This is a genomic window from Clostridium sp. CX1 (genome assembly GCF_025398335.1).
GTDB classification, from domain to species: domain Bacteria; phylum Bacillota; class Clostridia; order Clostridiales; family Clostridiaceae; genus Clostridium_AM; species Clostridium_AM tanneri.
This window is the reverse complement of the sequence record NZ_JAODOO010000015.1, coordinates 1-57,671: the sequence shown is the minus strand read 5'-3', so window position 1 is coordinate 57,671 and position 57,671 is coordinate 1. Positions and strand designations below refer to the sequence as shown.

Sequence of the window (57,671 nt, the reverse complement as noted above, 5' to 3'; positions counted from 1 at the left end):
AGTCCAATATCCCGAACTTGATGATGTGCTATCAAAATTGAACAGTCTTTTCAAGAAAAGTAATATAAACTGGATTGAAGTAGACTTTTCTAATTGGGGAAATGATAAAAAGCAGAATGAAGTTTTCAGCATTCTTAAAGACGCCATACTTGAACATATGGTAATTACTTTTTCCTATTTCAATGTAAATGGAGAAAAAAGCTACCGTAAAGTTGAACCTTTTAAACTGCTCTTTAGAGACAAAGCATGGTATCTACAAGGATATTGTCTGCAGAAAATGGCACTCAGAACATTTAAAATAAGTCGTATGTCTGATATCCATACCACTGAAGAGTCTTGTACACACCAAAGTTCACAGGAGCTTATGACTAAATCTCTAAAGGAAGCATGTAGCGAGCAGGTTAAGCTGACTCTGAAAATATCACCTGAAGGAGCCTACCGTGTATATGACGATTTTGAAGAAGAAAATATAATAAAAAACAAGGATGGCTCCTATACTGTGATTGTTTCCCTGCCCGGTGGTGAATGGATTTACAATTATCTTTTTTCTTTTGGTACAATGCTGGAGGTGATAGAACCTGAAAGTGTTCGTAAGGAGATTTCAACTCGCTTGGATAACATGGTAAATAAATATCGTTTTAAAACCTGACACACTGTGGTCAAGTTATATTAGTTATACTAAGTAAGTAAAATAGCTTAAAACCAAGGAGGTATTTTTATTATGGGAAATAATTCACCATTATTTGATATAAGCAAAGAATTTGAGGGTAACCGGGTACTTGTAACTGGCGGAACCTGAAGAAGTAACTGAACTTGTTGCTTTTCTTACTTCATACAGAGCTTTCTACAGCAATGAGCCTCTTTGGTTATACAGATTTTTCTGATGAAAACCCCTTGTTTAAGAATGCAACCCTGACGGTTAATCCGGAGGAACTTAACATTGGAGACAGCTGTGAATTGAATTATTCACTAGATATAGCATGGAACACCCCTGCACATATCCGTTTAGAATATGGCATTGACTTTATAAAATCCAATGGTCGCTCTTCCCGCAAGCTATTTCTCTTATCGGATAAAACTGTACCCGGTAGTGCACACTTGTCAGGAACACGCACTCACAGCTTTGCAGACCTTACGACACGTAAACATTACCCAGGCATCCACCTGATTACACTATTTGTGAACGGAAAAGAATCCGCTCAAACTATACTAAATATTACAGGAGGTAAAAAATGATTATAAACAACTTACTTTTAAAATTAAAAAGTAGAGATACTGAAAATATTAAAAAAACACAGGAAGTTCTCTTAGGTATGAAAGGAAAAATAGAAGTTCTTTTAGATATACAAGCTGAATTAAATGTTCGCCCCAGCCAAACAGCTTATGACATAATTCTAATTACCAAATTTGCATCAATGGAAGATATGAATGCATACCTTACTCATCCTGCACACCTGGAAGTTGCAAAATTTATAGGAAATGTTCTCGATACTCAAGTATCTGTATGTTATGAAATATGAAAAATCAAAAGTTGATATATTAGTATTTATAAAGGACTGCACATAAGCAGTCCTTTATGTCAATGTTCCAGTAAATTATTTAGCTTTTACAGTTAAGCCGTAAAAAAGAAGATTACGTCTTAATTTTATATCTGTAATCCATATGGTATCTAGAGTATTACTTAAGAAAATATTGACAATTTACCCTTAACGTGTTAATTTATACACTATAGAGTACTTAATCCACTATAATGTATAAGGAGGTTCATATGATTTCAGCAAATGAAACTATAAGTAGAAATATTAAAAGAATTCGACAAGAGAGAAATCTTACATTGGATGATTTAGCTGTATTAACCGGAGTTAGCAAGAGTATGTTAAGTGAAATTGAACGTTGCACAAAAAGTCCCACAATATCTGTGCTTGAAAAAATATGTAATGGAATTAATGTTCCACTGGCTCAACTTACGTATATTGAAACACCTCAAGTATCTGTTACCACAAATGATACAGTTAAACACTATTCAGCATGGGATGGATTTGAATTATTTGTTTTGTTTGAATTTGACCCAGATAAAAAGTTTGAAATATTTCGTCATGTAATTGCTCCCAATTCTGAACGTTCATCTGAGTACCATGAAGCAGGTATAAGAGAGTATATTATTTGCACAAAGGGCGTTTTTAGCGTACAAGTTGGAGACAAAACATTCCATTTACAAGAAGGCGAAGCAATACAATTCCTTGCTAATTGCAACCACAAATATTTGAACTCAACAGACAAAGATGTAACCATTATTATGATTCTATACCATGAATAAAAGGGGGATTCTGTTATGAATAATTATGTTAAAAGAATAACCAAATTGATATTTGGACTGTTTTTGTATTCACTTGGCTCCTTTTTAACCATACAGGCTAACATTGGCTTAGCCCCTTGGGAAGCATTCAGCATGGGTGGAGCCTATCTGACCCATCTATCCTATGGCAATATCGTTGTCATTACTGGCTTAATTATCATTGTTATTGATTTTGCATTGAAGGAAAAAATTGGATTCGGCACAATTCTTAATGCTATATTGATAGGAAAGTTTGTTGATTTGATTCAATTTACCAATATTATTCCCAAAATGTCCAACCTTGGACTTGGCTTACTAATGCTCCTTTTAGGGCAAGTTGTTATCTGCATTGGAAGCTATTTTTATATTGGTTCATCCCTTGGGTGTGGCCCCCGTGACGCACTTATGGTTGCACTGGGAAAACGTATACCAAAGATACCCATAGGGGCAATACGAGGTTTACTAGAAGGTACCGTTCTTATCATTGGCTGGCTATTAGGTGCAAAGGTCGGTATAGGCACAGCAATATATGTATTAGGAATCGGATTTACTTTACAATTTACATTTAAATTGCTACATTTTGATGTGAAAAATATCGAGCACGAGAGTATATCTGATACAGTTAAAGTTAATATCGTCAGTTCATAAAACAACCCCATCAATTTGCCTTGCGTAAATATAAAGTCCATTAATACGAATGACTGGCATAACTCTCGAATAAAGTTATTGCCAGTCCTCTATAAAAATTAATTGCAGCATTGTTTTTGTGCAAATTGTTATGACAAACCAAAACATTTAAACGACTATTATTACCTCAGTACCATCCTCTGTCTTCACTTCTACAATCTTTAACCCTTTATAAGCTTTTAATGCATCAAAGCCCTTTCTAAGTTCCTGAAAGTCAATGCAATCAATATATTTCCTTTGCTCTACAGGAATATACCTTCTTGCAATGGACACTCCCAAACTGAGTACAGCCTTCACGAGTCCTATTGGGGCTGGAATGTTAAAACTTCTTTTAGTATTGAGTCTTACATAAATTCTCATTCAATGGAAACCTCAACTATATCTCCATTACTGCTTTTTACGTCCACTATCTTTCCTTCAAGGCCTGAATCAATGGCTTCCATAATCATTTTTATATCTATCCCATCTTGATCTGAAACACCTGGTATCTTAATGTTATTAACAGCATTGCCTATGGCCTTTAAAAACTTAACCGGTACGTTCACATTTACAGTATCTTTTGTAGCTGACAGCACTATAACTTTAAGCATTTTATCTAAATTTCCTGTTACCGGCAACTGCTTTACATCAGCGGACTTGTTAAGAGCTTCAATTAGCTCCGCAGCCTTATCTAAATCAATTTTACCCTCTTCAAACATTTTTAAAATTCTCTTAACTTCTTCCTTCATCTATAACCCATCCTTTCAAAATTTAATCTTCTTTCATCATATTTACAGCCTGTTCAGCTGATATTTCACCTTTTTCAAGCATATCAAGTATTTCCTTACTACCTACCGTAGGCTTTTTTATTACAGAATATCCAAGAGCAGAAACCACTTCATCCAGTTTGGCCCTCACGGTGGGATAGGATATGCCAAGCTCTTTTTCAACATCCTTAATATTTCCTCTGCACTTTAAAAAAACTTCCATAAAATTAAGATATTCTTCATTCAAATATTCGAATTTCGAAAACTCAAAGTCATTCTCAATTACTGTACTACATTTGCTACATCTAAGTTTTGTAATTTTTAATTTTGAATTACATACTGGACATTTGCTTATTACTCTGTAAGCCACAATTATCCTCTCCTTTTTTATATTTTTATTGTAATACTAAATGATAATTAATTCAATATGTAAATTAAAAATATTAATTAAAATATTAATGATAGTTAAAAATATAAATATAAAAATTAATATTTTTAATATATTTGTAACAAAAAACAGATATGCTAATATAATTGCTTTAGCATACCTGTTTCTGATGCATAAATGACTATTTTTATCTAATTTTAACAATGGCATATTTCTACTTAGTAACTCTTCTCTAGTCTTTTACTAAAACACTTTCATCAATTTTCCTTATAGGGACTTCTTGAACTTAAAAATTATTCCCATTTAAAAAACTTAATAGATATCCCGCTACAAACCACTGTAAGTATAATAATGGTAATGTAAATTGGTATTACTGAATCATTTATGTTTAAATTAAGTGAGGCACTTTTTAAAAGCTTTATACCCTGAGTTAAAGGAAAGATATCTGCCACCCTTTGAAGCACTGTTGGCATAACCTCATATGGTAATGTTGCTCCTGAGAATATAAGCATAGGAAAATATAGCACACTTGCAATTACACCCACAATTTTAGTATTTTTCGCTATTCCTCCCACCATAAATCCAATACTAAACATTGATATCATTACTAGTGCATATGCTCCTAAAAAATTTATCCATGAACCTCTAAATTGAAAATCGAAAAATATTCTTGCTGTTAAGTAAACAAGCACTAATGAAACACTGGCATATAAAGTATATACCACTCCTTCGGCTACTAAAATCATAGAAGGGCTGACTGGAGTTACTTTAAATCTTTTTAATATTTTTCTTTCACGATATTCAGATAATACTAATGGCAACCCCATTACCCCTCCTGCACATATTGCAATGGTTGATATAGCAGCAAAGGATTGCTCCAGGAAATGCGGGCTTATTACCATAAATAAGCATCCTCAAATTTTTCATATGGACTTAGTGATACTGCTTCTTCTACAGTTCCATAGAAAGCTATAACTCCATTTTTTAAAATACATATTTTATCGCACAGAACTTCAACCTCATCCATAAAATGAGATGTTAAGAAGATTGTAAGACCTTGCTTCTTTAAATTTAATAAGCATTTCCAAACATCTCTTCTAGCCTTTACATCTAGTCCTGTTGTAAGCTCGTCTAGGAATACTACCTCTGGACTTGGAATTAACGCTAGTATAATAAATAATAGTTGTTTTTCTCCTCCAGATAGTTTACTTACTAGATTTTTAACCTTATTCTGAAGATTAAATTCCTTTAGTAGTTTATTGTAATCTAATGGATTTTTATAGAGAACTTGAGTTATTTCACACAATTCTTTCACTATAATCTTATCTTGATAATTAGATTCTTGAAACTGTACCCCAACCTTCTGAAGCAGCTGTTTTCTTTCTTTTTTAGGATTCATACCTAGGATAGATACCTGCCCATCATCAAAACTCTTTGTACCTAAAATACACTCTATGGTAGTACTCTTCCCTGCCCCATTGGCCCCAAGCAATCCAAATACCTCTCTTCTCTTAACTGTTAAACTAACATCCTTCACCACTTGAACATCCCCATAGGATTTATAAAGGTTTTGAACTTTTATTGCTTCCATGTGTTATTCCCTCCTTCTGATAAAAAAAGAATAACACCAGCGCAAAGTCTAGTGTTAAAGTGTAGAGTTTATATTAAATTCATTTTTCATGTACTCTAATTGATTCAATATACTATGAGCATTTTTTTCTGCATCACTCAAGGAAGTAAGAAGCTTATCACATGCTGTAACAATCTCCTCATCCTTTTTAGGTTTATTGATTACCTCTCTAATATCAATTTCCTTACTTTCAGATATGGCATTTATCATTCTTAAAATATTGATATAACTAGGTTAAGACTACTTTTCTCACTTGCTACTGATATGGTTCGCCGTATAAGTAGCAAGTGATACCCCTTTTACATCCGTTATTGGTACGACGCATTAAAAAAACCGCAAAATCAATTTCATCTTGAATAATGCGATTTTATAGTATCTAATGTGTTAAAAATTTATTCAACTAAATTTTCTCCATCTTTAAATGCTCTTGAAGATAACTCATCAAACATTGCTAAATCAGGATTATGACTAGTTCCACAGTAATGAATGCTATCCTGTAACTTCCAGCCTAATTCTTCTAACATATTATTGGCAAACTTAACGCCTTCCGCACCTATCTTAGGATCAGGATTCCCTTGAGTAAATATTGTTATTAACTTTTTACCTGGATACTTTGGCTTATAATCATTCCCAAGCATTGGGAATGTACGATCAAACCAAACTTTTGATTGTCCTGTAATTGTATAATAATATATTGGAGACCCAAATACGATAGCATCGGCTTCCTTAATGGCTTCATACATCGGTTGAAGATAATCATTAACTGCACAACCATCATGAGTACGACAATAAAAGCACCCTTGGCATCCACGAATTCTAGGATCATTTAAATCAAATTCAATAACTTCAGCACCTTTAGATTTTGCTCCTTTTGCTACTTGTTCTAATAATTTTGCAGTATATCCATTCTTTCTTGGACTACCTTTGAAAATAACTACTTTTGACATCTCTTATTTCTCCTTTTAAATATAAAATTTTCTTAAATCAGTCAATTATCTGTTGACTTACTTTATTATATTAAGTAACATATAAATCAACAAGTACGCAAAAAATATTTAGTTACTAATATTTATATAAGTAATGGAGGTCGCTTTTATGGAAAACTGTTCTATAGAATACGCTTTAAAAATTATAAATGGAAAATGGAAATTATTGATAATTTGGATTATATCTCAAAACGGAGTTGTTCGTTTTAATGAACTACAACGAAAGGTTACAGGCATATCAAGCCTAATGCTCTCAAAAAATTTAAAGGAACTTGAAGAAGATTGTCTTATTATTCGCCATCAATACAATGAAATTCCGCCAAGAGTAGAATATGAATTATCAGAACTTAGTCAAAAGCTTATAGCTGTTCTACAGTTTCTTGGTGAATGGGGAGATGAAGTTTATAAACATAAACATCCATCTATCTAACACAACTTTCTTCTTGAAACAAAATAAGAAGGAGAATCACCTCCATCATCTGGACTTGCTTCTCCTCTGTTACTTAGGTACATTATTAAGTTATCATTCATAAAGGAAACTCGACTCGTATACACTCACTGAGTAAGTGATTCACATCAAATCACTTTTTTAAGGAAGGGGTTGTCTCTAAATTACTAAAAAGTCATTTAGAGACAACCCCTTTTCTTATTTATATTACATGAGATTTTTATAGAAAATAAACCTTCTATTTTTTAATTCTTATTATTCTCATATTTTCATCATATTTAATACCTAGTTCATTAGACATTAATTCGTTTAACTTAATAAGCTGCTTGTGATATTCTCTATACTCCTTGCTTAATATCTTCATGTTAGGTACAAATATATCATAGTATCCACTACTATTAAAAAACTCATTAAGTTCCTTTTTAAACTTATAAAACGGATTCATTACTTTTAATAATGGTTCATCATTTTGCTTATCTATATTATCTAATATTTTTTTCTTATATGACTTTAATTCCTCACCTTTAGCATTTAACATATTATTTATTTCATTTCTTGTGTCATCACTTATTCTTTTTGCCATTTCATCTGTTGTATTTTCATATCCGCTCTCAATTATTCTAGGTATCTTCAATTCTGGAACATTATCTAAAAACTCAACAATTTCAATCCATGCTTTATATTTTTCTGCTGTATCTAAAGGTTCATTCAAATATGGTGAAAAATGATATGCTAAATACTTTCCTATTCCACTTGGAAAAACTCTAACTAATTCTCTCTTGATAAACTCTCCATTATTTTTTTCAATTTCTATAATCTCCTCATTTAGTTCCTTTATAGTTTTTTCATCAAAATCATTATTTATAATTTTTTCCAAATATATTTTTTGCATTTTTATCTGAATTTCTTTTTTCTGCTTCTCCTGAATGATATTATTAAGTATGTTCTTTTTATCTTTACTTATTAACACTGTTTTAATATCTTTAATTGCTATATCTAATTTTCTATATAAAGAAATCTCATTTAATAATACTATATCATCTACTGAATACTCTCTATATCCATTACTATTCTTTTTAGATTTTATTAATCCTTGTTCCTCATAATAAGATATAGCTTTCTTTGTTAAACCAGTTAAACTACAAACTTCACTTATTAACATATCATCACCTCTCTTTTCTATGTTAATCTACTCCCTTAGGTAACAGTCAATACAAAACTCACTCTTTTTTGTAATTAAGTATATTACTTCTGGTATTGTATGCAAAAAACTCCCCCTCCGTTCAGTGCAAGGGGAGTTCTATCTATTATATTCACACCTAAAACTAAATGTTTAATTCTGTTCCAGTGCTAATGTATGAGATATTACTACTTAAAATATCTTTCAATTTCTTAAATGCCTTTTCTCCAGTACAATGACCTGTGTAAACTCTTTCTATATTTTCATCTCGAATTTTGTTTATAAGTATATTAATTTCTTCTTGTGACGGACCTAATATCTTTATTAAAGGAATTCTAACTAGATGAAACCCTCCTACTATTGCCTTGATTTTTTCTCTTGGAAATCTATTTCTGACAGTTTCAATAATATTAGCTGTACCATTGTGTGAACAGCCTGTAAAAATAGTTAATTCATCCTTCTCTCTAATAACCATAATTAATTCATGGTCAAATTTATCTCTAGTTACTTCGTTTCCATATTTAACAAATAAGTACTTGTTACCTTCTGGAGTTTTATATCGTTTCTCTATCTCAGAAATAATATATACATTATCCATTATTTCTGTAAATCCATCAACATAATTAATTCTGTCAGAATACTCATTAAACACTGTTTTGTTAATTCCAATACTATTGCTGAATAACATGGTGCGGAAATAAAAGTCTCTCTCTACGCCTCTTTTAGCATATGTTCTTGCTCTATCATTTATTTGAAAAAATGATGAAAGCCCCCCACCATGGTCATGATGACCATGTGAAAGAATTACAGCATCAACTTGCTGTAATTCTATCCCCATTCTTTTAGCATTTACTATAAAATTGCCAGTTCTGCCTGTATCAAAAAGTATACGTCTATCCTTTGTTTCTATATAAATAGATAGGCCTTCTTCGCAAATTAAATCCTTTGAGCCATTCTTTGTATTTTCTATTAATACAACAACTTTCATATTTCTCTCCTTTTGATAAGAGATCTTTACTTTCAAATTAAATGTTGCTAGTAACTAATCATTTATTCTTGTAAAATGGACAAGTGTTTCTGCATTCTCAGCTATTTCCTCTGCAGCCGTTGTAATATCTTTAAACTTTGTAGATTGGTTATCTGCTATTTCTAAAATACTATCTATCTGTCTCTTAATAAATTCTACCGCTTCTTTCATTTCACTTAATTGTTTATATACGCTTTCACTAGATTCTTTGCTGGTTAGAGAAAGCTTTCTCATTTCTGATGCTACAATAGAAAATCCTCTTCCATGCTCACCAGCTCTTGCTGCTTCAATTGCAGCATTTAAAGCTAGTAAATTAGTTTGTTGGGCTACATTTTTGATCATGCCTATTACCTTATCTGAATCTGCAATCTTTTTTTCTGTAATCTTAGCTGATTCATTTATATCATTAATCATACTAGTTAGCTTTTGAATGTCCATAGAAGCTTCATTAATATTTGCACTTGTTTCCTCAATAGCACTAAACATACTTTCTGATGCATTACTGATTTTAACTTCATTTTCAATATTTATTGCATAGCCTACTGCTCCTATAGCGGTTCCCTGTTCATTCCTTATAGGATATGTTACAGATTTGAATGGGAACCCATAGACTTCCTTTGGCACTATTGAAGATATTATTTTATTTTCCATTATAGTCTTTCTTAAAGGGTCGTTATCTGGTATTAGATCTCCTACTCGTATATTTATTCTCATTTTATCACCAGGATAGTAGCCTAAAAACTTTTCAGTATCGGTTATCGAAGTCATTATATCTTGCTGAATTAGTTCCTTTAGGTGCGGTAATACATCCATGAAGGACTCTAGAATTCTTTCTTTCAAAAATCATCTCCCCTTTATCTGCATTAGTTAACTTAATTATATACTGAATTAATAAAAAAACAACAAGATACTACATTCAAAAATTAATATTTTTACATATATATATCCATCGCTAAGAATTTCTCTATAGCCTAATTGATTTATCATGAAGTTGTAGTACTTAGCTAACTTATTAATAGTATATAACACTAGATTCATAAATGAATCTATAAATTCATCTTAAATATAGTATTACTTATAGAAATTATGGAGAAATTATTTGAGTAAGATAAAATAATAATTCTATAAGGAGGCTATGGTATGCATAATCAAGGTGTAATGACTGAGCAAGAACATAGTGAGCAAATGAGAAATGATGGTGAAGGCGCTGTAATTACAAATTCTACCTCTGAAAATATTATAGTGTACGGTCCTACAAGAGCAACAGACTCTGGTAACTTCGATAAGTCTTGGTACATTTTACACCCTGGTAAAACTACTCCTAGAAATGGAGAGTTTCAGGGTTTCTTTATACCAAAGGATAGAAAATTTGAACAAGAAAGTGGAGAAACTGTACAAGGACCAGCAGCTGTTATGTATTCAGCTCCAAAGGTCGTAACAATTACAAGTAGTGGAGATCAATATGTAGAAAAGAATGAACATAATGATGGAGTATTCAACGCAGCTGAAATAAACTGGCCTATACCAGATTTTAGCTCAGACAATTGTCAAAATATGACTAGTACTCAATACGAAATTCAAGATTATTAAACATTAAAATAGACCTAGAAGTTTTTTTCTTCTAGGTCTATTTTAATGCACGTAAAGATATTTATGTTTATCACCATTGATAAATTATCAATAATAAAAAGGAAAAAAGCCAACATGGGGGAGCATGTGGCTTAATAGGGGATATTTGCTTAATAGAAATTTTATTTATCTAAAACCCTTCGCTCTGGTTTTAGATAAATTTCGACTTCGTCTACAATAAAATAATATCATTTATAACATAATTAGTCAATATCTTTATTTTAAAAATTATTATTCGACATTATTGTATGAAAATAAAGTTTGATTCAAAAAGTAGCAAAAAAATTAAAAAACTTGGATAATATAGACTTAAAAGTCTACTTATCCAAGAATTGTCCCTATTTCTTCTTTACTCTATTTGGTTTAGCCTTTGGTTTTATTTTAATATCTTTTTGTTTGTTATTTGCTCTCCTATTTCCAGTATTATATATAGCCCCACTTCTTAAATCTACGAACCATAAAAAGAATACTATGAATACAGCAGATTGAACATACTGCCAAACTGTACCATTTAAATTATAATTATAGTAAGAAGCTATCATTGTTGGCAGGAAAAAGGATATTATAGCTAATGCTAGTATCAACCACTTGTTTGGACGAAGCTTCGATAAAAGATGGATTTTTAGTTGATTATAAACAACTAAAAAGATTACTACAAAAAATAAAATTTGCAAAACTACCGTTAACCACAATGGCATTTTGTCTTCCCCCTTTAGATTATGTATATTACTTCTATTATTATATACTTTTTCCTTTATATCAATACCTTTTTAATTGAGTAGGTTAAATCGATGTGAATCAGCTGTTTCCATAGACATAAAAATATACCTGTAAGTTTCTGTATTTTTAAGTTCCTTTCACTTTTTATCGGTGATATTTTTCTAAAGTATATATTTTTACCGTTATTATTGTAATATTATTAAATTATATTGATTATAATTGTTAAATCTTTTATATTCACCTCCTTTTACTGATTTTTGTTTAATCCTATATTATTGATAACGTTTTAATTTATTAAATTAATAAAAATTTTTGGTATAATATTAGTAAATTTATATTATATGTGCATATTAATTAAGGAAATGTTACAAATGTTACCAAGGAGTGATAAAATGGGTTTAAAAGTACATGGTTTAGATGATTTGGATCTTCAAATATTAGATATACTTATTAAAGATTCAAGAATTCCCTTTCTTGAAATAGCTAGAACATGCCACGTAAGTGGTGGTACTATCCATGTTAGAATGAAAAAAATGGAGGACATGGGAATCATAAAAGGAACGAAACTAATTATAGATAATTCAAAACTAGGTTATGATGTATGCTGCTTTATAGGTATTTATCTTGATAAGGCTAAATCCTTTAATGAAGCTTTAGAGCAATTACAGTTAGTAAAAGAAATTGTAGAACTTCACTATACCACTGGCGAATATTCCATATTTGTAAAAGTAGTGTGTAGAAATATAGCAGATCTTCAAAATTTACTTATGAATAAAATTCAATCTATAGATGGCATTCAAAGAACAGATACCTTTATATCTCTATTTCAACCTATAGATAGAAACATAGATATTAATATATTGGATACTTAATAATATTTAGGGAAATTTTTTCCCTTTTTTTTTATTTTTTGCTTATATTTTTTTGAAAGATGCAAATAATATTTCTGTATAAAAAAATAAAGGAGATGTTTGTATGAGAACATTAGATGCTATCGCACTAATATTAGTTGTAATAGGTGCTATCAACTGGGGACTAATAGGATTCTTTAATTTCAATTTAGTGGATTCAATATTTGGTACAATGTCAGCATTTAGTAGAATTATTTATGCTCTTGTTGGTATAGCAGGATTATACGCACTTTCATTCTTTGGAAGAAACAGAAATAATGATAGAGGCGAAGTTAAATAGTCTTTTACTAGAAAATAAAAAGAGGAAAATCACCAAGATGGTTTTCCTCTTTTTTGCTGAAGTTGAATTTTCTTTTCCAGCAGCTACTTAAGTTCTTTCTTTATTCCTCTCCCTAAGGTATTGTTATAATCAATAAATTCATAAACATCTTCTCCAAAGAACCCACTAAAGTTCTTCAGCTCCTCTAAGGATATATCCTCTATAGCCTTATCCTTTTCCTCACAATAAAGTACTATTTCCCCTATTACCTTATGTGCATCCCTAAAAGGCATACCTTTATTCACCAGATAGTCTGCTGCTTCTGTAGCATTTAAGAAACCTTTTTTAACAGCATTGAAAGTATTTTCTTTCTTTATTTTTAAAGAGGAGAGCATACCACTCATTATCTTCAAACAGCTTAAAACTGTGTCTAAAGAGTTAAAGAACTGTTCTTTGTCTTCCTGCATATCCTTGTTGTAGGCAAGGGGAATGCCTTTCATAGTTGTCAGCAGGGACATGAGCCCCCCGTATACTCTCCCAGTTTTACCTCTTATAAGCTCTGCAGCATCTGGATTTTTCTTTTGAGGCATAATGCTGCTTCCTGTTGAAAATTCATCATCTATTTGAATAAAATCAAATTCCTTTGTACTCCAAAGAATTAACTCCTCGCTTAGGCGGCTTAAATGCATCATTATTATTGAAAAACAGGACAATAATTCTATAACATAGTCCCTGTCACTTACTCCGTCTAAAAAGTTGTCTACAGGTTTTTTAAAGCCTAATTCCTTGGCTGTAAAACTTCTATCTGTATTATAGGTTGTTCCAGCTAGTGCACAGCAGCCTAGTGGACTTTCATCTAGTATTTCTATGGCATTTAATACTCTCTTTTTATCTCTTAAAAGCATATTATGATAAGCCATTATATGATGTTTAAAGGTTACCACCTGTGCCCTTTGAAGATGAGTGTATCCCGGCATTAAAAAATTATTTTCTTCACCAAGCTTTACTATCACCTGTTGTAGATTTTCTATATTATCTACTACTTCAAAGGCCTTCTTCTTAGCATAGAGCCTTAAATCCACTGCCACCTGATCATTTCTGCTTCTAGCTGTATGAAGCTTTTTGCCTACCTGACCAATTCTTTCTATTAGATTTGTTTCCACAAAGCTGTGTATATCCTCATAATCTCCCTCTATTAAGAGATTTCCCTCTTCTATATCTGAAAGTATTGAATTTAAGCCATTTATTATAGTTTCACATTCTTCCTCTGTTAAAATACTACACTTAGTAAGCATCTTAACATGTGCTATACTCCCTTGTACATCTTCATAATAAAGAGTGCTATCAAAGCTTAGAGAACTATTAAAGTCCTCCATAAGCTTATTTTCAGCCTTTTTAAATCTTCCGCCCCAAAGCTTCATGATTAATCTTCCTTACTTCTTTCCATCATAGCTTTAATCTTTAATGGAAGTCCAAATAGATTTATGAAACCTTCTGCATCTTTGTGACTATAGGAGCTTGCACCAAAGGAAGATATATGTTCGTCGTAAAGAGCATATGGTGTGTCTATACCTGCTATCATTACATTACCTTTATATAGCTTTAATTTTACTGAACCAGTTACATTTTTCTGAGTGGAATCTACAAAAGCATCTAATGCTTCTTTTAATGGTGTAAACCATAGTCCATCATATACTAATTCTCCATATTTCTGTGCTACTATTTGTTTAAAGTGGAAGGTCTGCTTATCAAGAGTTAGTCTTTCAAGGTTTCTGTGTGCCTCATAAAGAATTGTTCCACCTGGAGTTTCATAAACTCCTCTTGATTTCATTCCTACTAGTCTGTTTTCTATTATATCAATTATTCCTATTCCATTTTCTCCGCCAATTTTATTCAAAGTCTCTATTAATGCTACTGGAGCTATCTTTTCTCCATTTAGCTTTGTAGGAATTCCTTGTTCAAAGTATACTTCTACATAACTAACTTCATCCTTTGCTTTTTCAGGAGGAGTTGTCATAAGATACATACCCTGATTATGCTCATTTTGCGGCAACTCAAGTTCTCCGCCTTCATGACTTAAATGCCATAAATTTTGATCTCTTGAATATATCTTTGCCTTAGTTACAGGTATGTCTACTCCCTTAGCCTTAGCATAGTCTATAGCATCTTCTCTTGACTGTATGTCCCATATTCTCCAAGGTGCAATTACCTTTATTGTAGGGTCAAAGGCTGCTATGCCAAGTTCAAAACGTACTTGGTCGTTTCCTTTTCCTGTAGCTCCGTGAGCTATGTATTTAGCTCCTTCAGCATGTGCTATTTCAACTAACTTTTTTGCAATTAATGGTCTTGCAAAAGAAGTTCCAAGTAAATATTTTTCTTCATAGACTGCACCAGCTTTTATGCCTTTGAATATATAATCAGTTACAAATTCTTCTACTACTTCTTCTATATATATTTTAGAAGCCCCAGTTTTTAAAGCCTTTGCTCTAACCTCTTCCATGTTGTCTTCTTGTCCTACATTTACGCAAGCTGCTATAACCTCTAAATCATAATTTTCCTTTAACCACGGAATTATTATTGATGTATCTAATCCTCCTGAGTATGCTAAAACAACTTTATCTTTCATTACTATTACCCCCAATTTCTAATTGGAAGGGGAAGAGTATCTCTTCCTTAATTCCAATTATTTTATAATTAATTTGTCAAATATAACTCACTTGTAAGTGTTATAAACTTCTTATTATAAAACCTTCTCTAAAAATGCCTTTGTTCTTGCTTCTCTTGGATAGGAAAAAATTTGCTCAGGATTTCCTTGTTCAACAATCTTTCCTCCATCCATAAATATAACTCTGTCAGCTACCTCTTTTGCAAAACCCATTTCATGAGTAACAACTACCATAGTCATTCCTTCTTTCGCTAGGTCCTTCATTACATTTAAAACTTCTCCAACAAGCTCAGGGTCTAGTGCTGATGTAGGTTCATCGAAGAGCATTATATCTGGATTCATAGCAAGTGCTCTTGCTATAGCAACTCTTTGTTTTTGTCCTCCAGAAAGTTTTGATGGATAATAATCTACTTTATCCTCAAGGCCAACCTTAGTTAAAAGCTTTTTAGCTCTTTCTAATACCTCACCTTTATTTTCTTTTTTAACCACAACTGGCGCCTCTGCTACATTTTGAATTGCTGTCATGTGAGGGAACAGATTAAAGTTTTGGAAAACCATTCCCATCTTAGTGGTAATATTTCTTATTGATTTCTTATCCTTTGGATTAAGTTCTTCTCCCTCAATAACTACCTTACCACCACTAATTTCCTCTAGATGGTTTAGACATCTTAGGAAAGTACTCTTACCTGAACCTGATGGTCCAATAACAACTAAAACCTCACCTTTTTTAACCTTTACGTTTAAGCCTTCAAAAACTGTAAGATCATTAAATTTTTTAGTTAAATTAGTAGCCTCTATCATATAACTCTTAGGTGAAAAATCTATACAATTATTTTGTAATGCACCTTCCATAAATCTCTTCCCCCTTATTAAAATAAGATGTATCACTTATCTATATTTAAATTCTCTTTGCTATCTATAATAATTAGATATATTTTTAGTAGACAGCCAATTTTCTTTCAAAGAATGAGAAAACTGCTGTAAATATTGTTGTCATAATAAGATATAATAAACCAGCTGTTAAAAATACCTCTATAGGCTTAAAGGTAGTTGCATACATTTGTTGAGCAGACCTCATCAGTTCTACCATAGCTATAGTTGATACCAAGGAGGTATCCTTAAGCATTGCAATAAACTCATTCCCTACTGGTGGTATTATTACCTTAAATGTCTGCGGTAATATTATTCTCTTCATAGTATCACCATAAGTAAAACCTAAAGCCTTGGCTGCTTCAAACTGTCCTTTATCTATAGACTGAATTCCACCTCTTATTATCTCCCCCATATATGCAGCGCAATTTAAACCTAGTCCAATAACTGCTGCCTGAAAGGGCGTTAACTTAACTCCTATAAAAGGTAGTCCATAGTAGAAAAAGAATAATTGTAATAACAGTGGTGTTCCCCTAAAAATCCATGTATAAAAGCTTGATATCCATCTTAATACTGGATTCTTCGCAAGCTTTAAAAGTGCAAGGAACACTCCTAATATGGTTCCCATAATTAAAGTAATAACAGTAAGCTCTACGGTCATTACACATCCTTTTAACAGAATAGGTAATGTATTTTTAACTACTTCTATTTCCACAATTCTCACGACCCTTCCCCTTAAAGTTCAAAATAATAAGTACAAAATTTAATTCTTATGTTGTAAATAATTATACAACATATATTATATTTATTCAATACATTTTTATAATTTTTATTCGTTTTTTTATGCACCTTTTTATCTGTTAGTTTAACATGTTATTGAATCAACTGATATGCAATCACTTCTGACAGAGAGCTACACTTAGACACAAAAAGGAATCTTCTAAATATCCTCTATACATTATTATGCATATTACTTAAAAAAGTTCACTAATCAATTAGTATAAATATAAAATTTTTAAAAGTATAAAAATGAGATTATTATTGCAAATATGTTTAAACAACAATGGTTAAAAATATAAAAATATCATAAAAAACCATTATATATATTGAAGTTGTTATCACCAATTTTAATATATTCAATTTTCATCATTTTTTTGTATAAAAATACAATTATTTGCCTTTTTTAACATTTTAAATCAGTATTATTGAAAATTAACCACAAAAGTTATATAATGTAAAATAATATCATTAAATTTTAGGAGGAAAATTATTATGAGTAAAAAGAAAAGAGGCTTTCCTACAGCCTTTACTGTACTATTTATAGTTTTAATTTTGGCAGCTATTCTTACCTACATAGTGCCAGCTGGTTCCTATTCAAAATTAAAGTATGATACAGATAAAAAGGTTTTCACAGTAACAAAACCAGATGGTTCTGTAGATGAAATGCCAAGTAAGCAAGGAACTTTAGATAAACTTGGAATTAAAGTCGATTTGGAAAAATTTGAGGACGGAAGCATCAGTAAGCCTGTGGCGATTCCAGGAACCTATGAAAAGGTAGCCCAAAACCCTCAAGGCCCAATAGATGTACTACAAGCTCCACTAAAAGGTGTTTATGACACAGTGGATATTATTTTGTTTGTATTTATTATAGGTGGATGTATTGGTGTATTAAATAACAGCGGAGCTTTTGATGCTGGTATTGCAAGCCTCTCCCGTGCTACAAAAGGTAAGGAATTTTTACTAATCGTTATTATAACAGTATTAATAGCTTTAGGAGGTACAACCTTTGGCTTGGCAGAAGAAACCATTGCCCTCTATCCAATACTAGTACCTGTCTTTATGGCAGCAGGCTATGATGCCATTGTCTGTATAGCTGCCCTTTATATGGGATCTTCCATAGGTACAATGTTTGCTACAGTAAGTCCTTTCTCATCAGTTATTGGTTCAAATGCAGCGGGAATAACCTTTACCGAAGGACTTACAATGAGAACAATAGGTTTAGTTATTGCAACAATAATAACTATTATCTATATAGTTAATTATGGTAAGAAAATTAAGAAGGATCCAACTAAATCACTAATATATGATCAAAAGGAAGAACTGGAAGAAAGGTTTTTGCAGGATCATACTAATAAAGAAATCCCTGAATTTACTTTTAGACGCAAACTAATGCTCTTAATATTTGGTGGTGCCTTCGCGGTAATGATTTGGGGTGTTTCCTCCCAAGAATGGTGGTTTACTGAAATGACTGCACTATTCCTAGCTGTTGGAATAATCCTTGGAGTACTCTCTGGTCTAGGAGAAAAGGAATTTGTCAATAAGTTTGTTGCCGGTGCTGCTGATTTAGTAAGTGTTGCACTAGTTGTAGGAGTTGCAAGAGCAATCAACCTAATAATGGAAAACGGTTTAATCTCCGATTCAATCCTTAACGCAGCATCAGGATCAGTTCAAGGAATGAACAAAAGCATATTCGTCATTGTGATGCTATTAATATTCATAATTCTTGGCTTCTTTATTCCATCTTCATCAGGCCTTGCAGTGCTATCTATGCCAATTATGGCTCCTCTTGCTGACGCTGTTGGTTTGAACAGAGATGTTATTGTAAGTGCATATCAATATGGACAAGGATTAATCGCATTTATAACTCCTACTGGACTTATCCTTGCTACCTTAGCCATGGTTGATGTAACTTACGACAAGTGGCTGAAATTTATAATGCCGCTAATGGGTTATATCGCAGTCTTCTCAGCTGTAATGCTGCTAATTCAAGCAGCCTTCTAAAAAAATGGAGAATGAAGGTTTAAACTCTTCATTCTCCATTATCCATTACTTCTATATCTAAGCATTATTTCTTTAAATAACTCAGCAGTTGTTGGCGGTGTATATGAAATCGCATTAGCTCCTGCTTCAATTGTTTCTTTTATACTTTCTTCAGTTTTTCCTCCAGTAGCCATTATTGGAAAATTAGGATGATCCCTTCTTATCTTTCTGATAATCTCTGGAGTTTTACTACCTGCAGATACATTAAATATTGTAGCTCCTGCCTTTATTCTTTTCTCAAAGTCTTCTTTTTCAGACGCTACTGTAACTATAATAGGAATATCTATAGTATCCCTCACCGCTTCTATAACCTCATTAGATGTAGGCGCATTTACTACAACTCCCATAGCACCCTTGAACTCAGCATCAAGAGCTAAGTTAACAACTCTTTTTCCCATAGTAAGTCCACCACCTACGCCACAAAAAATAGGTACATCAGAAGCAGCTACTAAAACTTCTGTAATTACCGGTTGCGGAGTGAATGGGTATACAGCCATTATGGCATCTGCATTAGTGTTTTTTATAACAGCAACATCTGTGGTAAATAGAAAAGACTTTAATCTCTTTCCAAAAACCTTAATGCCGCTTGCAGCTCTTATAGCTTCTGGAACAACTATTATTTTGTCTCTAAGAGTTCCCTTTATTTCTGGCACAAATTTACTTATCTTCTCGCTCATATTTTCCTCCAAAAAAACCTATTATATATTATTTTATCTTAACTGTCGAAAATATTCCATAGAAAAATATATAACAATATTTTTTTCATTTATTTGCCACAGAATTTATTAATACTAAAGATATTAATTTTATCAGGAGGTAGCAACAGTTGTTAATAAATATGACAAAGTATGACTTAAGCTGATAGATTAACCCTAATATTATTATTCGTTTAATATAGTTTAAGATGATGACTTTAATAATGCTGCGTAGCAGTTAACTGCCATGTGTCAAATCTATTTCTTGTGGTACTTCTTTAAAAATCATACAATACAAGTATCTTATAAAACCTTATTTCTAAAAATATGTTTCTAATAAAACAGTATTAATGCCGCTAGGAATCAGAATAATTATTATGTTAAAATGGATAAAATAGTAATTACATTAGTATTGATAATATATAAAAATAAATATTAGAGATTTAAAGGAAAGTAAGTGAGAAATTATTGAAACTAACAATAAAAGCACTGTTGATAAATCAAACAAAGAATCAAATTAAAATTATAGATAATATGATGTTGGTATTTTCTACTGCTATAAGATACTCTTTTAAGAGAATATTACAAGGTCATAAAATTGGAGATTTAGAAAAAGATGTAGCTTTTAAATTTAATCTTAATATAAGACAGGCAAAAGATGCAGTAGAAAGTGCAAGGCAAACTATTGTTTCACAAAAAGAATTAGTAAAAATGAATTATGAAAATTACGTTAAAAAGATTACTAAAATCGAAAATATTTTAAAGGATAGGAAGAAAAGTCTATCAGAAAAGAAACGAACTTCTTTGCTTAAAAAGTTAGATAGAAGACAAAGAAAAGCTAATTATTTTAAGGAATTCATCCATACTAATGCTATTCCACCTGTAGTTTTTGGAACTAAACAAATGTTTTTAAAAAGGTGCAAGGGTCTAATATCTAATGAAGAATGGAAAGCTTGCAGAAATAATCGTATATACTCAAGAGGAGATAAAACTAAAAAGGGTAATCCAAATTTAAGAGTAATAATAAATAATGGCATGAGTTATCTACAGATATCTACCCTTGAAAAAACTAAAAATAATAGAGCAGTAAAAATAGAGGTTCCTATATATTTGCCACAAAAGTTGTCTAAAAAAACTGGTAAGGTAAATGGAACTGATTATAGAAGCCTATTTTTAAATCATTTGGCTACTGGTGAAGCTTATCAAGTAGAAATGATTAAGAAAAAAGACAAATATTATTGCCATATAACCTTTGGATTAGCAAAATCAGATGAAGTATATACAGGACATAATGGCCTTATAGGTATAGATACCAATCCAGATGGTATTGCCTTAACTATGATAGATAACAAAGGTAACTACAAATGGCATACTTACTTGAAACAACATGAACTATTATATGCTAGAAGTAATAGAAGATTAAACTTATGTGGTGAATTAGTTAAGAAAGCTGTTTTAATAGCTAAAGCTTATAATTGTGGGTTAGTTATTGAGAACTTAAAATTCAAAAATGATAAAGATGTTCAACGTAAATTCGCAAGAGTAAAGCATGGATTTATATACTCAAAACTGCTGACAATGATTGAAACATCTTGTTATAAAGAGGGCATAGAATTACTTAAAATAAAACCACAGTATACAAGTAAAATAGGATTATATAAATATTGCCATCAATATGGAATGGAAGTCCATAATGGTGCTGCCATGGTAATAGCTAGACGAAGTTATAAGTTTAAAGAAAGAATACCTAGGATATTAAAAGATAAACTTATAGATAACATTGGGTTATTTAATCAAAAGAATGAATGGAGTAAATGGAATTATATAAATAAAATTATAAAGAGAAAGGTAGGTGAAAATCCTGATTCTTGGATAGTGAATAGGAAACAAATATTAGGAATAGCATAAATCTCAACCTTTAAGGTATAAGAACTGCCAGAGTACACCTAGAAGGAAAGGCTCTGGTGGAATAATATATTTGAGGAATGGGTAACACCCATAATCTTGCAGTACTTAAGCAGAGAGCCAAAATCTATGATTTTGTGCGAATCGGTTAAGCAGACACTCAAAATCATAGATTTTATAGTGGTCGCTTGCTCTTCGAGTACTCCTTTGAGGAACGAAAAGGAGTTTCCTTAAAGAAGGCTTAAGGCATTACTTTAATGTAAAGCGAGATTTTAAGATGGTTGTCTTAATCCTAGTAGTTGAATCCTGTGATACTACCGTTCTATTTGATTAATAGAACGAAAAACTATGAAAAATTCAGTTTGTCATAGTTTTAGAAATCAGGTACTTCTATGAACTTAAATTGGTCTTTAAAGGAACTTTACGAATCCTTTGAAAGTAAAAATTTTAAAGAGGACTTAAGGGAATGTGATAATTCTATACAAAATTTCATCCAGTGGGTAGAAACTTTCACTAAAGACTGTGATAACTTTATAAAAAATCTTGAAGAATTTATAAGGCTAAAAAGCCAACTGGAGGATTTATTTAGCAGGCTTTTTGCCTTTTGTCAGCTGAACTTAAGTGTTGAAACTAACAACAACGCAGCATTAAAAAACCTTGAAATATTAGAGCAAAAGTACGCCTCTCTTGCAGAAGCTGATGCAAAAATTAAAAAGTGGATTGGAAATACAAACAACCTAAATAACCTTATAGAACATTCTACTTTACTTAAGGAACACTCCTTTTATTTAAAGGAAATACAATTAAATAGTAAACATGTTTTAAGTGATAAAGAAGAGGCTGTAATTGCTAAAATGAAAAACACCGGCTCTAGCTCTTGGGCAAAATTAAGAGACCTGCTAACTTCCTCAGTAAAAGTTGATATAGAGCTTAATGGAGAGAAAAAACAGCTGCCACTTACAGTTATAAGAAACATGGCCTACGAAAAGGATGAGGAAACAAGAAGGAAGGCTTATGAAGCAGAACTAGATTCTTATAAAAAAATAGAAGAAGCTGTAGCTGCCTGCTTAAACGGAATAAAGGGAGAAGTCATAACAACATCAAAGCTTAGAGGCTATAAATCTCCCCTAGAAGAAGCACTAATAAATTCCAGAATGGATGAAGAAACTCTAGACGCAATGCTTGCTGCTATGAAGGAGAGCCTTCCTAGCTTTAGAAAATACTTTAAAAGAAAAGGGGAGCTGCTTCAGAAAAACAACGGACTTCCTTTCTACGATATCTTTGCCCCAATAGGTAAATCAAATATGGAATTCCCTTATGAAAAAGGTAAGGAATTTGTCTATGAAAACTTTAAAACCTTTAGTACTAAGCTCGCTGACTATGCTAAAAAAGCTTTTGATAATAACTGGATTGATGTAAAACCTAAAGAAGGTAAGGTAGGCGGTGCCTTCTGCTCTAATCTTCACAGCATAGGTGAAAGCAGAATTATGCTTAACTATGGAGATAAATTTGATGATGTAATTACCCTTGCTCATGAGCTTGGACACGGATATCACGGCGAATGCTTAAAGGATGAAGCTATTCTAAACAGCGATTATCCAATGCCTATTGCAGAGACTGCTTCAACCTTTTGTGAAACTATAGTTAAAAAGGCTGCAGTTAAAAATGCTTCGAAAGAAGAAGCCTTTACCATATTAGAAAGCGAAATAGGTGACTACGCTCAAATAATTGTAGATATATACAGCCGATTCTACTTTGAAAGTGAAGTATTTAAGAGAAGGGAAATCAGTTCCTTATCTCCTTTAGAATTAAATGAAATTATGATAGAAGCTCAAAAATATACTTATGGTGATGGTCTTGATGAAAAGTATCTCCATCCTTATATGTGGATATGTAAGCCTCATTACTATGATGCAGACTATAATTTCTATAACTTCCCTTATGCCTTTGGATTGTTATTTGCTAAAGGTCTGTATGCAGAATACTTAAAAAGAGGAGAGGCCTTTATAGAGGATTATGATAAGCTTTTAAAAGCTACCGGGAAAATGAACCTTGCAGATGTGGCTAAGCTTATGAATATTAATATTAAGAACATAGAGTTCTGGAGAAGTTCCTTAAGAATTATGGAAGAAGATATTAATAAGTTTATGAAGTTAAGTGAGGAGTATCTGTAAAATCATAAATATTATATATATTTAATAAGCAGGTTTGTTTCTGCTAGTATTGTTAACATTTATTCTGGTACTTATAGAAAAAATAGTAGCCTCTCCAACGCAAATGGATGCTACTATTTTTTATTTATCTCCATACATTCACAGCCTCTAAATAATATCTTAAAAGCTGAGGTCTTACTAGGGTATTTGTCATTATATCCTTCTTATCCACCATTTCATCCTTACTAAACTTAAATAATCTATCTACAGTTTCACTATTCAAAAACTTTGTCTCTACACCTAATTTAATATCTTCAACATCTATGGGTACCTTTGTTACCAACTGAAAGCCCCAATCTCCAAAGGTTGGCACCTCTACGTGATATGGAATTACATTAAAACCTTCCTCTTCAATAGTCTTATTTATACACCAATACGCTTGTCTTGCATAGTATGGACTTGTTGATTGTACCGACATAGCCCCTGTCTTAGCTAAATTATTACCACATAATCTATAAAATACACTAGTATACAGTTTGTTTAAGCTTTCATTATTCGGATCTGGTAAATCTACTATTATTACATCATAGATTTCTTTATTCCCTTCCACAAATTTAAAAGCATCATTATATACAAGCTCTACCTTTTTATCACTTAAGGATTGGTTATTTAGTTTTACAATATGGGGATTTGTACTGCTTAGCTGTACCATTTCCTTGTCTAAATCCACTAAGGTGATTTTTTTAACCTGTGGATATTTCAATATCTCTCTAACAGCAAGACCATCTCCACCGCCTAATACAAGAACCTTTTCTGTTTTCTTAGCCACATTCATTGGTATATGTACCAAGGTCTCGTGATATCTATATTCATCACTGGCGGAGAACTGTATATTGCCGTTTATAAACAACCGCAAATCGTCCTTGTGTTTTGTAACTACAATATTTTGATACTTAGTTTGCTTGGATAAAATTATCTTGTCTCTATAGAGCTTTCCTTCTATAGAGCTGGCTATACTATCAGAAAAAATTGTTCCGATAAACATTAATATGAATAATACTATAGAGATTATTTTAAAACTTTTTAAGTTTTTAATATATTCTTTATAGCCATAAATTATAACAAGAGAAACTACTATATTTAAAGCTCCTATCAAAAAAGCAGTAGTAAAGTATCCAAACTTGGGAAGCAGTACTAACGGAAAGGCTATGGAGCCTATTAATGCTCCTATATAGTCGAAACTAAATATAGTAGACAAGGTCACCCTCAAGTTTTTTGTGTTATCTTCTATAACCCTGGTTAACAAGGGTATCTCAAGTCCTACCAAGGTGCCTATACCAATTATTTCTAGGTACATTATTAATTCATAGCTTTTAATATAAATATTTGAGAGGAATAGCACTAAGGTACTTATCCCTCCCAACACTCCTACAGCTATTTCTACAACAACAAACCAATCAAAAAGTTTGCTTTTAATATGTTTAGATAGATATGAACCTAGCCCCATGGCGCTCATGTATAGACCTATAGTTATGGAAAATTGTTTTATACTGTCTCCTACTAAAAATGAACTAACGGAACTAATCAATACCTCATAAATAATGGAGCAGCCTGAAATTATTAAGGTTGTTAACATTAGTAATTTGTAATTGAACTTTTTAACTTCATTCACTTGTATCACCTGCACCCTCTTATATTTAGTTAAATATGTCCGAGTTTTTAGGATATAGAGGCGCTTTAAGAATTTAAATTTCTATATGTCTATTTATATATGAAATTCTTTAAAACTACTATAATCTTTCTAATAAATAGCACCACTTATTACTATTGACAACCCTATAAACAATCCCATAACCATCAACCCTGCCGCAGGATTTCCCTCTGCTATCTCCTTATTTAGGTTGTATTTCTTATTCATTGCCAGCATAGCCAAATATCCTAGGATACAGGCAGCAATTCCAAGAAAGAAGTATATCATTGTACCCATTATTCCTTCTAATAAAGTAGCCGTTGAAGTTCCTATTACCGGAGACATTATTGCCCCCTTTAGAATTATTCCCACTCCAATATATATGCCTGCTGTTATATAGCCTACTGCCACATTTTTATTTTTTATTTCTGTTGGGAAATGGCAAGGTATAACTACATCCACTAGAAAAGTTCCCAAGCTCATTAAAACTATTCCTATTCCACAATACATTATGGTATTTAGTATATCATGCATTTATAAACCCCCTTTCTTTATTTACCTGAACTAATTCCATCCCCTGATGATGACCTAGAGTTTACACTGCTCTGTCTTATGCTGTCAGAATATATTTTATATTTATTGCTGCTGCTTGGTGAAAAATTTCCACTTTTGTAATCACTATTGCTATTGCTTGGTGAGAAATTACCACTCTTATAATCACTATTGCTATTACTTGGTGAGAAATTACCACTCTTGTAATCACTATAGCCATTTTTTAAATCCTTATACCTGATTTGATCTTGGCTGTAGCCTCTGTTATAATAGTAGCTTCTGTAGTAGTTATTTGTGCTGCTGCTCCCACTATACACTGTAGTTCTACTTGAATAAACATACTCTCTTGAACTAACCTGTATCAATGTCTTTGAGTCCTTACTTGTATAAACTAATGCCATTTCATCCTTTGTTAATAACCCTACTGTACCATCCTCTTGATTTTCTTGGACGTCCTCTATGTTTCCTTCTAGCCCAGATATAATTAACTTAGCTGCTTCCTCTACTGTCATATTTCCAGAGTACACATTAGCCTTTTTACTTTGGTCTAAATCCGAAGTTATAGAAGTCTCATATTTAAAGTCACTGTTTGAAGCTATAAACTTAGATAGTCTGTTATCCTTGTTGTTTAACACACAGGACCTTAGAGTTAATATTATTGTTATAAGAGCAAAAATAGTCATAAATACAAGCTTTACATCTATTTTGTTTTTCTTAGTACTGTTTAGTATAGATGGGTTATACTTATTAATAGGTTCCTCTTCTAGTTTCTGAATATCTCTTTCCTTTATATAATACCCCTTTGAAAACTCCTGCTGTCCGCCCCAATTCTCTACTGATATTAACAATGTTTCTGTAATATCCTCGTACTCCTTATAAAATACTTCTTCCCCTAGATCTACATCTACATTTCCTCTATAGTCTTCTACCTTCGCTGACTTATTTTCTGTTTCTTTATATTCCTTACTTTTAATATTCTCTTCTAGAAACCCTTTGCTGTAGGACTCTTCACTATAAACAGCGTACTGGTTATTTAATTTGTCAACAGTTAACCATCGTATTTGAAAATTTTCTTTACTTTTCAGTTTATATTCAGTCCATGTTGCGCCATCGGAATCTCTAAATACTATGTATCCATCTATAGTAAATTTTAATCCCTTTATCTTAATACCAGACCCTAAGTCTAGTGATATATTACTATTAACCATCCCATCTCACCTGCCTTTTACTACCCCTTATTATCTAATTGGAATAATCTTTAAGCTTATACTAATATTATACATTATTAACGGAATATATCCATTATTTCTCATTAGTTTTCTTTCCAAATCCTGAGATATTATTATAGGGTAGTTGAATAATTAATAATCCATTCCCTTTAATTATGATGTACAACTTATGTAAACACTAGGCTGTTTTTGAGTATTCTTCTTTTATAATGAATTTCTTACGAGACACTTTGCTACCGGTTATATATTCTGAAAAAGGAATAAAACTAATTAGCTTAATAAAAACAGGGGTTACTACTACTGTTATAATTAAGGTTAAAACTCCTACTATAAGGTAATTTCTAGTATTGAATCTTATCATAATATCATTGGCAACATAGTTTATAACAATAACATGTGCCATATATGAAGCAAAGGAATAATCGCCGATAAATTTCATTGACTTATAAACCTTAACTTTTTCTACAAGTTTAACCGAGATCAAGTAAAATGCTAATATAGAAACTATCATATATAACAAGGATAGTATTCTCACATATTTCACTTTATTTATCTCATTTAGATAAGCATATATAAACAGCAGTCCATAAGCTCCATATATACCAACCTTAAATTCTACAAGTTTTTTCTTAATATACCCATAATTTAAAGCTAAGTACACTCCTAACACAAAGTATATAAACCAAAATAATATAGATATATTTATAATTCTCTGCTGTACTTCTGTAGGCGTTCCAAATATAAACCTCGCTGTGTTATCAGAAATAACTGACTGATACTTTGATATTTGATAATATAAACATAGTAATAGAACAAAGATGCTTGTCCTAATTTTAATATCTAAAGAATGTATTCTTTTAGCAATCCAAAGTAGTATAGGAAATATAAGATATAGTCCTAGAGCCATTCCCATATACCAAAGATGAAAGGCTCCATTTCCTGCAATAACCTGAACTATAAAGTCCTTAAACCTCTCTTCATTCCCAAGTTTAATCATATTTATTGCAGACCACATGACGTAAGGTATAAGTATGTATTTTATTCTTTTTGCATAATACTTTTTCCAATCAAAGTTGTTGAAACTTACATAAAAAAGAGCTACTGCACTGATAAACAAAAACATAGGCACTGCTGGTTTACCCATAACATACATAATCTTCATTACTGTATAGCTAGAGTATGGAAGTCCCTTAATATTAGAAAATCCCCCTAAGGTATGCTGTACTACAACAAATATAAATGCTATTCCTCTCAAAATATCAATTTCATTTAGTCTTTCTCGTTTCATATTTTACCAATGTTCCTTTCTTAAAATCCTGCTTACAATTGATTTTCAACAGTTTAAACTCATACTGCTTATTCTAACATACTTTTATTTATTTTTAAAAATTTATGTCACAGTTTACACCCAAATCAATTAGTAGAATCTCTTTATTACCCCATTGACTTATTACAACCAATAGAGTATAATTTCAATAATTTAATATCTGCATAACGAAGATTTGTGGTATTCTACATTTCGGAGTATAAGAAATAAAAGCTGCGATAAGAACTAGTAGCAATCAGTATACCAAACAGAAAGTTACCGCATGATGAGAGGTGCATGGTTAGCGATTGTGAATACATCTTTGAGCTTCGCACCGAATAGTTTTTCTTAGTAGGCTGCGACGGAGCATCTTCACCCGTTATCGTGATAAAGTATCTCATCTTATGGTGACGTACTTGATAAGGTAAGCAATGTGAGTTGTTTATAAATTTAAGGTGGTAACACGAATTTTATCTCGTCCTTTTTCTAAAGGGCGAGTTTTTTATTGCCTACTTTTATCTTCTTATAGACCTTGCTAATATTAAAAATAATATTTTCAGGGAGATGTTAAATATGCTAACAGCAAAGGAACAGATGAGAATTATCTGCAAAGGGGTACACACCCTTGTAAACCAGGAAGAGTTACTAGCAAAACTGGAAAAATCATTGGAGCAGAACAAACCTCTAACCATCAAATTGGGACTTGACCCTTCGGCACCGGATATTCATCTAGGGCATGCAGTAGTTCTCCGTAAGATCAAACAAATGCAGGACTTAGGACACCGTGCAGTAATTATCATTGGTGATTTCACCGGTAGAATTGGTGATCCAACAGGAAAGTCTAAGGGCAGAGTGGCTCTAACTGATGAACAGGTAAAGGAAAATGCCAAAACCTATTGTCAGCAAATCTTTAAAGTGCTTGATACGGAAAAAACAGAGGTTCGTTTTAATAGCGAATGGCTTTCTAAACTTAACTTTGAGGATGTTATCAAGTTAGCCGCTACTACTACCGTTGCAAGAATTTTAGAACGAGATGATTTTCAAAAGAGATATGAAAATCAGATTCCAATAGGAATTCATGAATTTTTCTATCCTCTAATGCAGGCATATGATTCTGTTGAACTTAAAGCTGATATGGAATTAGGTGGAACAGACCAAACCTTTAATATTCTTATGGGCAGAACCCTTCAGAAAACATTAGGTCAGGAGCAGCAAATTGCAATCTTTATGCCTATCCTTGAAGGTCTAGATGGTGTGGAAAAGATGAGTAAAAGCCTTGGTAATTATATCGGCGTTAGCGAACCTGCAGAGGTAATGTTTAAGAAGGTTATGGAAGTTCCTGATGAACTTATTATTAAATATTTTGAGTTAACTACTGATGAGCATCCTGATAAAATTGATAAAATCAAAACAGAACTAGATAATGGTGCAAATCCTAAGGATATTAAATATCTCTTAGCTAAAATTATTACATCACTTTATCATAGTCCAGAGGATGTGTCAAAAGCAGTTGACTATTATGATATAGCATTCAGTAAAAAATCTATTCCTGATGACATTCCAGAACTCTTAATAGAAACAGGAAAAGATACTATTTTCGATGTTATCCCTAAACTGATGGAGATGGACTTTGTAAAGAGTAAAAGTGAATTTATGAGATTGTTAACCCAAGGCGGGGTTCAGTTAAACGGTGAAAAACTGACATCATGTCATAGAGACAGAGTAATAACTTGCGGCGATGTGATGAAAATCGGAAAGAAGCGCTTTGTAAAGCTTATAAAATAACAGCTGCTTTAATACCATTATTTATATTAAGGGGGTTATGCACATGGAAGATTACAATATTGTAAAAAATGACTTTAATAAAATTTCACAACTTGAAGAGTTAAAATGGGATCATAATAATTGCTATTTTAAACAGCTCTTAAAACTTGTGTCAAATAATATAGAAACTTGCCTTGACATCGGTTGTGGTAAAGGCGAACTTTCATTTTTACTGTCTCAAAGATCAAAGGCTGTTATTGCAGTTGACCTTGCTGATAAGATGATTGAAAAGGCAAAAATTTTACACCCAAATAAAAATATCGAATACATTTGTGAAAACATTCTTGATATGGAGTTTAAAAATAATAGTATTGATGTTATCATTACAACAGCAACAGCACATCATTTACCTTATGAATGGCTTTTATCTTTTGCCAAAGATAAGCTTAAGAAGGGTGGAAAGCTGATTATACTAGACCTTGCAAAAGCTGAGTCATTCACCGATTATGTTATATGGACCAGTGCTTTTTTTCCTAATATTATAATGAATTTAATAAAGAATGGCAGGTTACAGAAAGATGATGCTCATTCAAAAGAAGTTTGGCAAAGACATGGCAAACATGATACCTATATGACAATAAGAGAGATAAAGGCTTTAGTTAAAAAGCATATACCAACAGCCATAGTTAAACGTAAGCTCTTCTGGAGATATTTATTGGTATGGGAAAACCATATATAGAACATTACTTTTGCTTGAAAAAATACAGAACAAATAAAGTGCACCTCCAATGTTAGATAGAAATCTAATATTTAGAGGTGCATTTTTTATGGTAGAGCATCTACTAAAAATCAAAACAATATAATCAGCAATCTTCTTATGTTACTGATAGTTATAAATCCTTAACAACCCTTTAATCCTTCTAATAATCTCCTCTTGTACATGTGCCGGCTCTAAACATTTACACTTATCACCGAAACTAAGCAAGAGATTATATCCAAATTCATCTTCCACAAAGGGGAAGTTCACCACTAATTTACTATCTCCATAGGACTGAATATTTTCTTCTCCGCAGTATTCCATCATCCTATCTCTTAGAGATTCATCAACTAAAAGCTTAATTGTAATAATGTTTTTCTCTATATATTCCCAAGATCCTAAGGCCTTGCCGTGAAACTCCCGTGGAGTAAATGTACCCTCAAGAATCTTAAGGGCTGAAATACGAGATAGTTTAAAAATACGGAAATCCTCTCTAGAATCACAGTAACCCTGTAAATACCAATTTGATTCCTTTAATACCAGCCTATAAGGCTCAACTTTTCGGTTGCTTCCTTTACCACCACGATCGTAATATTCAAAGGCTAGTAATCTTTTTTCATTAAGTGCCTCTTTAATTTTTTCAAGGTTGAGCTGCAAATTCTTGTTTCCCATCCATGGGGTAAGGTCTATAGAAATTTGTGTTGATTTTAATTCAATATCTCTAATCTTTTCATCTGGAACTAAAGCTTTCACTTTAGCAAGAGTATTAGTAATTTCGTCTTTAGTCATTGCTCCGGAGATACTTCCAAGGCCCATTAAAAGAGTTATGATATCGGAGGTAGTAAAAAGTTTCTTATCGATTTTATATTCTTCCATAATTCCAATGCCACCGTTAACTCCGGGGTAAGTAATTATAGGTATACCTGCTGTATTTATTGTTTCTATATCTCTATATATAGTTCGGGGAGTTACTTCAAACATTTCAGCAAGCTTAGTTGCGCTAATTTTTTTACGTTGAAGCAATATCATAATAATGGAGATTATTCTATCTATCTTCAATTATATCAATCCTTTGTTAATTTATATTTCATCATATAACCCTGACATACTGCTGTCAAGGTTATATGATAGAATAATACTATATTAAATAAGAAACTCTAATAGTAGTTTCAAACAACTTACAAAGGAGAATGAAAATGAACTTTTTAAAAGAATTTAATAGAATAATGGAAGAAACTACTAATATAGCCCTAGCGACTACTGTGAATAATATACCCAATGTTAGAATTGTAAACTTTTATTATAATCCAGAAAACAAAGGTGTTGTTTATTTTGCATCCTTCAAAACTAATCCTAAAACATCGGAGTTCTTAGAAAATAATACGGTAGCATTTACAACAGTGCCAAAAGTTCCAGATGAAAACTCTGAACACGTTAGAGTCACTAATGCTAAAGTTGAAAAAAGTAACTTAACTATATTTGATTTAAAAAATGAATTTACTAAAAAGCTTCCAAGTTATGAAATGTTAATAACACAGGCTGGAGATATGTTAACTCTTTACGAGATTCATTTTAAAGAAGCTAGTGTAATTTTAGATGTTAATCACCACGATAAAATAACTTTATAAGATACTCTGTAATCTAGCTTATATAATTTATTTTTTATTAACAACTGCTATAGGTTTTACTAAAATTATAACCCTTAAGTTCATAAGTTCTATTTGCTTATGTTATGAATTTAAACTCTAGCTCAGCCTTCAAGGAAAATTGAGCTAGAGTTCAAATTATTTATGTTATAATTTCTGTTAAACCCCCGTAGATCCAAATCCTCCAGTCCCTCTTTCAGAGTCTGTTAACTCTTGGACTTCCTGTATTTTAACTGTTAGTATAGGTTTAATCACCATTTGTGCAATCTTCATACCCTTCTTTACCGAAAAACACTCTTTTCCATGATTGATTAAAATTACACCGATTTCTCCCCTATAACCTTCATCTATAGTTCCTGGTGTATTTAATACTGTAATTTGATGTTTTAAAGCTAATCCACTTCTTGGTCTAACTTGCGCTTCTGTATTTTTAGGTAGCTCTATTGTTATACCCGTCTTTATAAGCTTGCATTCACCTGGATTTATGTCTAAGTCATCTACTGAAAACAAATCCATCCCTGCATCGCCTTCATGGGCAAATTGAGGGATTATTGCATCAGGGTTTACTTTCTTTATTTTTAAAGTTATAGAATTATTCATAGTTGTGCTCCTCTCTATTTTAGTACTAATCTATTATAAAATAGAGATGGGAAAACTACTAGCTTTCTAAGGAAAAATATAGTTTTTATGCCTCTCTATTCAACAAACTTAATCTTATGAAAGGGTGATTTAATTGATAGAAGGTTACGTTAAAGAATAATGTTGAAAATTGAACTCTTTATTTACATACAAAACAACACAATTGTTATATAATTATATTGTTTCATGTATGTCTTTTGATGAAGAGTATGTGAAAAAGCATAGCAAGAAGACTTAAAATTAAGTCTTTAGGCGGATTAACTAGAGGAGGACATTTTATGAAAATCTCAAAAAAAGATGCGTTGATGTGGTTTGAATTTTTTTCAATATTGCCAGAGGATGAGGAACTAATGACAAAACAACAAGAAATCATTTACTCTACCTTTGCACAAATTGAGGCAGCGGTTGATCATAGAAATGATACATTAATGTCAGAAATTAAAAGTTTAAAAACTTTGGAGAATAGAACTTTTTTTGTGGGAAATGAAAGCAAATTCTCAAAGGGGTGTCGTTCTTGCCTGTTGGGAACCGGTTTGAATGCAATTAGGAAAACGAACAAATGTAATTTAGAGTGTAAGTTCTGTTATAATTATGGAGAACTAGATAATATTTCTCCCGTTGGCGAAGGTATGTGGGAAATAGGAGGTACAAAATTTTATGAGAAGGATATTGATTTACTTCTTTCCATCCACCAGAAACCCACTGGCGTTTCCTATGTTTATTTAGAGCCCTTTATGGAAATTGAAAAATACTATTCCATTATAAGAAAATTTAAGGATGCTCAAATTTATCAACATCTATACACAAATGGAACTTTAGCTACTGAAGAGACATTGAAAGCATTAGGTGAAGCTGGTCTTGACGAGATACGTTTCAATCTTGGTGCCTCTAATTGTTCAGACAAGGTTATTCAAAATATTGGAATAGCGAAAAAATATATTAAAAATGTAGGTATTGAAACTCCAATGACTCCTGAGTTTTTCGAAGCGTTTTTTAAGAAAAAACAAGCAATCTTCGAAACAAAAGTTGATTTTATCAATTGTGCAGAATTACATTTAAATGAGAATAACATAGACAATTATTATGGTGAAAACATGTATATTACAAGACATGGCTATATATCTCCGATTTGGAGTAAGGAGTTAACTCTTAAATTCATGAAAATAGCCGATGAAGAAAACTGGGATTTAGCAGTTCATAGTTGCTCAAACAATACAAAATTTGCAAGAGACTTAAACCTGAGCAGTAAAGAGGGTAAGTGGTTCGGAGCTAGTAACTATGGCTGTGAGTTTTCCAGGATTCCATACGAAGTATTTTTACCAATACTACGTGATGAGAATTTCAAATTTTTAAGTGAAGAAGAATTACCTGAGGGCTATAAAGCAGGAGAAATGATTTTTTAGAAAGTTTTATCATTTCTTTTCAAGAAAAAAATTTGCCGTCAAGAACCTACTAGGTTCAGGCGGCATTATTTTTATTTTGCAAATCTGAAATATGAAGAATTTTGTAGTTTTCAAAGTTTCTCGGAATTTTTGAATTCTCATAGGCATAATTTGTTATAACAACATAGTTGTTTTGCCAGAGACAAAAAATAACTAAAACTATAGATAAACAGCCTGTTATATAAAAATTGTTAAGTAAAACTTGCTTATTTAAAAATGCTCCCCCATTTTTTATTTAGTTTTTCCTACACCTTTTTAAGGGACTCGGTTTCTAATTTTACTTACTATAAATATTAATAACGGAAAGAAAAGCTGAAAAGGAAGGGCATAGTATTTATAATATTTGGCAGTCCATGAAACTAAACTCATTATGTCCTCATATAGTATGTTGGATAAATTAAGCATTACTAAACCTACTGGAAGGCATAATATTTTATAGTTATTTATTTTAAACATATTGCTTATTCCTAGAGAAGTAGCATAAAGACATAAGCTAATTTTTATCATTCCGAAAACATTTAAAATTACTCCTCCAATTATCTCTAATCTTTGAATAAACTCTCCTACTTTAATTCTGCTAAGTAATGTGTAAAAGGGGAAATATAAAAAACCCAGTATTTTTTCTCCTAATATAGACACTTGGAAAAAGCTATTTATCACTAGCAGCACACCACCTAAAGTTAATCCTAGAAAGTACCCCTTTTTTAACGCTTTTTTGTTCTTTATTTTAGAAAACACAGTAATAAACAAAATACATTCTCCAAAGGGAAAGGTAAGCGTAGACCAGGTTCCTAGCAGAACAGGCTTTATACCTTGTGCCATTATGGGGAGAACATTATATATATTTATCTTTGATATAAGCAGAGTAATAAGAATGCCCATAGTAAGCAAAGTAATTACGGTAGCAAATAACGAAAACTCTGCTATAATCTCACACCCCTTTTTTACCATATATACTGCTGTTAATGCGGATAAAATTATAATTGCCATTCTAGGAGTTTCAGGCATAGTTAATGTATTCATAAACTCCCCGAAGTCTCTTAATGTAAGTGCCCCTAAATGCAAGAAATACCATACATACAGAATATTTATAACCTTTCCTAGAATCCTCCCCATAACCTTCTCATTTATTGAATATAGGTCTTCACCTTCATAAATTAATTGTATTTTATAATAAAGCATGAAAAGTATGTATGCTGCTCCTAATGCAATAATTACAGAAATCCATGAGTTTCTTTGTGCTTCTATTGCAGTTGGAAATATTATTGCTCCATCTAAAATAAAAGCTAAAATTAAAGCTGCTGCCTGTTTGGATGATATTTCCTCTTTCATAATACTCTTTTACTCCCCTGTAATAACCATTATAACTTTTTTAATCCCCTCTGAAGGACTAGGTATCCTTATTTCTAGTGCAATTAAGCAGCTAAAAATAAAAGCTATTAAGAAAATTATAGCATAGGGTAAGAATTTCCTTAGTTTATACTCTTTCAATACAGGATAACCATCAATCATAAATAAAATTCCATATCCAATAATAACAAATGTAATAGCCAAACAATCCCTCTCCCTATTCTGTACTTACCACTTTTCCCGTATTTTCAATGTTAACCGTTACCTGTACCTCTACTGGCACTTTACTAAACTCTTTATCCCATTCATTTTTTAAGTTGTTCCATAGTTTAGGGTTACTAATTTCCACAGCCTTTCCAAAACCAAATACATCTGATTTATAGTCCTGTTGAACAAATTTAACAGTTTTAAGAATATGGTCTCTTATATCAGCCTCTACAGTATTTTTAAGATTTTTTATAGACTTCTCATCCACATAATTCATAGGGTAATTCATCTCACCAACACCTGCATTTAATTCTATAGACACTAATACACTTATATTTTCACCATCGCTTTTTTTACTGCTCTTAATTTTAGTTCTTGAGTCAAAAATCTCCATAGTTGCTAACTTAGCTTCTGTTAGATCTTTCCCTTCATTAATTGTACTAACCATCAAAGGGTTCTTAAATTCATTTCTTAAAAGCACTACCACTAAAGTTTCATGGGGGCTAAGTTTTCCTACCATTCTGCGATTTAAGAATACTGCAGACCCTTCTATTCTAATCATATCTTTTCCTTGGTCTTTATAAATTGTAATAATCGGTACAATAGGCTTTATAGTCTCCTCTAAAATTTTAGACCCAAATTCCACTAAATCCTGCTCAGGAAATGTTCCCACAAACTTTTGTGTTCTCATGGCATACCTTAAGGTAAATTGTCTTTCCTTCTGTAAGACAGCCTCTAATCTTACTACCTCTTCTGCCGATGAACCACAGCTGATGTAGAGCATGTTATCTTGCCTTACTTCGGCATCTCTATAAAAAAAATCTAATGTTTTAAATACATCTTCTTGAGCTACTTTATCGCTTATTATAATAGACTGCAGGTGGCTCCAATAAGTTTTTCTTCCATATAAAGGTGCAGATTTTCTTATTGCTTCAAATACGCTTTTTCCTTCAGTGGATATAACTACAGGAACTAATTCAATACCACTGGCAGTAGGTTTTGCGTTTATAGCTCTTATAGTTATCCTATACATATCCTTTTTTTTAGCATAGTCTATGCCTACAGTCCCAACCACTAATCTCTCGTCTATCTCACTATAACTCCAGCATCCGCTTAGCAATACACTGCAAACAATAGTTAATAATATAAAAATACTTTTTCTATGTTTCATTATATTGTATCACCTCGTGGAAAACTTTTTCTTACTACTATTACGAACAAGGTTTTTAGCTGCAATTATCCTTATTCTGTACTTCATATACCACCAAGGCAGCCTGATAATTGTATCCTGTACATCATAGCTTCTAAAGGTTGTAAGCCCCATTGTATAGGGAACTCCAAAGGACTTAAGAGAAAGCATATATGTTGTTATCAGTATAAGTGAGAAAACTAGTCCATAAAATCCTAATATTGCAGAAAAGGCAAGACAAAATAATCTAATGAAAACAACAGGCCCAGTAGTAAAGGGTAATAAAAAACTGGTTGTTCCAGATACTGCCGTCATAATTATAATCGGTGCACTCACCAATCTTGCACTAATTGCTGCCTGGCCAAGTATCAGTCCTCCTACAATACTTACAGTTGGCCCTATATTAGGAGGTAGTCTTCTGCTAGCTTCAATAAGAGTTTCAAAAACTAGAAGCATTAACAGTAACTCCAAAATCGTTGGAAAAGGTATGGAGTTTCTTGCTGCCATAATGCTAAAAAGCAAATTAGTTGGTATAAGTTCCTGATGATAATTTACCATAGCTAAATAAATAGCTGGAGTCAAACTGGTTATAGCAAAGGAAATATATCTTAATATCCTGTAAAAGCTTGCTATTGTATAGCTCTTGTAATAATCTTCATTGGTTTGAAAATTCTCCACAAGTAAATGAGGAAGAGTCAAAATCTGTGGACTTCCATCACATATTACTACAACTCTCCCCTCTAAAAGTTTGGCACAAGCAATATCAGGCCTATCAGTGAATCCTATAGTCGGAAACACTGAAAGAGGTGAATCCTCAATAAAACTTTCTATATAATAGGAGTCCAAAATACCATCCAGTTCTACTTCTCTTATTCTTTTAAATACCTCTTCGACTATCTTATCTGATGCAATATTTTCCATGTAACTTATGCATATTTGCGTTTTTGTTTGTGTTCCCAATGTTAAATATCTTATCTTTAAATCCTGATTATGTATTATTTGCTGAATTAGGGCTACATTTGTATCAATAGACTCTGTAAATCCTAATTTAGGACCTCTTGAAACCTTATTAGATTCTGGCTCTTCTATAGCCCTTTCTTTTCTTTTTGAAGTATCTACTACAACAGCTTCTTTGCAGCCTTCTATAAATAATACTGCATTCCCTTTCACAAGATTATTTATACAATCATCAATGGTTTCTATTTTGTTGTTATCATGTGTCAGCATTACTTTTAGGAGAATAAAATTTATCCTTTTATCCGCTTCAATAGCACTACTAATTTCTTTTGACATTATGGGCTTTATTATACTCTCCACTATTTCCTTAGTATCACATAAGTTTTTTATAAATATAGAACAAAATTGTATACTTTCCTCCGACGCACTTTCGAATCTTTTATATATCAAGGATTGATTGTCGCTTAAAATCGTTTTAACAGCATCTATGTTTTTATCTATATTCTCCATAATAGGGATGCAACCTTGTTGAATATCCATATTATACTCGCCCCGTTCCCTTTAATCTTGGAATCCTTTCATATTTTATTCTTTGCTATATATTATCTATAAATTTTGTTAGTTTATTCTAAAAATGAATAAATTATAAATACAGGAGAATAGTAAGTTAATTAATACTTCAATTATTTCTATATAGTTTATACCCTGTGAAAAACTCTAACTAGGTTAAAAAACGAGCAGTGGTATAACAGATTAAAATTAGTTATACCACTGCTCGTTTTTATCTACATGATGTTCAACGGATTTTATCAGAACTTTTATAGATATTTTTTCTTAATACACAGCCCTGTTTACAAAATTCACTTTGCATTTTATTATGAATAAACTTATCCTATTTACCAAAAACCTCCTCCGCTATCTTGACACTTTCCCTAGCATCCCTAGCATAGAAATCTGCTCCTATCATCTCAGCATATTCCTTATTTAAAACTGCTCCGCCAACCATAACCTTACAATCAGCACCACTTTCCTTTAAAGCTTCAATGGTCTTTTTCATATTAGCCACCGTAGTTGTCATAAGGGCGCTTAAGCCTACAAGCTTAATATTATTTTCCTTTACCACTCTAACTACCTCTTCAATTGGTACATCCTTACCTAAGTCTATAACTTCAAAACCATAGTTTTCTAAAAGTACCTTTACTATATTTTTGCCTATGTCATGAATATCACCTTTAACTGTTGCAACTACTATCTTTCCTTTTTCAATGTTACTAGTTCCACTGGTTAGAATGCTTTTCTTTATAACCTCAAAGGACCTTTTAACAGTTTCTGCAGATTGAATAAGCTGAGGTAAGAAAATTTCCCCGCTTTCATATTCTTCTCCAACAAAGTCCAATGCAGGAATAATATATGAGTTTACTATTTCTATAGGCTCTTTAACCTTTAAAAGCTCCTTAGTACACTGCACAGCATCTTCTTCAATTCCAGCTATTATTATTTCTTTTAGGTCCTTATCTAAATTATTGTTCTTTACCTCAAAATTAGACTCTTCCTTATTTAGCTGATTGACCTTTGTACCAGCCTTTCCATATTTGCTTATATAATTTTTACTTTCCTTGTCTATATTTGAAAGCACTTCAAAGGCATTAATAGTGGCTTTTATCTCTTCATCACCTGTATTGGTTATAGGCAAATCAAGGCCTGCATAAAGAGCCATGGAGAGGAAAGTTCTATTTAAAAGCTTTCTATTTGGAAGACCATAGGATATATTACTTACTCCAAGTACAGTTTTAACACCTAGTTTTTCCTTTACCAGCTTTATAGCCCTTACTGTTTCTAGAACATCCTTCTGTTGAGCAGATGCTGTCAGTGCAAGGCAATCTATGATTATATCCTTTTTATCTATACCGTAGTCTTTAGCTCTCTTTAGGATTTTCTCTGCTATCTTTACTCTTTCCTCTGCAGTAGCTGGTATTCCCTTTTCATCTATGGTAAGAGCAATAACAGCGCCGCCATACTTTTTTACTATAGGAAACACCTTTTCCATGGTACTTTCCTTTCCGTTAACAGAGTTTATTATAGGCTTTCCATTATAAACCCTAGCTCCTGCCTCTAATACTTCTGGAGTTGGACTATCTATGGTAACCGGAAGCTGAACAACCTTTTGTATTGCCTTCACAGCCTTAGTCATCATTTCCTTCTCGTCAATTTCAGGAAGTCCTACATTTAATCCTAGTATATCAGCTCCCTCTTCCTTCTGCTTAACTGCTTCAGCTTGAATATATTTTACACTTTTCTCTTTTAATTCTTCTTTATACCTTGCTTTTCCTGTAGGGTTAATTCTCTCCCCTATAATTTTAACACTACCATCTAAGATTACCGTTTCAGTAGCAGAGCAAACTGCAGTATAATTTTTAGGTTTTGTATCAGCAGGCTTTAATCCCTGTAAAATTTTCACCGATGCTTTAATGTAATCTGGATTTGTACCACAACAGCCTCCAAAGATTCTTACTCCTTTTTCTGCCATTGTCTTTATATATTCTGCAAACTGCTCTGGTGCTATGTCGTAAATAGTTTTTTCACCGTCATACCTTGGCAATCCAGCGTTTGGCTGAACCATAACGGGGATAGAAGAATATTTTAGAATTTCTTCTACTATAGGCATAAGCTCCTTAGGTCCCAGTGAGCAGTTAACTCCTAGAGCATCAACACCAAGTCCTTCTAGTACAAAGACCATTGTTTTAGGATCTGTACCCATTAGAGTTCTTCCATTCTCTTGAAAAGTCATAGTACAAAATACTGGCAGAGAACTATTTTCTTTAGCTGCAAGTATTGCCGCTTTAGTCTCATATAAATCTGACATAGTTTCTATTAAGATTAGATCTGCTCCTGCTTTCTCTCCTATAATTACTTGTTTTTTAAATAACTCATAGGCTCCTTCAAAGCTTAAACTTCCTGTAGGCTCCATAATCTGACCTATAGGTCCTATATCTAAAGCTACAAGCTTATCTGCCGCTGCTTCTCTAGCTACCTTAACCCCAGCAGTTATGACCTCTTCTATTAAAAACTGAGACTTACTATATTTTAATTCATTGGCACCAAAAGTATTAGTAATTACTACATCAGAACCTGCTTCTATATATTGACGGTGTATCTTTCTTATAATATCTGGATTAGTTATATTAAGACTTTCCGGTAGTTCTCCTACCTTAAGCCCTTCTCTTTGAAGCATAGTTCCCATAGCTCCATCAAAAAACATAAATCTATCTTTTAATGACATCTTGCCCACTTCCTTTCTCATAATTGTGTCTAATAAACCTATATATTAATTTAGATTTGCTTTCTCCTAAATATCCTCTTGCAACGATTCTATCTAGAAGGAGCTTACTGACTTATAATTTACAGACTTACGAATTTCCTCTACACTTTTTAGGATTTTCTTTACAATTTCTGATTTGTTCATAGTATAAAGATGTATACCCTCTACTCCACTGGCAACTAAATCAGAGACCTGTTCCGCCGCATAAACTGTACCTGCTTCTAACAAAGCTTCTGGTGAATACTGATATTTGTCTAAAAGTTTTTTCAGTCTATCAGGAATAGAAGCACCAGAAATCGATGAAATACGGTTTATTAAAGTCCTATCTACAGCAGGCATAACTCCAGCAATAACAGGAGTATTAATATTATACTTATATAACTTCTCCTTAAAATCATAAAAACTATTATTATTAAAGAAAAGTTGGGTAATTAATACCTCTGCACCACAATCTACTTTATCCCTAAGACTTTTTATTTCCCTATCTATATCCATAGATCCCATATATCCTTCTGGATAGGCTGCTGCAGATATACAAAACCCCTTTCTCTGAGCTAATTCACAAATTAAGTCTTTGGAACTATTGTACTCTAAGTTCTCTGGTAATACAAAATCCTTGGGTATATCCCCTCTTAAAGCCAGTATATTGTCTATATTATTTTCCTGTAGTTTATCCAGCGTATTTTTAACTTCTCTCTTGGTATAAGTTATACAGGTTAAGTGAGCTACTGTCTCTATTCCAAATTTATTTTTCACTGATGATGCTAGCTCTATACTCCTGTCTTTGCTGCTTCCTCCAGCACCATAGGTTACACTTATAAAATCCGGATTCAACTCTTTTAACTCTGCAATAGTGTTGTATATTCCATCTAAGGATACACTCTGTTTTGGTGGAAATAACTCAAAGGATATTGTTAACTTTTTATGTAGAAATAAATCTTTTATAAGCACTTTAAAACCCCCTTATTTATCGTATTTAGGTAATGATTTTGCAGCTGTTATAAAATAAAAAAGCTGCCTTTTCATAAGAAAAGCAGCTCTAAAAATCTTAAATTAATATTATGAGACTACTATTCTTATCTGTCAGAATAACTAATATTCTGCAGGAATTGACACCGATACATTCACTTTCAAATGCCGGTTGTCGGGTTTCATAGGGCCAGTCCCTCCACCACTCTTGATAAGAAAATTTTATTATATACATTTTATGCTAATATTAATACTTTTCATTATATTTGTCAACAAAAACTTTAGAGCTGCTCTAACCATTGAAACTGCTCACATTTCAGAATAAAACCTTGATATATAAGGTTTCTAAGGATCTATAATTACATAGATTAAAAATAATTCACATAAAGTTGTTGTATAATTATCATGTAATAATTATTCCCCCCTTCTTTTATAGAAAAAATTTTTTAACGGAAAATTAAGGAATATCAACATTTTATGAAATTTATAAGAACTTAATATTCAAATTTTTGTTTTTTATATATTGACAGCGCATTCTAATATCTGGTATGATAGTTTCAATCGAATACGGAACTTCTTATCAAGAGAGGCTGAGGGACTGGCCCTATGACGCCCGGCAACCTGAATATATTAACAGTATATTCAACGGTGCTAATTCCAGCAGGTAGTAAACCTGAGAGATGAGAAGCATGAGGATTTAAACTTCTTGTGTCTCATCAACACGAGAAGTTTTTTGTTTTACGTAAAATTTTTAAGCAGAAGTAAAAATAATTTGCTTAGTTAAACTCTAAATATAGAAGTTCCGTGTGAGTACAAAATTATGAATTATTTGAGGAGGAATTTATTATGACAAGAAAATTAGGATTTGATACTATTCAAGCACACGGAGGACACACACCAGATGCAAGCAGTAAATCAAGAGCAGTTCCAATTTATCAAACATCTTCTTATGTTTTTGACAGCGCAGAACATGCTGCTAACTTATTTGGTCTTGCAGAATCAGGAAATATTTATACAAGGTTAACAAACCCAACTACTGCTGTCTTAGAAGAAAGAGTTGCTCAGCTAGAAGGCGGCGTTGGTGCTGTGGCCACTGCTTCAGGAATGGCTGCAATTACTTACGCTATAACAAATATCGCAGGTGCTGGTGATGAAATAGTCGCTGCTGCTACCCTCTACGGTGGAACTTACACACTATTTACTCATACCTTTAAAAACTTTGGAATTAAGGTCAATCTTGTAAATCCAGATGATCCAGCAAACTTTGAAGCTGCTATAACTGAAAAAACTAAGGCAGTGTATATAGAAACTATAGGTAATCCAGGAATAAACCTTGTAGATATTCAAGCTGTTGCAGATATTGCACATAGCCATGGTGTTCCTCTAGTAGTAGATAATACCTTTGCATCACCTTATCTTTGCAGACCAATCGAATTTGGCGCAGATATTATAGTTCATTCTCTTACAAAGTTCATTGGCGGACACGGCACATCTATAGGTGGTATAGTTATAGATTCAGGAAAATTCAACTGGGATAATGGAAAATTTCCTGGTCTAGTAGAGCCTGACGAAAGTTATCACGGACTAAAATTTGTAGAAGCCGTTGGTGCTGCTGCTTATATTACTAAGTTAAGAGTATCTCTTTTAAGAGATTTAGGAGCTTGTATATCACCATTCAACTCTTTCTTACTTATATTAGGAGTTGAAACTCTATCCCTTAGAGTACAAAAGCACGTAGAGAACACTAGAAAAATCGTGGAATTCTTAAGTAATCATCCTAAAGTTCAGTGGGTTAACTATCCAGAATTAGAGGGTAACAAATATTATGATTTATCTAAAAAGTATCTTCCTCTAGGAGCCGGTTCTATATTCACTTTTGGGGTAAATGGCGGAGTTGAAGCTGGTAAAAAGATAATAGAGAACGTGAAAATATTCTCACACCTTGCTAATGTTGGAGATGCTAAATCCTTAATAATTCACCCAGCTTCTACAACTCACTCTCAACTTAGTGAAGAGCAGTTAACTGAAGCAGGAGTTAGCCCTGAACTTATAAGAATTTCTATAGGAATTGAAGATGTGACTGACCTGATTGCAGATCTTTCAGACGCATTAGAGCAAGTATAAGGCCTTAACTTTATAAAATTAACGCTTTATAACATTATAACTTTGCATTAATATAGCCCACTAGACAATTGGTAGTATCCCATGTTTCCTCCTAATAGCATAGTATCTTTAATATATTTACTACCAATTGTCTTTTTATAAATTTGGAGGTGTATCTATTGAATGAATTTAATTATAGAAAGGAAGGTTTTAAGGAGTATCTTACCTTTTCTAAAAAGAAAGACTTTCTCCTTGAGAGCGAAAAAAACTTTGGTCCAATAACTCTATGCTTTGAAACTTATGGAAAGCTGAATGAGGATAAGAGTAACTGTATACTTATAACTCATGCTCTAACTGGTGATTCTCATCCAGCTAGGCATGCTCCAGAAGATACTGAAGGTTGGTGGGAAGATTTTGTAGGTGTTGGTAAGATATTCGATACTAACAAGTATTTTATAATCTGCTCTAATATTTTAGGAGGCTGCAGCGGTTCCACAGGCCCCTCATCTATAAATCCTGAAACAGGCAAAGCTTATGGAATAACCTTCCCTATTGTTACAATAAAAGATATGGTTAATGCCCAAAAGAAAATACTAGATTACTTTAATATAAACCATCTTTTAGCTGTAGTAGGCGGTTCTATGGGTGGACTACAAGCACTTCAGTGGGCAGTATCTTATCCTGATTTTATAGACGGAGTTATAGACTTAGCTTCACCTCTTAACCTAAGTACAGAGTCTATAGGAATAAATCACATTATGAGAAGAGCCATAATAACTGATCCTAACTGGAATAAAGGAGACTACTACCAGGCAGCAGTTCCTTTCAATGGCTTATCTATAGCAAGAATGATTGCTATGCTCACCTATCAAACTAAGGATTTAATGAATAAAAAATTTGGAAGAAAAACTAGAAATAATATAATAGATTTCTATCAAGGGTTTGATGCAGAATTTGAAATAGACAGTTACCTAAACTATCAAGGAAGTAAGCTTGTAAATAGATTTGATGCTAACACCTATCTTTATATAACAAGAGCAATGGATTTATTTGATTTAAAAAGAGAATACGGTTCCTATGAAGCAGCCCTTGGTAGAATAAAATCCAAGTTTCTACTAGCTTCAATCTCCTCTGATACTCTCTTCCACATAGGTGAACTTAGAAAAAGCAGAGATATACTAAGCTTAAGCGGTGTAAATTTAGAGTACCATGAAGTCCAGTCAAACTGCGGACATGATTCTTTCTTACTGGAACCAGGAAAATACGAAGAATTTTTAAAGGAGTTTTTAGATAGTATCAAAAGTAATTGGAATAACGCGGACTATAATGCTGGGAGCCTATAAGACTTCTTGGTTTTTCGGCAAAATAAAAGTTTTATCAATAATACTAATTAGGAGGTAGAATTTATGGCATCAATAGCAGTCCTAGGTTACGGCACAGTTGGTACAGGTATAACTGAGCTTATAACGAAGAATAGGGAAAGATTCAAAAAAATTACCGGTGAGGAATTAAAAATATCTAGCATTCTTGTTAGAGATATAGAAAAACATAGAGAAAAAGTTTATTCTAACTTACTTACAAATAATATAGAGGATATTTTCAGAAAATCTGTGGATATAGTAGTAGAAGTTATGGGTGGAATTGATCCCGCTTATGAATATATAAAAAGAGCATTAAAACTAAAAAAGCATGTGGTAACAGCTAATAAGGATCTTATTGCTGAACATGGCAAAGAACTTTTAGACTTAGCTGACAAAAATGGAGTAACACTTAACTTTGAAGCAAGTGTAGGTGGCGGTATTCCTATTTTAAAACCTTTAATGGAATGTCTTATGGGAAATGAAATTAAAAACATTAAAGCAATCCTAAACGGTACTACAAACTTTATACTTACGAAAATGGATAAGGAAGACATCAGTTATGAAGATGCCCTTAAGGAAGCTCAGCAACTAGGTTTTGCAGAGGCCAATCCTGAATCAGATGTTTTAGGCTACGATGCGGCTAGAAAGCTTTCTATTCTCTCAACTATAGCTTATAATGAAAAGCTAAACTGGAAGGACATAGTCACAGAGGGCATAACTCAAATAGATAAAGAAGACTTTAAATATGCTAGAGCACATGGATATAACATAAAACTTCTAGCTATCAGCAGCAGAGAAGAAGATAAAATTTATGCTGCTGTAAAACCTGTTATGGTAAAAAATAATTCTCAACTAGGCAAGGTAGAAAATGAACTAAATGCTATTGTATTAGAAGGCGATGCCGTTGGAAAAGTATTATTTACAGGAAAAGGCGCCGGAATGCTTCCTACTGCCAGTTCCGTATTTGGAGATATCACCGATATCATTCAAAACAAAAATAAAAAAGTACTCAGATTTAACGAAAAGGAAGCCTCTGTACAAAAGTACTGGAATAATAGTTCTAGCTGGTTTGTAAGAATAAAAACCAAAGCTAGAATAGAGGTTATGTGCAGCATTGCCGGAGACTTTGAAAACTGCCATATATTTTCTAAATACGCAACTAATCCCGGTGAAGTTGTTGCTCTAGTTAAATGTAAAAGTGAAGATTTCCTAAGCGCTAAAATAAACAAACTACTGGAGCTACCTTATGTACATGAAATAAAAAGATTCTCTATTATAGAAAATTAAGAAAACCCCACCTACATTGCCAAGGTGGGGTTTTTATCATTCAGTAAACTAAATCACCTCTGAATTTTCACAAGACTCTTTTTCCATAAAAGCCTTTATGCATATCTCCACTAAGTTAGGATCAAACTGTGTTCCAGAACATCTCCTTAATTCTTTTATTGCCTCCTCAGCAGACACAGCTTTTTTATAAGGTCTTTCATGAGTCATAACATCAAAGGCATCTACTATAGTCATTATTCTGGAAAGAAGCGGAATATCATCTCCCTTTAACTCTTTAGGATATCCAGTTCCATCATATCTTTCATGGTGGGTAAGTATTTTATAGGCAATATGCCTTAAATCAGGGTTAGAAGAGGCTATCCTGTATCCTATTTCTGAGTGAGTCTTCATAACAGCCCATTCCTCTTCAGTTAACTTACCTTTCTTATTTAAGATTTTATCATCTATTGCAATCTTACCTATATCATGAAGCTTAGCTAACAAATATAGCTCATCTGCTTTGCTTGTACTTAAGTTTAGGAGTTCACATATCTTTACACAATAGTTATATATACGTTCAGCATGTTCTTCTGTTTCATAACTTTTTTCCGACAGGGTCTTGCTTAGTGAAGAAATAATGCTGTTTCTTGAACTCTTGTCCTCTAACAACTTGTTCCTATACATTTTTTCTTCCGCTTTCTTAATTATATCAGCTATATCCTGTTCTCTTTTCTCTTTAGTAGCATGTCCTAGAGCTATGTTTATATAAATCGAGCCTACTTTTCTCTTTAGACACTCGTTCTTTATCTTTAAACACATTGCCTCTGCTTCCATTTTATTTGTGTTTTCTGATATTATTATAAATTCATCTCCACCATAACGGGACACAATTGCGTTAGAGCCGCAAACCTCTTTTAACACCTCAGCAGACTGTTTCAATAACATATCTCCTTCTTCATGTCCAAAGGTATCATTAGTTATTTTTAATCCATTTAAATCCCCCATTATAATTGAAAGAGGCAGCCTTCCATTGCTGTTTATCTTTTCAATCATAAATTCATAATATCCTCTATTAAAAATCCCTGTAAGCTTATCATAGTAGGTTAGGTAATTTAGCTGCTGTTCATACCTCTTTTTATCATCAATATCCGTTATTATACCTGCCATTCTTTTAGGTTTGTCGTCTTTAGTATACTCTACAACTCTGCACTGATTTAGTATCCACTTATAGTCACCCTTCTTAGTAAGAATCTTTAATTCCATAATGTTTATACCTAAAGTTCTCCACATACTATTTTTGAAAAAACTCTGAGCGTACTCATAGTCATCCTTATGAATTAATTCTTTCCAACCTCTAATAGATAAAGGTGCCTCCTCCTTTGAATAACCTGTAATAGACAAAAACCTTTCGTTAAACTGTAAGGTGTCCTTTTCCATATTCCAATCCCAAAAACCTGCATTAGCACCTTCTAACACTAACTTAAGCTGCTTTTCACTTTCTGAAAGCTTTTTATTATTTAACTCAATCTTCTCCAGCATATTATTTATTTCAAAGGATAGCATCCCAAGTTCATCCTTACCTTTAGCCCTAACTCTAGAAATTAAGCTGTTTGTTAAATCTATTTTACTAACTTCATTGCTTATAGTCTCTAAAGGTTTGATTACAAGTACCTTTAATAAGATCATAGCTAATGCAAAAAGACTTATGGCACAAACTATAAGAGCTAAAACAAAGAAATGGACGGAGATGATACTATTATTATAAAGGGTTCTTTTTGATGCCATTTCTAAAAGGAATAGCGGTTTACCCTCTGTCCCCTTAATTATAGAGTAGGATACTATTTTATTCCTGTCTACTTTTTCAACATAAACATCTTGTTTGTTAAAATCAATTCTTTTGTTTCCTGCACTTATTATACCGTTAGAATCATTAATTCTATTTATTCTTATTTTAGATTCTGTTACATTCTCAATTTTATTTATAATAGAGCTATCTATATATTTCCCCATAATAAGGGTTCCTTCTGATGGAGAACTAAACCATGAGTCTGTTATAGGCCTTGAAGAAATAATCATTGGATTTCCATTCACCGATATTTTATCAGATATTACGCTATGTACATCTTTGTGATTTGTTATTAATTTACCTTTATCTTTAATATAATATAACAAATCCTTTGGTAAATCTTCTTTGCTTCTATTCTTTAAGTCAAAAAAGGCAGAATACCTTATTTCATTGTTCTTGTCCAGAAAAATAATTGTGTTAATCTTTAAAGTACTAAAGGTGTATTCATTTATATTAGATTGAATATATTCAGAATTATTTTTTCTCATGTATTCCAAAGTGTCATCCCAAGGTGCCCAATCTGCACTAATAGAATTTAATTCTTCACTACTACTATCAATTAAATATTCTGCATGCTTAACTCTGCTAAATACGCCTTCTTCTTCTTGATGTTTTATATCTCTTATAATATATATCCGTGTCCCCATATAGACACCCATAATTATTAATATCAAGTACATTAGCATAATACTAAAAATTTTAGTTCTAATTCTCAATATGAACACTCCATTTACTATTATAATAAAGGGCTGATGTATTACTTAAACTTATAACTACCTATTATATCAATTATATATTATTTTACATAAACTTGGAATATTCTACATAAAATTAATTATATTTAATGAAAGAATATAATATTTGGAATATTTATTATGCTTTATACATAAAATACCAAACAAAAAGAAGCAACACCTTAAATGATGCTGCTTTTTATGTTTATATACTTATTTTTTTAATTACCTCTTCAGTAAATTCAGTAGTTCCAGCACTGCCGCCTAAATCTTCTGTTAAACATACCCCTTCTCTTATAGTCTCTGCCAATGCCTTTTCAATTTTTTCTGCCGCCTCACTCTCTCCAATGTGGTTAAGCATCATCACTGCTGTCAAAATAGCCGCTGATGGATTGGCTTTATTTTGGCCAGCTATATCCGGTGCTGAGCCATGGGCTGGTTCAAAAACTGCACCATCTTCTCCAATATTAGCTCCAGGCATTAGTCCAAGTCCGCCAACAAGACCAGAAGCCATATCTGAAAGAATGTCACCATATAAATTAGGCATTACAAGAACATCATAATTTTCTGGGTTTAATACAAGTTTCATACTCATAGCATCTACTATAACATCCTCAAATTCTATATCCTTATATTCTTCTGCTATGTTTCTTGCACATTTTAAGAAAAGGCCATCAGAGAGTTTCATAATGTTTGCTTTATGAACCGCTGTCACCTTTTTTCTATTGTGTTTTCTGGCATAGTCAAAGGCAGCTCTTACTATTCTGTCACTAGCCTTTTTAGATATAATCTTTATACTTTCTGCAATGTCCTCGCTAACCATATGTTCTATTCCAGCATATAGATCCTCTGTATTTTCTCTAAATATAACAAGATCAACATTATCATATCTGGACTTTACACCTTCATAGGTTTTTACCGGCCTTATATTAGAATAAAGATTTAAAGTCTGTCTCAGTGTAACATTTACACTTCTAAACCCCTTTCCTACAGGAGTTGTAACAGGACCCTTTAAAGCAATTTTGTTTTTCTTTATGCTATCTAGTACGTAGTCTGGAAGAGGTGTGCCGTATTCTTCTATAACAGCAGCTCCAGCTTGTACTATATCCCACTCTATTTTAACTCCTGAAGCATCTACAATTTTTCTGGCAGAAGCAGTAACTTCTGGTCCTATGCCATCTCCAGGAATAAGTGTAATTCTATGCAACATAATTTCCCCTCCAAAACTTATAATTTAACTATGATAAAGCTAATGGCTTCTGACAACAGACAGCTTTTAATTGATTTTTCTTACTGTCCATTGCCAGCTATAAAAGTTATCTAGTTATTGGCTTTGGACATATTAAGCAGTCCACCAGCTTTTATCATATCCTTTTGTCTATTAGTAATATTTAAAATCATTTCATATTCTTCATTTTTGCTTTTGTTTCTAACTATAATAACCCCTGTGCCTACCTGCTCTACTGCATTCTCTATTAAAAGTTCGTCTAATATATCTATTTTGTCATAATCCTCAAGATTTTTAAAAACAAGAGGCATTATGCCATTATTTATCAAGTTAGCCATATGAATTCTAGCAAAGGATTTAGCAAGTACTGCCTTTATTCCTAAATATAGCGGTGCAAGTGCAGCATGTTCTCTGCTGGAACCCTGTCCATAATTGCTTCCCCCAACTATAAATCCTCCATTGTTTTCCTTAGCCTTTCTAGGAAAATCCTTATCAGAAGGAGTTAGACAATATTCAGAAAGATAAGGAATATTAGATCTATAAGGTAAAAGCTTAGCATTGGAAGGCATAATATGGTCTGTAGTTATGTTATCCCCTACCTTAGTTAACACCTTTCCAGTAACCTCATTTTCCAAAGCCTTTGCTTTAGGGAAAGGCTTAATATTAGGTCCTCTAACTACCTCCACCTTTTCTCCATCTGCTGCTGGCGGAACAATTAGGTTATCATTTACAAGAAAGTCCTTTGGCATTTCTATATCAAAGGCTTTTCCCAACTCTCTAGGGTCTGTTATATAACCAGTTAGTGCAGAAGCCGCTGCAATTTCCGGACTTACTATATAAACCTTGGCAGAAGTTGTACCGGAACGTCCTTCAAAGTTTCTATTAAAGGTTCTAAGAGATACCGCATCTGTAGCAGGCGATTGTCCCATGCCTATACATGGTCCACAAGCTGATTCTAAAATTCTTGCTCCTGCTGCAATCATAGCAGCTAAGGCTCCATTCTTTGCAAGCATATTTAAAACTTGTTTTGATCCTGGTGCAATAACTAATGACACCTTTTCATTTACAGTTTTTCCTTCTAATATTTTTGCTACCTTCATCATATCTGCATAGGAGGAGTTTGTGCAGCTTCCTATGCATACCTGATCTACTTTTATGTCTTTTAAAGAAGAAACAGCAACAACATTATCAGGACTGTGAGGACACGCAACAATAGGTTCTAACTGTGATAGATCTAGCTCTACCTCCTCATCATATACTGCATCTTCATCAGCCTTAAGCTCTATAAAATCTTCTTCCCTGCCTTGAGCCTTTAGGAACTCATAAGTTAACTCATCACTAGGGAAAATAGATGTAGTAGCTCCAAGTTCTGCTCCCATATTTGTTATAGTAGCTCTCTGTGGTACTGATAATGTCTTAACTCCTTCTCCGCAGTATTCAAATATTCTTCCAACGCCGCCCTTTACCATAAGTCTTCTTAAAAGCTCTAAAATTATATCTTTAGCAGAAATCCACTCTTTTAGTTTGCCCTTCAAGTTTACCTTAACTATTTTAGGCATATTAATGTAATATTCTCCGCCTCCCATAGCTACTGCTACATCTAATCCACCAGCACCTATAGCAAGCATTCCTATTCCACCACCAGTAGGTGTGTGACTATCGGAGCCCAAGAGAGTGTCTCCTGGGACCCCAAATCTTTCTAAATTCACTTGATGACATATTCCGTTACCAGGTTTTGAAAAATATATTCCATGCTTCTTAGCTACAGTTTGAATATAAAGATGGTCATCTGCATTTTCTGGTCCTGATTGAAGTATATTATGGTCAATATAAGCAACAGACCTTTTTGTTTTAACCTTATCTATTCCTAAAGCTTCAAATTGAAGGTAAGCCATAGTTCCTGTTGAATCCTGTGTTAAAGTTTGATCTATCTTTATAGCAATTTCCTGCCCTGCTACCATTTTTCCCTTAACTATATGATTTTTTATTATTTTTTGTGCAACATTTAGTCCCATCCCTTTTCCTCCTTTTAGCTAGCTCTTCCTTCTCTATTTTCTATAACTTCAGGCATAAGCTTTTCTACCAATAGTTCTAGTTCATTATTACCAATAATTGTTGTTCTTCCATCTACGTATTGCTCATCTACCCATTCTTTCATTTCAGCCACTCTTGGATCCTTTTTATCAATTTTGTCACTATCCTTTAGTCTATAATAAGTATTAATCCAAGCTGCAATTCCAGCAAGACCGGAGTACTCATTAACAGCAACTACTACTGGTCTTCCTAGTATTTTATCTGTGTCGAAAATATTGTATATTTCTTCATCTTTAAGAATTCCGTCTGCATGTATACCTGCTCTTGTCACATTAAACTGACTTCCAACAAAAGGAGTTCTTTCTGGTATGTTATATTTCATTTCTCTTTTAAAGTATTCCGCAAGCTCTGTTATAACGCTCATATCCATATTTTTGGAAGTACCTTTTAGTTGGATATATTCGAATATCATAGCTTCTAGTGGGCAGTTTCCAGTTCTTTCTCCTATACCTAAAAGTGAGGTATTTATTGAAGATGCTCCGTAGAGCCATGCTGTAGTTGAGTTGCTTACCACTGCATAAAAATCATTGTGTCCATGCCACTCTATCCATTCTGATGGTACACCACAATTAGTTCTCAGTCCATGAATAAGTCCCTGAACACTTCTTGGAAGAGAAGCTCCACTATAAGGAATACCTAGTCCTAAAGTGTCACAAACTCTTATCTTCACAGGAGTCTTATATTTCTTCGAAAGCTCCATTAAATTATTTACTAAAGGAACTACAAAACCATAGAAATCTGCTCTTGTTATATCTTCTAAATGGCATCTTGGGCGAATCCCATTATTTAAAGCTTCTTCAACTATAGAAAGATACATTTCCATAGTTTGTTCCCTTGTCTTATTTAATTTTTTAAAAATATGATAGTCAGAACAGGACATAAGCATGCCTGTTTCCTTTATCCCCATTTCTTTTACTAATTTAAAATCTTCTTTATTGGCCCTTATCCATGATGTAACCTCAGGAAACTTATATCCTCTTTCCATGCAAACCTGTGCTGCTTTTCTATCTTTCTCAGTATATAGGAAAAATTCTGTTTGCTTAATTATTCCCGAATTGTTATCCAACTTATGGAGATAATCATAAATTCTAATAATCTGCTCGGCACTATAAGGCGGCATAGACTGCTGTCCATCTCTAAAGGTAGTGTCTGTAATCCATATGTTTTCTGGCAAATCCATCGGAAGCTGAATTTGATTAAAAGTTACTTTAGGCACCTCTGAGTAAGGAAATATATTCTTATATAAATTTGGAGCTTCAATATTCTGCAATTGATATTCATAATTAAACTTTTTTGTACTATTCATTTTATTCTCCCCCAATCATAAACAATTATTGGCTCAATGTCTTCCGAGACACTTTTGCATGATTAAGACCTATATATTTCAAAACTATGTTAGATAGATTTACTTTTTCTTTTTTATATTTATTCTATTATATTGCATATATATTTATTTTGCTACTTAAAATTGCATATTTAAAGCATATCTACGGTTATATTTTAACACTTAAGATTTGTATTTGCAAATAAAAATCTTTAAATTATTGCAATTTTATTTCGTCATTTTTCATAATTGAGTTTTTTATAATAAAATAGGATTTTTTCGCAAGACAATTGGCACTTTACTATCTTCTGAATAGGTTGGTCTACTTTTGTAGGATTGCTTTATATGAAAAAATCACTTAGAATATATAAATAATTTTAATTTTTTATTGTTAATATTAAAAAATCATATTTTTGATATTAGTCTTTTAGATATAGAAAAGCCTAACAGGATTAAGTTTGCCTCAATTAGAGTTACATCCCTTATTTTTAGCCAAAAAAGGCCTACAGCTATTTTAGCTGTAAGCCTTTTTTTACTATCCAATATTTTTATAATATGTTAAAAGTACCAGATAGCTGTTTATTCAATGGTTATGTTACTTGCAATTATCTCTTTAACCTTTTCTGCTAAGTCTGTCTTTTCTTCCTTTGAAAGCTCATCCATATAAATAGGTTTGCATATAGTCACTTTAACTTCTGCTGACTTTATTGCACTTTTCTCATTTCCTTCCCTAAGTTTATAGCTTCCGTCTATAGCCACTGGTACTATAGGAACACCAGATTTTAAAGCAAGTTTAAGACTTCCTTTTTTGAATTCCCCAATACTTGGTCCTTTACTTCTTGTTCCCTCAGGAAAAATAACTAGATTATGTCCATTTTTAAGATTTTCAACACCTTCATTTATAGATTTTATAGATTCTCTCATGTTGCTTCTGTCCATAAATATGCAGTGCATCTGCTCCATCCAATAAGTTAAAACCCTAAATTTTAGTAGTTCCTTTTTAGCAATAAATCCAACTGTTTTATCTAAGCTGTGAATCATTATTGGTATATCAAAAAATCCTTGGTGGTTGGCTACGTAAAGACAGGTTTCCTCTGGAATATTTTCTCTTCCCACTACTTTGATATCTGCTTTTACATAGCTTAGTACATGGGATGCCCAGCCAAGAACAACATTATTTAAATAGCTCATAATTTCGCTTTTATTACCTTGCTTCTTTAATTTCTCAAACTGATTTTTCTTCATGTTTAGTTTAATGATATATGTAAAAAAATTCAAATAAAATAAAAATGATTTCATTTTACATTCGCTCCTTTGTAATAAAGTTTACTATTATAATTACAAGTGTTACAATAGTATATTATATCATAATTCACATTAAAAATCTTAAAAGGAGATGTATAAATTGAGGATTAGAAAAAAATATATAAAAATATTTGCAGCACTAGTGATATTAATATCCCTTATTACAGGCTGCAGCAATTCACCTTCTAGTGAAAATACAAATAAAATAGAGAACAAGAATGTAATGAAAGTAAATTATATAGATGTTGGTCAAGGTGACAGCATATTAGTTCAGGTAAATGGTAAAAACCTACTTATTGATGCAGGCCCAAATGACAGCACAGATAAGTTAATATCCTATTTAAATAAGCAAAACATAAAGAAATTAGATTATGTAGTTGCAACCCACCCTCATGAAGATCATATAGGTGGAATGGATGTAGTGATAAAAAAATATGAAATAGGCCAGTTCTATGCTCCTAAGAAAACAGCAAATACTAAAACCTTTGAAAGTATGATTACAGCTCTTAAATCTAAAAACCTTAAGATAAATTCAGCTAGAGCTGGCATCAACTTAGATTTAGGGGAAAATACAAAGTGCGAAATTCTTGCACCTAATAGCACAAACTACGAAGACGTAAATAACTATTCTGCTGTAATAAGGATAACCTATGGAGATTCCAAATTCCTATTTACAGGGGATGCTGAGAAACTAAGTGAAAAGGAAATCTTGAGTAAGAACTATGATATCCATAGTGATGTATTAAAAGTTGGTCATCATGGAAGTTCAACTTCTTCATCAAAGGCCTTTCTAGATAAAGTTTCCCCAAAAATTGCAGTTATAAGCTTAGGAAAAAACAATGATTATGGACATCCTCATAAGGAAACTACTGCAGAGTTAAAAAAGAGAAACATACAAACTTATAGAACAGATATCGATGGTTCAGTAGTTTTAATATCTGATGGAAAGAAAGTAACAAAGCAATAAAAAGATAGGGTTCTTATTTAAAACCCTATCTTTTTATTTTACTATTTTCTCTACGTCACAGTTTCTTCAACTATCTTAACTATAATAGCCTACTATAAAAATTTATAAAAATAAAAAAAGAACTGCAGTAGCAATTCTCAAATTTCTAAAACTATGTATATATCAAAAAATAAAAATGGCTCCGTGGAGAGGGCTCGAACCTCCAACCCTTCGGTTAACAGCCGAATGCTCTGCCATTGAGCTACCACGGAATGCCTTATCTAGCGACGTCCTACTCTTCCACTCAGTCTCCCGAGCAGTACCATCGGCGCTGAGAAGCTTAACCATCGTGTTCGGAATGGGAACGGGTGTTACCTTCTCGCCATAATCACTA

51 protein-coding genes, 1 tRNA gene, 1 rRNA gene, 2 pseudogenes, 2 riboswitches and 1 other annotated feature (1 of these 58 running past the window's edge) are annotated in these 57,671 nt (G+C 32.5%); of the genes and pseudogenes, 20 read left to right on the top strand and 35 right to left on the bottom strand.

Annotation, left to right across the window (positions count from 1 at the left end):
* The 5 genes from N4T77_RS15480 to N4T77_RS15460 form a co-directional block, all read left to right on the top strand.
* Positions 1 to 649: the 3' portion of a YafY family protein gene (locus N4T77_RS15480; protein WP_261672736.1), read on the top strand. It extends 266 nt beyond the left edge of the window; only the last 649 of its 915 coding nucleotides appear in the window; its start codon lies beyond the left edge, outside the window; its stop codon occupies positions 647 to 649.
* 164 nt (positions 650 to 813) lie between these two features.
* The gene (locus N4T77_RS15475) at positions 814 to 1,236 is read left to right on the top strand and encodes a hypothetical protein (RefSeq protein ID WP_261672734.1); all 423 of its coding nucleotides are present in this window, start codon (positions 814 to 816) and stop codon (positions 1,234 to 1,236) included.
* A complete protein-coding gene (locus N4T77_RS15470; protein WP_261672733.1) occupies positions 1,233 to 1,520 on the top strand; it encodes a Dabb family protein in 288 nt (95 codons plus the stop codon). Before N4T77_RS15475 ends, N4T77_RS15470 begins: the two co-directional genes overlap by 4 nt.
* 248 nt (positions 1,521 to 1,768) lie before the next feature.
* Positions 1,769 to 2,317, top strand: coding sequence for a helix-turn-helix domain-containing protein (locus N4T77_RS15465; RefSeq protein ID WP_261672732.1), 549 nt, complete (start codon positions 1,769 to 1,771; stop codon positions 2,315 to 2,317).
* A 15-nt stretch (positions 2,318 to 2,332) separates the two neighbouring features.
* Entirely contained in the window at positions 2,333 to 2,983 is a 651-nt protein-coding gene (locus tag N4T77_RS15460) for a YitT family protein (RefSeq protein ID WP_261672731.1), read from the top strand.
* Positions 2,984 to 3,130: 147 nt separating this feature from the next.
* Here the strand turns inward: N4T77_RS15460 and N4T77_RS15455 are convergent, their stop codons facing one another.
* The 7 genes and pseudogenes from N4T77_RS15455 to N4T77_RS15425 form a co-directional block, all read right to left on the bottom strand.
* Positions 3,131 to 3,382, bottom strand: a complete 252-nt coding sequence (locus tag N4T77_RS15455; RefSeq protein WP_261672730.1) for a hypothetical protein — start codon at positions 3,380 to 3,382, stop codon at positions 3,131 to 3,133.
* On the bottom strand, positions 3,379 to 3,750 hold the full coding sequence (locus N4T77_RS15450; protein ID WP_261672729.1) for an SHOCT-like domain-containing protein: 372 nt from the start codon (positions 3,748 to 3,750) through the stop codon (positions 3,379 to 3,381). The genes N4T77_RS15455 and N4T77_RS15450 overlap by 4 nt, the downstream gene beginning before the upstream one ends.
* Positions 3,751 to 3,772: 22 nt before the next feature.
* The gene (locus tag N4T77_RS15445; protein ID WP_261672728.1) at positions 3,773 to 4,138 is read right to left on the bottom strand and encodes a DUF2089 domain-containing protein; all 366 of its coding nucleotides are present in this window, start codon (positions 4,136 to 4,138) and stop codon (positions 3,773 to 3,775) included.
* A 311-nt stretch (positions 4,139 to 4,449) separates the two neighbouring features.
* Positions 4,450 to 5,065: pseudogene (locus tag N4T77_RS15440) on the bottom strand (ABC transporter permease); the annotation flags it as partial.
* A complete protein-coding gene (locus N4T77_RS15435) occupies positions 5,052 to 5,747 on the bottom strand; it encodes an ABC transporter ATP-binding protein (protein WP_261672726.1) in 696 nt (231 codons plus the stop codon). The pseudogene N4T77_RS15440 and the gene N4T77_RS15435, both read right to left, overlap by 14 nt.
* Positions 5,748 to 5,801: 54 nt before the next feature.
* A pseudogene (locus N4T77_RS15430) lies at positions 5,802 to 6,005 on the bottom strand (MerR family transcriptional regulator); the annotation flags it as partial.
* A gap of 173 nt (positions 6,006 to 6,178) precedes the next feature.
* Positions 6,179 to 6,733: a flavodoxin family protein gene (locus tag N4T77_RS15425; protein ID WP_261672725.1), complete on the bottom strand. Its 555-nt coding sequence runs from the start codon at positions 6,731 to 6,733 to the stop codon at positions 6,179 to 6,181.
* A 148-nt stretch (positions 6,734 to 6,881) separates the two neighbouring features.
* Here N4T77_RS15425 and N4T77_RS15420 point away from each other — a divergent pair, with 148 nt between their 5' ends.
* Positions 6,882 to 7,202: a helix-turn-helix domain-containing protein gene (locus N4T77_RS15420; protein ID WP_261672724.1), complete on the top strand. Its 321-nt coding sequence runs from the start codon at positions 6,882 to 6,884 to the stop codon at positions 7,200 to 7,202.
* Between the two features lie 256 nt (positions 7,203 to 7,458).
* Here N4T77_RS15420 and N4T77_RS15415 read toward each other — a convergent pair whose 3' ends face one another.
* From N4T77_RS15415 to N4T77_RS20225, 3 genes are all read right to left on the bottom strand, one after another.
* Positions 7,459 to 8,382 carry a MerR family transcriptional regulator gene (locus N4T77_RS15415; protein WP_261672723.1) on the bottom strand — a complete coding sequence of 308 codons (924 nt, stop codon included), beginning with the start codon at positions 8,380 to 8,382 and terminating at the stop codon, positions 7,459 to 7,461.
* Positions 8,383 to 8,545: 163 nt separating this feature from the next.
* On the bottom strand, positions 8,546 to 9,388 hold the full coding sequence (locus N4T77_RS15410; protein ID WP_261672722.1) for an MBL fold metallo-hydrolase: 843 nt from the start codon (positions 9,386 to 9,388) through the stop codon (positions 8,546 to 8,548).
* 54 nt (positions 9,389 to 9,442) lie between these two features.
* Complete coding sequence (locus N4T77_RS20225; RefSeq protein ID WP_315903178.1) at positions 9,443 to 10,267, bottom strand: methyl-accepting chemotaxis protein; 825 nt, start codon at positions 10,265 to 10,267, stop codon at positions 9,443 to 9,445.
* A 300-nt stretch (positions 10,268 to 10,567) separates the two neighbouring features.
* On the opposite strand from N4T77_RS20225, the gene N4T77_RS15400 reads away from it, so the two are divergent.
* A complete protein-coding gene (locus N4T77_RS15400) occupies positions 10,568 to 11,017 on the top strand; it encodes a hypothetical protein (protein ID WP_261672721.1) in 450 nt (149 codons plus the stop codon).
* 377 nt (positions 11,018 to 11,394) lie between these two features.
* On the opposite strand, the gene N4T77_RS15395 is transcribed toward N4T77_RS15400, so the two are convergent.
* The gene (locus tag N4T77_RS15395; protein ID WP_261672720.1) at positions 11,395 to 11,754 is read right to left on the bottom strand and encodes a hypothetical protein; all 360 of its coding nucleotides are present in this window, start codon (positions 11,752 to 11,754) and stop codon (positions 11,395 to 11,397) included.
* Between the two features lie 414 nt (positions 11,755 to 12,168).
* Here N4T77_RS15395 and N4T77_RS15390 point away from each other — a divergent pair, with 414 nt between their 5' ends.
* The gene (locus N4T77_RS15390; protein ID WP_261672719.1) at positions 12,169 to 12,648 is read left to right on the top strand and encodes an Lrp/AsnC ligand binding domain-containing protein; all 480 of its coding nucleotides are present in this window, start codon (positions 12,169 to 12,171) and stop codon (positions 12,646 to 12,648) included.
* A 103-nt stretch (positions 12,649 to 12,751) separates the two neighbouring features.
* Positions 12,752 to 12,967, top strand: coding sequence for a DUF378 domain-containing protein (locus tag N4T77_RS15385; protein WP_261672718.1), 216 nt, complete (start codon positions 12,752 to 12,754; stop codon positions 12,965 to 12,967).
* An 83-nt stretch (positions 12,968 to 13,050) separates the two neighbouring features.
* Here N4T77_RS15385 and argH read toward each other — a convergent pair whose 3' ends face one another.
* From argH to N4T77_RS15365, 4 genes are all read right to left on the bottom strand, one after another.
* A complete protein-coding gene (gene argH / locus N4T77_RS15380; protein WP_261672717.1) occupies positions 13,051 to 14,367 on the bottom strand; it encodes an argininosuccinate lyase in 1,317 nt (438 codons plus the stop codon).
* Positions 14,368 to 14,369: 2 nt separating this feature from the next.
* A complete protein-coding gene (locus N4T77_RS15375; protein ID WP_261672716.1) occupies positions 14,370 to 15,572 on the bottom strand; it encodes an argininosuccinate synthase in 1,203 nt (400 codons plus the stop codon).
* A gap of 114 nt (positions 15,573 to 15,686) precedes the next feature.
* Positions 15,687 to 16,463: an amino acid ABC transporter ATP-binding protein gene (locus N4T77_RS15370; RefSeq protein ID WP_315903177.1), complete on the bottom strand. Its 777-nt coding sequence runs from the start codon at positions 16,461 to 16,463 to the stop codon at positions 15,687 to 15,689.
* 85 nt (positions 16,464 to 16,548) lie between these two features.
* Complete coding sequence (locus N4T77_RS15365) at positions 16,549 to 17,196, bottom strand: amino acid ABC transporter permease (RefSeq protein WP_261672778.1); 648 nt, start codon at positions 17,194 to 17,196, stop codon at positions 16,549 to 16,551.
* A gap of 557 nt (positions 17,197 to 17,753) precedes the next feature.
* On the opposite strand from N4T77_RS15365, the gene N4T77_RS15360 reads away from it, so the two are divergent.
* A complete protein-coding gene (locus N4T77_RS15360; RefSeq protein WP_261672715.1) occupies positions 17,754 to 19,262 on the top strand; it encodes a YfcC family protein in 1,509 nt (502 codons plus the stop codon).
* Between the two features lie 38 nt (positions 19,263 to 19,300).
* On the opposite strand, the gene N4T77_RS15355 is transcribed toward N4T77_RS15360, so the two are convergent.
* Positions 19,301 to 19,978: a hydrolase gene (locus N4T77_RS15355; RefSeq protein ID WP_261672714.1), complete on the bottom strand. Its 678-nt coding sequence runs from the start codon at positions 19,976 to 19,978 to the stop codon at positions 19,301 to 19,303.
* Between the two features lie 510 nt (positions 19,979 to 20,488).
* Between N4T77_RS15355 and N4T77_RS15350 the strand changes: the two genes are divergently transcribed.
* Positions 20,489 to 21,904, top strand: a complete 1,416-nt coding sequence (locus N4T77_RS15350; RefSeq protein ID WP_261672713.1) for an IS200/IS605 family accessory protein TnpB-related protein — start codon at positions 20,489 to 20,491, stop codon at positions 21,902 to 21,904.
* Between the two features lie 389 nt (positions 21,905 to 22,293).
* The gene (locus N4T77_RS15345; RefSeq protein WP_261672712.1) at positions 22,294 to 24,075 is read left to right on the top strand and encodes a M3 family oligoendopeptidase; all 1,782 of its coding nucleotides are present in this window, start codon (positions 22,294 to 22,296) and stop codon (positions 24,073 to 24,075) included.
* Between the two features lie 124 nt (positions 24,076 to 24,199).
* On the opposite strand, the gene N4T77_RS15340 is transcribed toward N4T77_RS15345, so the two are convergent.
* From N4T77_RS15340 to N4T77_RS15325, 4 genes are all read right to left on the bottom strand, one after another.
* A complete protein-coding gene (locus N4T77_RS15340) occupies positions 24,200 to 25,726 on the bottom strand; it encodes a polyamine aminopropyltransferase (protein WP_261672711.1) in 1,527 nt (508 codons plus the stop codon).
* A 129-nt stretch (positions 25,727 to 25,855) separates the two neighbouring features.
* Positions 25,856 to 26,278 (bottom strand): DUF350 domain-containing protein, encoded by a 423-nt coding sequence (locus N4T77_RS15335; protein ID WP_261672710.1) that lies wholly within the window; start codon positions 26,276 to 26,278, stop codon positions 25,856 to 25,858.
* 17 nt (positions 26,279 to 26,295) lie between these two features.
* Positions 26,296 to 27,504 carry a DUF4178 domain-containing protein gene (locus N4T77_RS15330; protein WP_261672709.1) on the bottom strand — a complete coding sequence of 403 codons (1,209 nt, stop codon included), beginning with the start codon at positions 27,502 to 27,504 and terminating at the stop codon, positions 26,296 to 26,298.
* A gap of 199 nt (positions 27,505 to 27,703) precedes the next feature.
* Positions 27,704 to 28,813 (bottom strand): acyltransferase, encoded by a 1,110-nt coding sequence (locus tag N4T77_RS15325; RefSeq protein WP_261672708.1) that lies wholly within the window; start codon positions 28,811 to 28,813, stop codon positions 27,704 to 27,706.
* Between the two features lie 245 nt (positions 28,814 to 29,058).
* Positions 29,059 to 29,317 (top strand) — a binding site (T-box leader).
* 87 nt (positions 29,318 to 29,404) lie between these two features.
* On the opposite strand from N4T77_RS15325, the gene tyrS reads away from it, so the two are divergent.
* Together tyrS and N4T77_RS15315 are read left to right on the top strand one after the other, a co-directional pair.
* Positions 29,405 to 30,616, top strand: a complete 1,212-nt coding sequence (tyrS, locus tag N4T77_RS15320; protein WP_261672707.1) for a tyrosine--tRNA ligase — start codon at positions 29,405 to 29,407, stop codon at positions 30,614 to 30,616.
* A 43-nt stretch (positions 30,617 to 30,659) separates the two neighbouring features.
* Positions 30,660 to 31,334: a bifunctional 2-polyprenyl-6-hydroxyphenol methylase/3-demethylubiquinol 3-O-methyltransferase UbiG gene (locus N4T77_RS15315; protein ID WP_261672706.1), complete on the top strand. Its 675-nt coding sequence runs from the start codon at positions 30,660 to 30,662 to the stop codon at positions 31,332 to 31,334.
* Positions 31,335 to 31,475: 141 nt separating this feature from the next.
* Here N4T77_RS15315 and N4T77_RS15310 read toward each other — a convergent pair whose 3' ends face one another.
* Positions 31,476 to 32,411: a YafY family protein gene (locus N4T77_RS15310; RefSeq protein WP_261672705.1), complete on the bottom strand. Its 936-nt coding sequence runs from the start codon at positions 32,409 to 32,411 to the stop codon at positions 31,476 to 31,478.
* Between the two features lie 137 nt (positions 32,412 to 32,548).
* On the opposite strand from N4T77_RS15310, the gene N4T77_RS15305 reads away from it, so the two are divergent.
* Positions 32,549 to 32,980 carry a pyridoxamine 5'-phosphate oxidase family protein gene (locus N4T77_RS15305; protein WP_261672704.1) on the top strand — a complete coding sequence of 144 codons (432 nt, stop codon included), beginning with the start codon at positions 32,549 to 32,551 and terminating at the stop codon, positions 32,978 to 32,980.
* 177 nt (positions 32,981 to 33,157) lie between these two features.
* Here the strand turns inward: N4T77_RS15305 and dut are convergent, their stop codons facing one another.
* On the bottom strand, positions 33,158 to 33,598 hold the full coding sequence (gene dut, locus N4T77_RS15300; RefSeq protein WP_261672702.1) for a dUTP diphosphatase: 441 nt from the start codon (positions 33,596 to 33,598) through the stop codon (positions 33,158 to 33,160).
* Between the two features lie 317 nt (positions 33,599 to 33,915).
* On the opposite strand from dut, the gene N4T77_RS15295 reads away from it, so the two are divergent.
* Complete coding sequence (locus N4T77_RS15295; protein ID WP_261672700.1) at positions 33,916 to 35,040, top strand: radical SAM protein; 1,125 nt, start codon at positions 33,916 to 33,918, stop codon at positions 35,038 to 35,040.
* A 294-nt stretch (positions 35,041 to 35,334) separates the two neighbouring features.
* Here N4T77_RS15295 and N4T77_RS15290 read toward each other — a convergent pair whose 3' ends face one another.
* The 6 genes from N4T77_RS15290 to metF all read right to left on the bottom strand — a co-directional run bounded on the left by N4T77_RS15290 (position 35,335) and on the right by metF (position 43,052).
* Positions 35,335 to 36,411, bottom strand: a complete 1,077-nt coding sequence (locus N4T77_RS15290) for an endospore germination permease (RefSeq protein ID WP_261672699.1) — start codon at positions 36,409 to 36,411, stop codon at positions 35,335 to 35,337.
* A 9-nt stretch (positions 36,412 to 36,420) separates the two neighbouring features.
* Positions 36,421 to 36,633 (bottom strand): hypothetical protein, encoded by a 213-nt coding sequence (locus N4T77_RS15285; protein WP_261672698.1) that lies wholly within the window; start codon positions 36,631 to 36,633, stop codon positions 36,421 to 36,423.
* Positions 36,634 to 36,646: 13 nt separating this feature from the next.
* The gene (locus tag N4T77_RS15280) at positions 36,647 to 37,807 is read right to left on the bottom strand and encodes a Ger(x)C family spore germination protein (RefSeq protein ID WP_261672697.1); all 1,161 of its coding nucleotides are present in this window, start codon (positions 37,805 to 37,807) and stop codon (positions 36,647 to 36,649) included.
* Positions 37,808 to 37,816: 9 nt separating this feature from the next.
* Positions 37,817 to 39,322: a spore germination protein gene (locus tag N4T77_RS15275; protein ID WP_261672696.1), complete on the bottom strand. Its 1,506-nt coding sequence runs from the start codon at positions 39,320 to 39,322 to the stop codon at positions 37,817 to 37,819.
* 352 nt (positions 39,323 to 39,674) lie between these two features.
* Positions 39,675 to 42,062 (bottom strand): homocysteine S-methyltransferase family protein, encoded by a 2,388-nt coding sequence (locus N4T77_RS15270; protein ID WP_261672695.1) that lies wholly within the window; start codon positions 42,060 to 42,062, stop codon positions 39,675 to 39,677.
* 93 nt (positions 42,063 to 42,155) lie between these two features.
* Complete coding sequence (gene metF, locus N4T77_RS15265) at positions 42,156 to 43,052, bottom strand: methylenetetrahydrofolate reductase [NAD(P)H] (RefSeq protein WP_261672694.1); 897 nt, start codon at positions 43,050 to 43,052, stop codon at positions 42,156 to 42,158.
* Between the two features lie 122 nt (positions 43,053 to 43,174).
* Positions 43,175 to 43,288, bottom strand: a riboswitch (SAM riboswitch).
* A gap of 356 nt (positions 43,289 to 43,644) precedes the next feature.
* Positions 43,645 to 43,757: riboswitch (SAM riboswitch) on the top strand.
* Between the two features lie 159 nt (positions 43,758 to 43,916).
* Here metF and N4T77_RS15260 point away from each other — a divergent pair.
* The 3 genes from N4T77_RS15260 (at position 43,917) to N4T77_RS15250 (ending at position 47,821) form a co-directional block, all read left to right on the top strand.
* Entirely contained in the window at positions 43,917 to 45,194 is a 1,278-nt protein-coding gene (locus tag N4T77_RS15260; RefSeq protein ID WP_396125143.1) for an O-acetylhomoserine aminocarboxypropyltransferase/cysteine synthase family protein, read from the top strand.
* A 158-nt stretch (positions 45,195 to 45,352) separates the two neighbouring features.
* Positions 45,353 to 46,516: a homoserine O-acetyltransferase gene (locus tag N4T77_RS15255; RefSeq protein WP_261672693.1), complete on the top strand. Its 1,164-nt coding sequence runs from the start codon at positions 45,353 to 45,355 to the stop codon at positions 46,514 to 46,516.
* A gap of 63 nt (positions 46,517 to 46,579) precedes the next feature.
* Positions 46,580 to 47,821: a homoserine dehydrogenase gene (locus tag N4T77_RS15250; RefSeq protein WP_261672692.1), complete on the top strand. Its 1,242-nt coding sequence runs from the start codon at positions 46,580 to 46,582 to the stop codon at positions 47,819 to 47,821.
* A 48-nt stretch (positions 47,822 to 47,869) separates the two neighbouring features.
* On the opposite strand, the gene N4T77_RS15245 is transcribed toward N4T77_RS15250, so the two are convergent.
* The 5 genes from N4T77_RS15245 to N4T77_RS15225 form a co-directional block, all read right to left on the bottom strand.
* Positions 47,870 to 50,293, bottom strand: a complete 2,424-nt coding sequence (locus N4T77_RS15245) for an HD domain-containing phosphohydrolase (protein ID WP_261672691.1) — start codon at positions 50,291 to 50,293, stop codon at positions 47,870 to 47,872.
* Between the two features lie 292 nt (positions 50,294 to 50,585).
* A complete protein-coding gene (locus tag N4T77_RS15240) occupies positions 50,586 to 51,590 on the bottom strand; it encodes an isocitrate dehydrogenase (NAD(+)) (protein WP_261672690.1) in 1,005 nt (334 codons plus the stop codon).
* 110 nt (positions 51,591 to 51,700) lie between these two features.
* On the bottom strand, positions 51,701 to 53,623 hold the full coding sequence (locus N4T77_RS15235) for an aconitate hydratase (protein WP_261672689.1): 1,923 nt from the start codon (positions 53,621 to 53,623) through the stop codon (positions 51,701 to 51,703).
* Positions 53,624 to 53,637: 14 nt separating this feature from the next.
* Positions 53,638 to 55,008 carry a 2-isopropylmalate synthase gene (locus N4T77_RS15230; RefSeq protein ID WP_261672688.1) on the bottom strand — a complete coding sequence of 457 codons (1,371 nt, stop codon included), beginning with the start codon at positions 55,006 to 55,008 and terminating at the stop codon, positions 53,638 to 53,640.
* Between the two features lie 597 nt (positions 55,009 to 55,605).
* Positions 55,606 to 56,325 carry a 1-acyl-sn-glycerol-3-phosphate acyltransferase gene (locus N4T77_RS15225; protein WP_261672687.1) on the bottom strand — a complete coding sequence of 240 codons (720 nt, stop codon included), beginning with the start codon at positions 56,323 to 56,325 and terminating at the stop codon, positions 55,606 to 55,608.
* A gap of 106 nt (positions 56,326 to 56,431) precedes the next feature.
* Between N4T77_RS15225 and N4T77_RS15220 the strand changes: the two genes are divergently transcribed.
* Complete coding sequence (locus N4T77_RS15220; protein WP_261672686.1) at positions 56,432 to 57,298, top strand: ComEC/Rec2 family competence protein; 867 nt, start codon at positions 56,432 to 56,434, stop codon at positions 57,296 to 57,298.
* A gap of 176 nt (positions 57,299 to 57,474) precedes the next feature.
* Here N4T77_RS15220 and N4T77_RS15215 read toward each other — a convergent pair.
* Positions 57,475 to 57,549 (bottom strand) — tRNA-Asn (locus N4T77_RS15215).
* Positions 57,550 to 57,556: 7 nt separating this feature from the next.
* Positions 57,557 to 57,671: ribosomal RNA gene (gene rrf, locus N4T77_RS15210) — 5S ribosomal RNA — on the bottom strand; the annotation flags it as partial.

Excerpts from the sequence above, each read along its gene's own strand:
- N4T77_RS15470 (WP_261672733.1), top strand. The coding sequence starts at position 1,233 with ATGATTATAAACAACTTACTTTTAAAATTAAAAAGTAGAGATACTGAA.
- N4T77_RS15465 (WP_261672732.1), top strand. The coding sequence starts at position 1,769 with ATGATTTCAGCAAATGAAACTATAAGTAGAAATATTAAAAGAATTCGA.
- N4T77_RS15460 (WP_261672731.1), top strand. The coding sequence starts at position 2,333 with ATGAATAATTATGTTAAAAGAATAACCAAATTGATATTTGGACTGTTT.
- N4T77_RS15455 (WP_261672730.1), bottom strand. The coding sequence starts at position 3,382 with ATGAGAATTTATGTAAGACTCAATACTAAAAGAAGTTTTAACATTCCA.
- N4T77_RS15450 (WP_261672729.1), bottom strand. The coding sequence starts at position 3,750 with ATGAAGGAAGAAGTTAAGAGAATTTTAAAAATGTTTGAAGAGGGTAAA.
- N4T77_RS15435 (WP_261672726.1), bottom strand. The coding sequence starts at position 5,747 with ATGGAAGCAATAAAAGTTCAAAACCTTTATAAATCCTATGGGGATGTT.
- N4T77_RS15425 (WP_261672725.1), bottom strand. The coding sequence starts at position 6,733 with ATGTCAAAAGTAGTTATTTTCAAAGGTAGTCCAAGAAAGAATGGATAT.
- N4T77_RS15420 (WP_261672724.1), top strand. The coding sequence starts at position 6,882 with ATGGAAAACTGTTCTATAGAATACGCTTTAAAAATTATAAATGGAAAA.
- N4T77_RS15415 (WP_261672723.1), bottom strand. The coding sequence starts at position 8,382 with ATGTTAATAAGTGAAGTTTGTAGTTTAACTGGTTTAACAAAGAAAGCT.
- N4T77_RS15410 (WP_261672722.1), bottom strand. The coding sequence starts at position 9,388 with ATGAAAGTTGTTGTATTAATAGAAAATACAAAGAATGGCTCAAAGGAT.
- N4T77_RS15400 (WP_261672721.1), top strand. The coding sequence starts at position 10,568 with ATGCATAATCAAGGTGTAATGACTGAGCAAGAACATAGTGAGCAAATG.
- N4T77_RS15395 (WP_261672720.1), bottom strand. The coding sequence starts at position 11,754 with ATGCCATTGTGGTTAACGGTAGTTTTGCAAATTTTATTTTTTGTAGTA.
- N4T77_RS15390 (WP_261672719.1), top strand. The coding sequence starts at position 12,169 with ATGGGTTTAAAAGTACATGGTTTAGATGATTTGGATCTTCAAATATTA.
- N4T77_RS15385 (WP_261672718.1), top strand. The coding sequence starts at position 12,752 with ATGAGAACATTAGATGCTATCGCACTAATATTAGTTGTAATAGGTGCT.
- argH (WP_261672717.1), bottom strand. The coding sequence starts at position 14,367 with ATGAAGCTTTGGGGCGGAAGATTTAAAAAGGCTGAAAATAAGCTTATG.
- N4T77_RS15375 (WP_261672716.1), bottom strand. The coding sequence starts at position 15,572 with ATGAAAGATAAAGTTGTTTTAGCATACTCAGGAGGATTAGATACATCA.
- N4T77_RS15370 (WP_315903177.1), bottom strand. The coding sequence starts at position 16,463 with ATGGAAGGTGCATTACAAAATAATTGTATAGATTTTTCACCTAAGAGT.
- N4T77_RS15360 (WP_261672715.1), top strand. The coding sequence starts at position 17,754 with ATGAGTAAAAAGAAAAGAGGCTTTCCTACAGCCTTTACTGTACTATTT.
- N4T77_RS15355 (WP_261672714.1), bottom strand. The coding sequence starts at position 19,978 with ATGAGCGAGAAGATAAGTAAATTTGTGCCAGAAATAAAGGGAACTCTT.
- N4T77_RS15345 (WP_261672712.1), top strand. The coding sequence starts at position 22,294 with ATGAACTTAAATTGGTCTTTAAAGGAACTTTACGAATCCTTTGAAAGT.
- N4T77_RS15335 (WP_261672710.1), bottom strand. The coding sequence starts at position 26,278 with ATGCATGATATACTAAATACCATAATGTATTGTGGAATAGGAATAGTT.
- N4T77_RS15330 (WP_261672709.1), bottom strand. The coding sequence starts at position 27,504 with ATGGTTAATAGTAATATATCACTAGACTTAGGGTCTGGTATTAAGATA.
- N4T77_RS15325 (WP_261672708.1), bottom strand. The coding sequence starts at position 28,813 with ATGAAACGAGAAAGACTAAATGAAATTGATATTTTGAGAGGAATAGCA.
- tyrS (WP_261672707.1), top strand. The coding sequence starts at position 29,405 with ATGCTAACAGCAAAGGAACAGATGAGAATTATCTGCAAAGGGGTACAC.
- N4T77_RS15315 (WP_261672706.1), top strand. The coding sequence starts at position 30,660 with ATGGAAGATTACAATATTGTAAAAAATGACTTTAATAAAATTTCACAA.
- N4T77_RS15305 (WP_261672704.1), top strand. The coding sequence starts at position 32,549 with ATGAACTTTTTAAAAGAATTTAATAGAATAATGGAAGAAACTACTAAT.
- dut (WP_261672702.1), bottom strand. The coding sequence starts at position 33,598 with ATGAATAATTCTATAACTTTAAAAATAAAGAAAGTAAACCCTGATGCA.
- N4T77_RS15295 (WP_261672700.1), top strand. The coding sequence starts at position 33,916 with ATGAAAATCTCAAAAAAAGATGCGTTGATGTGGTTTGAATTTTTTTCA.
- N4T77_RS15290 (WP_261672699.1), bottom strand. The coding sequence starts at position 36,411 with ATGAAAGAGGAAATATCATCCAAACAGGCAGCAGCTTTAATTTTAGCT.
- N4T77_RS15280 (WP_261672697.1), bottom strand. The coding sequence starts at position 37,807 with ATGAAACATAGAAAAAGTATTTTTATATTATTAACTATTGTTTGCAGT.
- N4T77_RS15275 (WP_261672696.1), bottom strand. The coding sequence starts at position 39,322 with ATGGATATTCAACAAGGTTGCATCCCTATTATGGAGAATATAGATAAA.
- N4T77_RS15270 (WP_261672695.1), bottom strand. The coding sequence starts at position 42,062 with ATGTCATTAAAAGATAGATTTATGTTTTTTGATGGAGCTATGGGAACT.
- N4T77_RS15260 (WP_396125143.1), top strand. The coding sequence starts at position 43,917 with ATGACAAGAAAATTAGGATTTGATACTATTCAAGCACACGGAGGACAC.
- N4T77_RS15250 (WP_261672692.1), top strand. The coding sequence starts at position 46,580 with ATGGCATCAATAGCAGTCCTAGGTTACGGCACAGTTGGTACAGGTATA.
- N4T77_RS15245 (WP_261672691.1), bottom strand. The coding sequence starts at position 50,293 with ATGGGGACACGGATATATATTATAAGAGATATAAAACATCAAGAAGAA.
- N4T77_RS15240 (WP_261672690.1), bottom strand. The coding sequence starts at position 51,590 with ATGTTGCATAGAATTACACTTATTCCTGGAGATGGCATAGGACCAGAA.
- N4T77_RS15235 (WP_261672689.1), bottom strand. The coding sequence starts at position 53,623 with ATGGGACTAAATGTTGCACAAAAAATAATAAAAAATCATATAGTTAAG.
- N4T77_RS15230 (WP_261672688.1), bottom strand. The coding sequence starts at position 55,008 with ATGAATAGTACAAAAAAGTTTAATTATGAATATCAATTGCAGAATATT.
- N4T77_RS15225 (WP_261672687.1), bottom strand. The coding sequence starts at position 56,325 with ATGAAATCATTTTTATTTTATTTGAATTTTTTTACATATATCATTAAA.